The organism is Aureibaculum luteum (assembly GCF_003449015.1).
Lineage (GTDB): Bacteria > Bacteroidota > Bacteroidia > Flavobacteriales > Flavobacteriaceae > Aureibaculum > Aureibaculum luteum.
Genome location: NZ_QRGD01000002.1, coordinates 1 through 57,671, shown reverse-complemented (window position 1 = coordinate 57,671; position 57,671 = coordinate 1). Strand labels below are relative to the sequence as shown.

Genomic DNA, 57,671 nt, shown 5'->3' with positions numbered 1-57,671 from the left:
GACCAGTTATTGCACAAATATCTCCACAACGTACTTTTTCAACTTGGGCTTTACCCATCCCTTCAAATACGTGTAATTCTTTAATTCTTACTTTTTTAGTAGTGCCATCAGCTTTACATAACATGTAATCTTTAGCAACTTCTAAATCTCCACGAAAAATTCGTCCAATAGCAATTCTTCCTGTAAATGCAGAAAAATCTAAAGAGGTAATTTGCATTTGAGGAGTTCCTTCATTATAAGGAGACTCTGGTATCGATTCCAAAACGGCATCTAACAAAGCTACAATATCAGTAGTAGGTTTTTGCCAATCTGTACTCATCCAACCATTTTTAGCTGAACCATATATAGTTGTAAAATCTAATTGTTCTTCTGTTGCATCTAAAGCAAACATAAGATCAAAAACTTTTTCATGTACAATATCAGGTGTACAATTTTCTTTATCAACTTTGTTTACTACCACAATTGGTGTTAAACCCAATTCTAAAGCTTTACCTAATACAAAACGAGTCTGAGGCATAGGACCTTCAAATGCATCTACTAGTAATAAAACACCATCAGCCATTTTTAATACACGCTCTACCTCTCCACCAAAATCGGCGTGACCAGGGGTATCAATTACATTTATCTTTACTCCTTTATAAACAACAGATACATTTTTGGACAAGATAGTAATACCACGTTCACGTTCTAAATCATTGTTGTCTAACAATAAGTCAGTACGCTCTTTACGTTCATCCAAGATATGGGCTTGGTCAATAATTTTATCAACTAGGGTAGTTTTACCGTGATCGACGTGAGCTATAATAGCTATGTTTCTAATAGATTGCATATATTTTTTTTTCGAGGTGCAAAAGTAGTGTTTAATTTGATTAATAATGATTTAAGAATGTATTTTTTCGATTTAGGTTTAATAAAAAAGCTGAATTGTCACGAACATTAGAGATTACAAGAGCCATTAGTTTAGATAATTACAATAAATGCCACAAGACATTCCTTTTTATAATACAATAATTGTTATCAAAAAAATAAAACTTATCTTTATCATTCTACAAACCAACCCTTTGATAAAATGGCAGTACCTGTAAAAATTTTTATAGTAGAAGATGAAATGATTATTGCTGCTAATATTTCTCTTCAATTACAAAAATTAGGTTATGAGGTCATAGGTATGGTGTCTAGAGGTGAAGATGCTTTAGAGCAAATAGAAGCAAATATACCCGACATTATACTAATGGATATTCAACTTAAAGGCAAACTAAGCGGAATTGATACTGCAAAACTTATACAGTTTAAATATAAAATACCAATAATTTACCTAACAGCTAACACAGATGATTCCTATTTTAACGAAGCAAAAACTACAAAACCAGCTGCATTTATCTCTAAACCTTTTAAAAATTTAGACTTACAACGTGCCATAGAATTGTCTATTGACACGATTACGCTAGAATCAAAAAAAATAGAGCAGAAAAACCCATATGTATTAGAAGATTGCATTTTTGTGAGAGATCATGATAAAATGGTTAAAATATCGATTAAAAACATATATTATATTGAAGCTGATCGCAATTACTGTCGCATTTTTTGCAAAGACAAAGCGTTTTTAATAGTAAATACCTTAAAAGATATTAATGAAAAACTGCCCAACGCACATTTTTTAAGAGTACATCGATCTTATATTGTAAATCTCTCTAAAATTGATGAAGTAGCCGGAACCCATTTAATGGTATCTAAAAAAGTTGTCCCTATGAGTAAATCATTTAAAATTGATTTAATGAAAAGACTGCATACCATCTAAGCTATTTTCTCAAAACGGAACTGAATAGAAATGGAAGCACCATTTTCATTATTTTTTTCTATGAAACCTCCCAATTGACTTACCAATAGATTAATTAACTGAGTACCAAACCCTGTTCCTTTAGATTCTTCATTTTTCACAAATCCAATACCATTATCTCTAAAATTAAGGCTATAATCATTTTCATTTAGTTGTATTAAATCTATGTAAATAGTACCTTTCGTATTATTCGGAAATGCATACTTCATGGCATTTGTCAACAATTCATTTACTATTAAACCAAGTGGAATCGCCATATCAATATCAACTTCTAGAGGTTCCATATCGATTATCAATGAAATACGATTGTCATTTCCAAAAGAGTCCAATACATGCTGACTTAGATTTACAAAATAATCTTTCATTTCAACATTTGACAAATTATTTCGTTGATATAATTTTTGATGGATCATACTCATAGAATGCACTCTGTTTTGACTATGCAACATTAAACTCACCATTTTTTCATCGGTTATTTGAGCTGATTGTAATGCCAATAAACTTGAAACTATCTCCAAATTATTCTTAACGCGATGATGAATTTCTTTTAATAAGAATTCTTTTTCTTCATTTTGTTGCTGCAGTAAAATCCTTTTCTTCCTGATGTTTTGATAGGCAAAATAGATGAGCGTTAGCACTATAAAAAGCATCACTGAAATAACAATAATTAATGTTTCTCTTAACTTTTGTTTTTTTATTTCCGTTTCTTGTAACTTAATTGTATTCTCTTTTTGAGCTACTTCAAATTCCGTTTGTAAAAGTGAAATTCTTTCATCAGCTTCAGCTGTAAAAACTTTACTCTGCAATAGATCATATTGAGCAAAGGCAGCGTAGGCTTCTTGATAATCATGATTACCCGCGTGAGCCCTACCAAGGCTATTATAAGCTTGACTTAAATAATAATTATCTCCAAAATCAGCCGTTGCAATACGTATTGAATTTTGCAGACTTTCTATAGCACTGAGGTATTTACCTTCCAAATTCTGAGCTTTACCCAAAGAAAGCCAAGATCGCATAAGCATAAAATTATTATCTAATAAGTTGGCATATTTAATGGCATTCTCGCCTGCCAATGCTGCTTGGTCAAATTTATTTAAATAAGCATTTAAATCAGTTAAAGAAATATAAATATCACTTAAATTGTTATAAAAGCCATAGCGTTCGCCAATTGCAATAGCATGATTGTAGTAACTGAGAGCTTCTTCCTCTTGTTTTAATTCTAAATAATTATTTCCAACTACATATAATGTAAAGTCATAATCTAAATCATTGATGCCAACTTCTTCAAATAATGCAACCGATTTTAATCCATATTCTACCCCTTTATCAAATTTAGATTGTTTCCAGAATAAATTACTTAAATCACTATAAGCCAGTGCTATAACTCTTTTATCTTTTAACTCTTCACCTAATCTCAGCGATTCTAACGCATAATCAGCAGCTTTAGCTATTAACCCTCTTCTTTCAAAAACATAACCTAATTCTGTATTTAACTTGGGTAAATCTTGCTTCCTAACTTTACTTTTAGCCTCTTGCAACACAAAAAAAGCACTGTCTAATTTTTCCATTCGAAGTAGAATTGCTCCTTGTGTTATCTGAAACTTACCATGCCAAAGCGTATCTTTTTTCTCTTTGGTTATTTGTAAACCCTGAATTGCAAAACTCAACGCTTTATTTAAATTTCGTGTATGCCAATAATAGGCCAAATCATTTAACACAGAAAATTTAATGGTATCCGTTTTTATTTTGGGTAAGGCAACTTCTAAAATATCTAAGTAGGAAGCTCCAAAATTATCAGTATCGACAAACACCTTTTTATAAGGGTTTTCTTTACTTAAATCAATAATCTGAGCGTAACAAAAAATGGTACTTAAAATAGTAATTGTTGTGCATATTAATTGCTTCTTTAAATTCTTTACCATCTATATTAAAGTACATCTATTTGAGTTAGGCTAATTTACCAAATTTATTATAAGTAGTAAAAAGCTTTGAAAAATTAAAAAGCTCTTTCGGACACTAATCACAGCACTTCGTCCTAATCTCCTTGTTTTATAGGTGATAAATCAATTATTTAGGGTCTATAATAAGAAATCTCAATGCGGATTATTACAACCACTTATGCTCTTATGCTTTTATTAATGGTCTCTTGTACCCAGCCTAATAAAACGACTAAAAACAAAGCTACTCCTATTATCGAAGCTCAGGTTTCTAGTTATTTAGTGGCTCAAAATAGCATAGGCAAAAATAGGGTTGATACGTTACTATCAGAATCTTTTATAAGAAACATGAATGGTATTCAAATGGTATCTAATATTAGTGAACATAAAGCCAATATGCATATTTTTCTTAATGGCTTTCCAGATATGAATTTCACTTTTCCATCCCAGCTCATTAAAGATAATGAAGCCTATATAGTATGGATATTTACAGGTACACATACTGGAATTTTTGGTGAAATTAACGCCACTGGTAAGAAAGTAAAAATAAACGGAATTTCACATCTTTATTTTGATAAAGAAGATAAAATTTATAGAGAAGATGTGTTTTATAATGAATTGGATTTATTGCAACAATTGGGGTTTACTCTAAATCCACCTATTACTGAATAAATAAAATTAATATTCATAACAAACCTTAAAACTAACTATAATGAAAAATTTTAAAACAATGATGGTCTTAGCAATTGTGCTTATGCTAAATCCAATTGTCACAAATGCACAAGACACTAATAACCGCCAATCCTATTGGGTTCATGAAGACCAGGTGAAACCTTCTAAACAAGCCGAATATGAAAAAATTACAAAAGAATTTATCGAAGCATGTAAAAAACATGACCTTAAAGGGGCTGATTGGGCAACCGCACGTATTGATGATGGTACTTATTTAAGTATTGCCCCTATTGAAAACATGGGTGATTTTGATAAAAACCCATTGGCTCCATTATCTGAAAAAATGGGAGAAGAAAAATTCAGAGACCTATTTAAACGCTTCGACGAGTGTTATGATAAACATGGAGACCGTGTTGTAGTGTTAAACCCTGAACTTTCTTATATGCCAAACGGGCTAACTACTAATACGGAAGGACAAAATTATAGAAAATGGCATTCTTTACATGTTACGCCTAGTAATATCCAGAAATTAAAAGCAAAAATTATAGAAATAAAAGCACTTTATGCAAAGAAAGGTGCGAAAGAGTATTTTAGAATTTACTATACTGGATTTGGAACTATGGGCGACTATTATCTAGTTACCATTTCGGCAAAAGATGAAAAATCTTATATCGAATTATCTGATGAAACAGAAACCCTGCTTGGTGAGGAAGGTAAAAAACTAATGGGAGAAATGTTTCTATTATTAGATAAGTATGAAACTAAATCGGGATGGATGCGTCCAGATTTAGGTTACACTGCAAAAAAATAATAATTTAAAATAGTGAAACCATGAAAAAAATTATTCTATTAGGACTTGTAATAGTTCTCTTTACAGCTTGTGAAAAGCAAGTGAAACGCTTCACGGAACAATCACCTGAAATTGAAACTGTAAAAAAGCTTATTGATAATTATAACAAAAAGACAATTGATGTAAGCATCTATGCAGATAGTGCAAAAATATACTACAATACAATAGATAATTCAATATCGCCAACGGAAGTAAAGGCGTATCATCAAGAAAGAGAAGCTCTTTATGCATCTCGAATGTTTTCTGATAAAGATCCTGAATATGAAATGGTGCTCACTGATGACGGTGATACCTGGGTAAACTGTTGGCTGCAATGGAATGCAACATTGGCAGGAAATGGTAAAAAAATTGTGATGCCCATACATCTAACCTATCAATTTGTGGATGGAAAAATTGTTAAGGCATATGGTTATTGGGATCCGACTGAAGTATTATTAAATATTCAAGCTATGGAAGCTGAAAAAGAAAAATTGGCTAATGAGGAGCGATCTGAAGAATGATAATTAGCATTTTAAAGTAATGGTAACAATGAGTACACTGTTTTTAAAATTTAGAAAGGAATAATCAAGTAATTAAATTTTATCAATTAATAACTCCCTAAATATATAAAAATGAAAACGATAAAAACAACAATGGTATTGGCATTAGTTTTATTTCTAACGCCTGTTATTTCAAATGCCCAAGAATCCACCTTAAAATTTGAAAATGCAGATTCGGCTCTAAATCTCGTACGGACTTATGTTAATGCTTTACAAGCGGCAGATATAGCCAAAATGAGTGCTACATTAGATTCAAATGCCATGATTTATGGTTTAGGCAGTGGTTTAGATTCTCTCACTGTTGCAGAACATACCATTTATTATAAAAAAAGTACTGACGACTATAAACATGTTATAAGTGGTGACCTTTATTTACCTGTTAAAGTTACAGATAATTGGAATGAAGGTGAATGGGTACTAACATGGGGTACAAATACAATTACAAATAAAGAGACAGAAAATACAATAGTTATTCCATATCATATTGCCAGTTTAGTTGCAAATGGTAAAATAATAATGATGCGATATTTTTATGATAGTTCTAATATTATGAAAAACACAGGATGGACATTAATCCCTCCAAAAAAGTAATCTTTAATTAATACTTATTAATCGCTAAGTAATACAAACGCTTAGCGATTAATATTTCAATAAAAAATTAATAAACATGAAAAAAGTGGGAATTATTGGTGGCTCTGGCTTTATTGGAAGCTATATCACCAAAACGTTTTTAGATCAAAATTTTCAAGTAAAAGTATCCAGTACTGATATCTCAAAAAAGGAAAAGTATGCCCATTTAAGTAATTTAATGCATTCTGACAAACTTCAAATTAGCGAGCTAAACGTTACTGATAAAGCATTGCTTAAAGATTTTGTATCAGACTGTGATATTGTTATTCATGGTGGTACCCCATTTCAATTGGATTTTAAGGATGCAAAAAATGAATTATTCGATCCAACTATTAAAGGAACTGAAAACTTTTTGGAAGTTATTGCGGAAACACCAAAAGTTAAAAAGGTTGTTTTGATTGCATCTGTAGCAGCTTGGAACACTAATTTTCCATTACCTGCAGGAGGTAAAACACCAAAGGATACCTATAATGAAAATGATACCCCTTTTAAAAGTAAAGAAAGTCATCCTTACGCACAAGCAAAATTTATGGCTAATCAAACTGTCAATACATTTATAAAGAACCATCCTGATCTAGATTTTGAAATTACAAGTGTTTCTCCTGTGGCTGTTTTTGGAAAATCAATGTCGCAACGCGAAGATTCTACCTCTACGGGTTTACAATATCTAATTAAAAACAAGCTTGCACCTAATCCATTTGTGCAAATGCTGTTTGACACCAATGCTGAATTCGCTATTGTTGATGTTAAAGATGTGGCCAAGAGTATTTATAAATCAGCTACAACTTCTGGTTTACATGGTAAGAATTATTTACTCACAAGCCAAACGTATTCTGTATCAGATATTTCTTTGATGTTAAATAACCAAGAGTCAAAAAATGCACCGAAAGTTATTTATCAAAACCAACTGGCAGTAAATGACTTAGGTATAACTTTTCAAATGGTAAAAAAAACGTTAAACCGATATTCTAATTAATAAAAACAGCTTATTAAACCGTAAACTATGGAATATAATCAACCCAATTGGACCAAAAATGAATTAAAAATATACATCCTGTTACTATGTGCAAATGCAGATTCAAAAATAAAGAAAAAAGAATTGAAACTAATAAAATCTAGTGCAGATAAATCAACCTTTAAACCAATATATAAGGAGTTTAAAAAAGATGATGAAGATACTAGATTTGATAAGATAGAATTTGTTATTGGAAAACATGAATATACACACGAAGAACTCAATGATCTGAAAAGAGACGTCTTTAAAATTTTCAATTCAGATGATAAATTCGTAACCAATGAACGCTATCTAGAAAAAGTGCTTGATAATATTTTGTATTAAAAATAAAACGCTATCAACCCTAAGAATGAAATCGAAAATAGTCATCCTACTCGTTTTATTGAGTTTCATTTTATCAATTTCAATCATAAATTGTAAAGGATCAATTGAGTCAAAAATCACTAGCGACACAATAGCCAATAACTGCGGAAAAAAATATGCAAAAGCATGGTCAGGGCAAGATACAGAAGCTTACTCAAAAATCTTTACTTCTAATGGCTCGCTTAAAGTCGATAATGAAAAACCCGTTGTTGGACGCGACGCTATCTCTAAGGTGGCTCAAAGCTATATAACCGCATTTCCTGACATGATTGTCGCTTTAGATAGCTTAGTCAAAACCACGAAAGGAATCGAGTTTTATTGGACATTGACCGGAACTAACATTGGCCCAAAGGGCACAGGAAAAAAAGTAAATATCAGTGGATTCGAAGTTTGGAAATTAGATAACAACGGACTTATCAAAGAACCCATAGGTAGTTTTGATACTAATTAATATAACAGACAACTTAAATATGATAGTGACAATTAAAATTGAGTAAAATTAAACTAAAATCTATATAAAAGATGGAAACCTCAACCACACAACCAACACCAGCAGCAATCCTTCAAATGGGATCAGGATTTTGGGCATCAAAAATACTTTTGACAGCAGTAAATTTCGAACTCTTTACACATCTTGCAAAGCAATCGAATCAGTCTGCCAAGAACCTCAAATCTTTAATGGATTTGAAATGTACAGACAGAAACACTTACGACTTTTTGGACTGTCTGACGGGATTTGGATTTTTGAAACGAGAAGGTCTCTTGGAAACCGCCCGCTACTCAAACACTTTAGACACTGATGTGTTTTTGGATAAAACGAAACCTTCTTATATCGGTGGAATTCTTGAAATGATGAACAATAGACTCTGGGAATTTTGGGGAAATCTAGATGATGGTTTAAAAACAGGCTTGATTCAGAATGAAGCCAAGGATGGCGGCGAAGGCATTTTCGACTTAATTTATGGCAATCCCGACTTATTAAAAAACTTCGTAAATGGAATGACAGGTGTACAAATGGGAAATTTTATGGTTTTAGCACAAAAGTTTGATTTTTCAAACTACAAAACTTTGGTAGATGCAGGAGGTTCGGCAGGCGTACTTTCTGCGATGGTCGCCAAAAATAATCCACATATAAGCTGTACCACGTTCGACTTACTTCCGCTGGAAACTATGGCGAACGAAACCATTCAAAAATTCCAGTTAGAAGATCGTGTAAAAGTTTTGAGCGGTGATTTTTTCAAGATTGGACTGCCAAAAGCAGATATCGTAACTATGGGAAATATATTGCACGATTGGGATGAAGTCACTAAAATAAATCTGATGCAAATTGCTTATGATGCACTACCAAAAGGAGGTGCTTTTATCGCCATTGAAAATGTTATTGACAATGATAGAAAACAAAACGTTTTTGGGATGATGATGAGCCTGAACATGCTTATTGAAACCGGTGATGGGTTTGATTATACCTTTGACGATTTCAACCGATGGACAAAAAAAGTAGGCTTTACATCTACTGAATTGATGCCATTAGCAGGACCATCCAGTGCTGCAATCGCTTATAAATAATAAGCCTTTAATATACATAAAAATGAAAACAACTAAACACTTCCTCACAATGCTATTTTTTGTGTCCATCTCTCTGAATGGTTTTAGCCAAGAGAAAACAGAGAGTCCATCCATTGACTATAAAGCAATGGAACCAAAGGATTGGTCCATAGAGCTTGATGCTGTTGTGTCCGCTGGAAAAACCCATAAAATTTTATTGGAGAATGACGAGGTTAGGGTCTTGGAAGTTACATTGAAACCGGGAGAAACCGGAAGCCTACACCATCATCGATGGCCAAGTGTTATCGATGTACTGGAACGTGGTCATTTTATTGATTATGATGCCAATGGAAATGTCAATATCGACACCAGCAAAATGCCTTCTGACCAAAAATTACCTACCACCATTTGGCTGGATGCTCAACCACCTTATTATGTCAAAAACTTAAGCGGTACATTATCCATACATCTTATTCGCGTTGAAATGAAACGATAATCATAAAATTATATGAACTATTAAATCAATACCATTATGAAAACAACAAAATATTTAACCTTAGGAATTGCTTTAGTTGCTATGATGTCATTCTCAAGTTACAACGAAAAAACCAAAACGAATACAACTGAACACACTGAAACTGCAGAACACAAAGACAATAATGACGAACATGCCGCTCCAGAATATTTTCTTTTACGTCCAGAGGTTGAAAAAGCCTATGGATATTCCCATGCGGTAAAAATTGGCAACAGTATAAAAATTTCTGGAGCTGTTAGCATGGATGATGAAGGCAATCCAACCGCGATAGGAGATTTAGGGCAGCAAATGAAAAATTGTTATGCGGATTTGGAAAAAATTCTAAAACACTATGGTTGCACATTTGATGACGTAGTTGTAGAAAATGTTTTTACGACCAGTATGCCGAAATTTTTGGAAGCTGCAGGCTACAGAACAACAATTTATAAAAATCATTTCCCCACAGGTTCTTGGCTCGGTGTCAAAGAACTGGCGGTTCCTGAATTTATGATTGAAATAGAATTGGAAGTGCATAAACCAAATAATAAATAATAAACCCTGAAAATAAAAACCATGAAGGTAATATCAAAAATTCTTGTTCTATCACTTCTAATATCATACACTGCAATTAGCCAAACACTACCACAAGCACTTTCTAAAATCAACACAGAAGGCTTTCAGAAATCCGAAGTTATGAGCCTCATTACTGATTTGTCTGATGTTTATGGTCCTCGGTTAGCAGGTACAAATCAATATTTTACGGCTGCAGAATGGGCAAAGAAAACCATGGAAAATTGGGAAGTAGACAAGGTGTATTTTGAAAATTATTGTGATGACTGCATGGGTTGGGAAGTAAAATCATTTAATGTAGAAATGACTGAACCTACTTATATGAAAATACAAGCCTATCCATATGCATGGACAGAAAGTTCAAATGGCGTACAGATGGGCGATTTAGTTTCAATTGAAGATTACGCAAATTTAGAACAAGTAAAAAAACAATGGAGCGGAAAATTAAAAGGAAAAACGATATTAATAGGTTCGGCTCCAGAACAAAATATGCTATTTGATGCACTTTCAAAACGATTTACAGGCGATCAAATTGAGGAAGCTAAAAAATCGATTGTACCTACACCAAATAACCCTTTAAGCCATAATGCTGGAGATATGGATTTAATTGGAAATTTAGATCTTATATTCGATAGTATGGTGCGAAAAGATGATTCCTTTTTTGCCTTTCTAAAAGCAGAAGGTGCTTTAAGTATTTTAGGGACTACACCATTTTTTCCTGGTATTATTCATCCAAGTGGTACTTATAATTTTAGAGAAAGTGATAAAAAAACAGTTCCCTATTTTGCAATTTCACCAGAAAGTTTTGGAAAATTAATACGCTTAACAGGCAGAAATATTACTCCAAAAATTAAATTCCATTTGGATTCTGAATTGTATTTAAAGCCTGAAAACAATGTGAATATTATTGGTGAAATTACCGGTTCAGATTTAAAATTAAAAGATGAAGTGGTGATGATTGGAGCCCATTTTGATTCTTGGCATTCGGCATCTGGAGCAACTGATAATGGTGCAGGTTCTGCAGTGATGATGGAAGTTATGCGAATTATTAAAGCTTCTGGATTAAAACCAAAACGAACCATTAGAATAGCACTTTGGGGAGGCGAAGAGCAAGCTTTTGTAGGTTCTTTGGCTTATGCAGAAAAGCATTATGGGAAAGTAAAAGAAACTACCAGAAAAAAAGAGGTTGAAAAAATTTCGGCCTATATCAATATGGATAATGGTGCAGGGCAAATGCGAGGAGTTTATTTGCAAGGAAACGAAGCGGTAAGACCCATTTTTGAAGATATGTTAGAACCTTACGCCCATTTAGATGTAAATAATTTAACCATTCAAAATACAGATTTTACAGATCATGATGTTTTTGACTATTACAAAATACCAGGATTTCAAATCATTCAAGATCCATTGAATTATAGTACAGTAACGCATCACACTAATTTAGATGCTTTGGAATATGTTCCAAAACGTGATATGATGGTCAATGCGACTGTAATTGCTGCACTTGTGTATCAAATTGCTGAAAGAGATTTTCGCTTACCACGGGAAGAGTAATCTAAAATTAAATGCGATTAACTATTAACAAAAAAAATAAAACTAAATCAAATATTATGAAAGAAAATCAAAGCATGCAAATCATTGACAATGTATACAAAGCATTCGAAAAAGGCGATATCCCAACAATTATGGGGTCTATGAGTCCTAAAATTGAATGGAATGAAGCCGAAAGTAATTCCATGGCAAGCGGCAATCCGTACATTGGTCCAGATGCTATTATAAATGGTGTGTTTGCACGGCTTGGAGCTGAACACGAGTATTTCAAATTAGCAGATATTGAGCTTCATGAAATGAGCAACAATAAAGTATTGGCAACTTTACGATATGATGCTAAAAACAAAAAAACTGGCAAAGGTTACAATGCTCAAGCGGCTCATTTGTGGGTACTTAAAAATGGAAAAATCATAAGTTTTCAGCAATATGTGGATACCAAGAAGTTAGCAGAAGCTGAGCAGTGATAAAAAAAGATCAATTACAGCTACAAAAGAATTATTACCTCCAGAATTTATGATAGATATTGAACCGGAAGTACATAAATCAATTTAATGATAAAAACTATAAAACTAGTATTAACCACAATTTTGGTTTTGCCATTAACTTAAATGGTCTTGCACAAGACACATTAACAAATGATAATTAATAAAACAAAAATTATGAAGAACATCCTATTAATTCTAAGCCTAGCTTTATGTTTTATAACTACTAAGAATGGATATGCCCAAGAAGCAAATCTACCTGATGGTACTATTACCGAAAAACTTGCCTTCATTGAGGATGCTAAGAATTTTAATAGTGAAAGTGAACGTTTAAAGGTGCTTTTCGAAGTCTTTACCAAAAGCCAATTAGAAGCGTCTCCAGTAATGGCTACATTTTTTGGAAAGCCTGGATACAACCAATTATGGGATAACGTTTCACCAGAAGGAATAAAGAAGAACCTAGATATTTTAAAGATTTTCAACGAATCAAAAGACTGGTTTAACCCTAAAGATTTATTGGAAGAAGATAAAATTAACTTCAGTATTTTTAATCGCTCTGTTGGCGACCAATACGCTTTGAATAGTCAGTTTCCACAACAGTATTTAATTATAGACCAAATTCAGGGAATTCATACGATTATACCCGCAATAATTCAAATGATGCCAACCAATTCTCCAAAGGCATTAGAAGACATTACGGCAAGACTTGAAGGCGTTCCGGAACTTTTACAAAACGTTGAAACAACCTTATTAGAAGGTATTGAAAAGGGAATCGTGATGCCACGAAATACAGTAGTACAAGTTCCCGAACAATTAAAAAGCATAATCTCTAAAACTCCAATAGAAAGCATTTTTTATACACCATTTGCAAAGCTAGAAGGAAATGATGTTTTAAAAAAGAAGGTGAAAACGATTATTTCCAAAAGCGTAAACCCAGCTTTAGAAAGGTTCAGGAGTTTTATGACCGATACCTATTTGCCCAACACAAGAAAAACCTATGGCTTAAGTGAATTACCCAATGGAACGGCGTGGTACAATGAGCAAATAAAGTTTCATACCACCACAAATAAGACTGCTCAAGAAATCCATGACCTAGGTCTATCAGAAGTAGCGAGAATAAAACTTAAAATGGAAAAGGTGAAATCTGATCTTAATTTCGATGGAGACATAAATGCATTTAATACTTTTCTAAAGGAAGACCCTCAGTTTTATTTTAACACGCCCGAAGAATTGCTTTCCGCTTATCGTGACATTTGCAAAAAAATAGATCCTGTTTTACCCCAACTTTTTGGGAAACTACCAAGGCTTCCTTATGGTGTAAAAAAAGTTCCTGCTTATTCGGAGCAAGCTACCACAACTGCCTATTATAATCCAGGTTCTCTGCAGACAGGTATGGCAGGCTATTTCTTTGCTAATACCTACAACTTAAAATCGAGACCAAAATGGGAGATGGAAGCGTTGACTATTCATGAAGCTGTGCCTGGCCATCACTTACAAATTTCACTTGCCCAAGAGCTAGAGAACGTTCCAGAGTTTAGAACCATGCTTGGGTTTACAGCATTTATTGAAGGTTGGGGACTATATTCTGAAAGTCTGGGTCCAGAACTTGGAATGTACGAAGATGCCTATTCTCAATACGGACAATTGACGTATGAAATGTGGCGTGCAATTCGTTTGGTAGTTGATACTGGTATTCATGCTTTTGGATGGACAAGACAAGAAGCCATTGACTATTTCATAAAGAATTCCGGAAAAAATGAAAATGATATTACGGTTGAAATCGATAGGTATATCGCTTGGCCTGGACAAGCCTTAGCTTACAAAATTGGAGAACTAAAAATAAAAGAGCTTAGAAAGAAATCTGAAGAAACCCTTAAAGATCAATTTGATATTAGGTCATTTCATGATGTAGTTCTCGGTAGTGGTTCAATTCCGTTGGACGTGTTAGAAGACAATGTAAACCAATGGATAACCAATCAAAAAGGCAATTGATTGAAGGCACGCACGACATGATGGATCCAAAATTTATGGAATAGATGAGTACGGAAGTTCAAAACGGAATTAGATTAACCACAAATGCAGGGCATATTGCTCAATATGATGAACTGGAAGTCATTCATGAAAAGTAATACTCCCAAAAGAGTTGTTTATTTTAAATTAAAAAACCAACCTAAAACCCCATGAAACCAAAATCAACCCGAATTAAATCTATTGACATACTTAGAGGTGTTATTATGGTGCTTATGGCCTTAGATCATGTACGTGCTTATTTCAATTATGGGTCCTTTTTCTCAGACCCAACCAATTTAGAAACAACCACGCCTGTGCTATTTTTCACCCGTTTTATAACGCATTTTTGTGCACCTGTATTTGTGTTTTTGGCTGGAACCTCTGCTTTTTTGTATGGTTATAGAAAAACAAAAAAAGAAGTTTTTAACTTTTTGTTTACACGTGGAATTTGGCTTATTTTCCTAGAAATTGTCGTTAATAATTTGATTTGGACCTTTGACCTCAATTATAGTTTTCTGATTCTTCAGGTAATTTGGACTATTGGAATCTGTATGGTGTGCCTATCTTTTTTAATTTATTTACCAAAAAAAGTAATTCTTGCCATTGGTATTATTTTAGTTGCTGGCCATAATGCTTTGGATGGTATAGTGTTAGAAGGTCAAAGTTTTCAATCTATTATTTGGTATATTTTACATCAAGGAAAGTTTTTTGTTTTTAGTCCCGACTCCATACTTTATATCCATTATCCTATACTACCTTGGATTGGGCTAATGGCTCTAGGGTATTTGTTTGGAACTTTTTATCAAAACGGGTTTAATGTTGCTGTACGTAAAAAATGGCTTTTGTACCTTGGGTTTAGTGCCATTATTCTGTTTTTTGTTTTAAGATTGTCAAATGTTTATGGCGATTTAGTACCATGGACCTATCAAGAAACTACTGCGAAAACGATTATCTCGTTTTTTAATGTCACCAAATATCCACCTTCTTTATTATATTTATGTATTACAATGGGTCCAGCACTCTTGTTTTTATACACTATTGAAACTACTAAAAACAAAGTAACCAATTTCTTTTTGGTCTTTGGTCGCGTACCCTTATTCTATTATTTCTTACACATGTTCGTCATTCATTCATTAGCCATTGTAAGTATTCTAATTTTTGGAGGACATTGGCAAGATATGATAATTGATGCGGAGTCTTTTTTGAATAAAAATTTACTGAGTTACGGTTATTCACTTTTTGCAGTATATCTAATATGGATTGGAGTCATTCTTCTAATCTACCCTATTTGTAAAAAATATATGATTTATAAAGCCAATAATAAAGACAAATGGTGGCTTAGTTACCTTTAATTTAAAATATGATAAAACAGGACAAAGGATTAAAACGATCAATTGGCGTATTTGGATTATCTGCAAATATTATCAATATTATGATCGGTGCTGGTATTTTTGCATTACCTGCTATTATAGCTGGTAAGATGGGTAATTCTAGTATTTTTGCCTATATTTTTTGTGGTATTCTAATTACACTAGTAGTACTTTGCTTTGCAGAAGCTGGTACTAAAGTAAACAATTCAGGAGGCCCTTATACCTATATAGAAACTGCTTTTGGTGATTATGCAGGATTTTTAGCTGGTATTTTTGCAATAGGTAGTAATATGATTGCTAGTGCTGCTGTAGCCATTGCCCTTGTTACTATTTTAGAAACCATTTTTCCAGTTTTAGGATTGTTAACTGCACGGATTGGTTTTTTATTATCTTTATATGCATTGTTCACGTTCGTAAACATTTTAGGTATAAAACAAGGTATGGGTTTAGTAAAACTGAATACCGTTTTGAAATTAAGTCCTCTCCTACTTTTGGTAATTATTGGATGGAAAGATGTATCCTATACCAATTTACAGATAGATTCGTTACCTACTTTTTATGAACTTGGAGATGCTTCTTTAGTTCTCTTTTTTGCATTTTTAGGATGTGAAACAGGATTGATTGTTGGCGGAGAGATAAAAAACCCCAAACGTACTATTCCGCGTTCTATTTTTATCAGTATTAGTGTAGTTGTCGGTTTATATATACTTATTCAGCTAGTCTCTCAAGGGATACTGGGGAACGAATTGGTTAATTATAAAGCTTCACCGTTGGCAGAAACAGCTAAAATTGTATTGGGCCCATTTGGATATGTACTTTTAATCATTGGTGCCGCTATTTCTATGCTAGGCTTAGTAAGTGGTGATTTATTGAATACACCACGTGTTTTATTTGCACTTTCAAGAGATAATGTAATTCCGATAATAAAACTATCCAGCATACATAAAAAATTTGCAACCCCCCATGTGGCTATTTTAATTTATAGTAGTATGACATTTATATTTGCAATTACTGGTAGTTTTGAGCAATTGGTTGTTATCGCAACGAGTACCGTTCTTCTCCTCTATTTAGGTGTTGCCCTTTCCGTAATAAAGTTGCGTAAAATACAAAAATCGGAACCGGGAGATTTTAAAATTCCAGGAGGCATAACCGTACCCATACTTTCCATTCTTATAATTTTTTACTTTTTGTCACACTTGTCTACTAATGAAATGATTGGTACCATATTATTTATAGGGATACTAACGATACTTTTTTTTATAATCAAAGCCTTTAAAATGAAAATGGAATGATAAATATGGTTAAAATGAGGAAAAACTTCACAACTGTATTAAGGGCAGTTAGTGGAACATAAAAGTATCCCAACCAAATAAAGGATTGAAAAATGATCAAAACCCTTAAAATAAATGTAGAAACTATTAAATAAAACATATAACCTACTAAGAGCCGTCCTAAAAGCATGAAATTAAAAAAAACAGAAGAAAATGAAATAAGAAAAGTGTACGACACTTGGCTAAACAGCTATCTGAATGGTGATGTTACCACTTATGATTCTTACTTTGACGATGAATATCATTTCATTGGGTCTACTCATAATGAAGAATTTTTAAACAGAAAAGACACGACTCATTTTTTTGCAGATACGGCCGAACAATTCGCTGGTAAATGTGATTTAAGGAATGAAAGACTAACCATAGAAAAATTTGGCGAACTTATTTTTATTACACACCTCTTTGACGCTTGGTTTATAAATGAAACTGATTGGGCCTATTATGGACGATTCCGCTTTACATCAGCTTTAGAAAATAAGATAGAAGGTTGGCGTTTTATTTATCAACATTTTTCTACCACAGATTCTAAAACAAAAGAAGGTGAAAGCATTGGTTTTGATCAGATTAGTGCTGAAAACTTACAACTCCGTGAAGCCATAAAAAGAGGTACCATCGAACTTGAAACGAAAAACCGAGAATTAGAAATCGAAGGAGCTTTAGAACGGATTAGAGCCCAAGCTGTTTCCATGCAACAATCGTCAGACTTACTCGACATTGTAGTGTCCATGCGAAATGAATTTACCAAATTGGGTCACCAAGCTCATTACTTCTGGCACATGATGTGGTTACCCAAATCTTATGAAAAAGCCATGACCTCTGGTGATGGTACCAAAATTGGATTTGTAATGGAGTTACCTAGACATATTCATGGTGATATTCCTTTGTTAGCGAAATGGGAAAAGAGTACAAAACCAACTGTTGTGTACGCCATGAATGTTGCAGAAGCTATTGATTATGTAGATAAAATGGTTGCACTTGGTGATTTTAAGAATATTGATCCCCAAGCACCGAGTCATGACGATATTAGGAATATCGGTGGATTAACCTTTATCATGGCAAGGACCACACATGGAGAAATTGGTTACTCTTTGCCTGGAATTATTAAAAATCCTCCTTCCGAAGATTTAGATATTTTAATACAATTTTCTGGTGCTTTTGACTTAGCACATAGACGTTTCTTAGACCTACAAAAAGCAGAAAAGCAAGCTAGAGAAACCCAAATTGAACTGGCTTTAGAAAAAGTAAGAAGTCGCACAATGGGTATGCAGCGAAGTGATGAATTAAGAGATACTGCTATGCTTCTATTCCAACAAGTGGAAGAATTAGGAATAAATTCCTTCGCCTGTGGTTTTAATATCTGGGATGACGACAAGAAATTTGCTACTGCTTGGATGGCAGGTAAAAATCGACTTCAGCCTCCTTTTAAAACAAATTCTAATGAAGACGTGTATCTTCTTTTTCACGAAGCAGAAAAAAGAGGTGACGCTTTATTTGTTTTAGAACAAAAAGGTAAGGAACTAGAAGACCATTATAAGTATATGCTATCAATTCCTGAAGTAAAAGCATTGGCTAAAGCTGGACTTTCGTTTCCAAGTTTTCAAATTATACATTGTGCCTATTTTTCAAAAGGTTACCTCATGTTTATTACACATGAACCTGTTCCAGAGACACAAGATATTTTTATACGTTTCGCCAAAGTTTTTAACCAAACTTATACACGTTTTCTGGATCTTCAAAAAGCAGAGGCACAAGCAAGAGAATCTGAAGTTGAATTGGCATTAGAAAAAGTGCGAAGTAGAACCATGGCCATGCAACATAGTGACGAATTACAAGAAGCCTCTTTCCTATTAGATGAACAAGTAAGAGGGTTAGGTATTCAAACCTGGGGCTGTGCTTTTCATATTTATGGAGAAAACGAATCTACAGAATGGTTTGGTAATGAAGCGGGTGTTTTACACACCTATACAGTGCCACGAGAAGGCATATTTAAAGAGTATTACCAAAAAGGTGAACAGGGAGAATCACTTGTAATACAAGAATTTTCTGGGGAGGAATGTACGGCTCATTATGAGTATATGAGTACGCTTCCTGTTATAGGAGATGTGTTACAAATTTTGAAGAAAACAAATAATGGCTTTCCAACCTATCAAATTGACCATGTGGTCTATTTCAAGTATGGTTATTTGTTATTTATTACACGAGAACATGTTCCAAATGCTCACGACATTTTCAAACGTTTTGCCAACGTTTTTGAACAAACCTACACACGTTTCCTTGATTTACAAAAAGCAGAAGCACAAGCCAAGGAAGCACAAATAGAACATGCTTTAGAAAAAGTACGGTCTCGTACCATGGCCATGCAAAACAGTAAAGAACTTGGAGAGGTTATACTTGAAGTTCTTAATAAATTGCAGGAATTAGGTATTTCTATGAAGCATAGGGCGACAGCAATATTTACTTATGAAGCTGAAAGTAAAGATTACGAGCAATGGGTAGCTTCACCCGTATATAATTCCATATTAAGTTTTAATACCCCATATTTTGACCACCCTGTTCAAAACGATATTTGGAACGCAAGACAAAATGGAACAGATTTCTATGCTAAGCCCTATACAGTTGAAGAAAAGAATTCACTCTTTAACTATTTATTCAAGCTTCCCGCATTAAAAAGCATGCCTCAGGCAGAAAAAACAAAGGCACTACAATTTAAGTTTTACAGTATTTCAATAGCATTTCAAAAACATGCTGCATTAGTTGTTGTGGATCATTCTGGAATTCCCTTAACCGAAGCTGAAAATAGCATCCTAAAACGACTTAATAAAGTATTTCATCAAACCTACACACGATTTTTAGACTTACAAAAAGCGGAAGCACAGGCACGAGAATCAGAAATTGAACTCGCACTAGAAAGAGTAAGAGCTAGAACCATGGCCATGCAAAAAAGTGTAGAATTAGGTGATGTTGCTTTTATACTTTTTCAACAACTAAAGAGTTTGGGTGGTAATCTTTGGGGTACAGGATTTGGTTTCTGTAAAATGGCTTCCGATACGGATGAATATTGGCTTGCTAACGAAAAAGGCGTCATGCCTTATCTTAAAGTTCCAAACACGGTTGATCCAACTCATAAACAAATGTATCTCGGTTGGAACAAAAAATTAGAATCACTTTCTATTGAAAAAGGTGGTAAGGAACTCAAAGCACATTACAACTATATGCTCTCTGTTCCTGATTTAAAACCCATTTTTCAAGGCATTTTAGATGATGGCATTGTATTTCCTAAATGGCAAAAATGGCATGCGGCGTATTTCAAGTATGGCTACTTGCTAGTCATTACTACAGAAATCTATGAAAATGAAGAAATTCTTCCACGCTTCGCCAAAGTCTTCGAACAAACCTATACGCGTTTTCTTGACCTCCAAAAAGCAGAAAAACAAGCAAGAGAATCAGAAATTGAATTGGCATTAGAAAGAATTCGTGCACGTACCATGGCCATGCAAAAAAGTAGTGAACTTTTAAAAGCGGGAGAATTACTATGGAATGAAATCACAAAATTGGGTATCAACTGTTTTACAAGCGGTTATGTTTTAATGGATGATAAGGAAGACATTGGCTGGAATTACACGCCGAATCCTTCCACCGGGAAAATTTTAGAGCAAGCCATTGGTATTCCGCATAAACAAACAACTCCAATGCGGAAAATTGTTGCCGATTGGAAAAAACAAGCACCGTTGTGCGTTATCGAACTGACCAGAAAACAAACTATTGCACACCAAACTTTTGTGGCAGAAAAGGGGATCAATTTTCCTTTTTCCGCAAAGGAACTTGTTGAAATATCACCTAAAGAAATCGTAATCCATTCGTTTAACTTTAAGCAAGGCTATTTACTAATTATTGGTAGCGAAAAACTAACCAAAACACAGGTTGAAGTGATGTTACGCTTTACTAAAGTATTTCAACAAACTTATACACGTTTCCTAGATCTTAAAAAAGCAGAGCAACAAGCTAGAGAGTCTCAAATTGAAGCAGCTTTAGAGCGTACACGTACCCAAAGTATGCTTATGCAGCATTCGGATGAGTTGCATGTAACCGTTCAAGTATTTCATCAACAATTACAGTTGTTAGGTATTGATTCTGAATTTTCTTATTTATGGTTACCTGAAGAATCAGAAAAAAACCATTCGTTTTGGGCAACTTGGAGTGAAACTAAAAAAGGTAAAACAATTTTCAAAAACAAAACTGTTTCTTATCCATTAGACAAACAAGAACCATCAATTGCAGCTTGTTATTTAGCTTGGGATGGTGAAGAAAAAGTGCATGTTAATACTGTAGAACCCGATAAAGTAGAAGCTTATTTTAACACATGGTCAGAGCTCCTCAATGGTGTAGATAAATTTAAACCCGAATTATTTCCAGATGGACTGTATTATATAGATGCTTACATGTCATACGGTTGCTTTGGAATTATGATAAAGCGGGAGCTTACTAGAGATGAAAAAAATATACTTAGTCGATTTTCAAAAGAATTCCAACGTACGTATACACGTTTCCTAGACTTACAAAATGCTGAAAGTCAAGCAAGGGAAGCAAGAATAGAAACCTCCCTTGAAAAAGTAAGAAGCAGAACCATGGCAATGCAAAAAGGTGAAGAAGTTAAAGATGTTGTAGTCCTTTTGTATAAAGAGCTCATATCGCTTGGTGTTACCAACTTTGCTACCTGTGGTTATGTAGAAATAAATGAGAAAACCAACAAGCAAGAAACCTGGGTCACAAACCCTGGAGGTGACTCTTTAGGATTATTTTATCTTCCTTTAACTGGAGATGTACATTTTGACGCACGCTACGAGGCATGGAAAAACAAACAAACGGTATTTCACCAAACAGTTGCTGGTAAAGAGCGAAAAAAGCATCTTGAATATGCCATTACCACATTCAATTCAAAAGAGGCAGAAGAGATGGTACTTAATCAATTCCCTGACCCAACTGTATTTTATTGCTTTAATTTTTCACATGGCTATTTACACCTCGTTTGTGGTTCCTACCTTAGCAAAGAAGAAGAGTCACTATTAGCAAGATTTACGCGAGTATTTGAACAGACTTATGCACGCTTTCTCGATTTAAAAAAAGCAGAAGCACAAGCTATAGAAGCACAAATAGAAAATGCCTTAGAAAAAGTACGTTCCCGCTCATTGGCGATGCACAAACCTGAAGAACTTCAAGAAGTAGTTGCTGTAGTTGCAGAAAAATTAAAAGATTTAGGTGTGATATATGATGCAGGTGGTGTAATTCTTTGCACCTACTTCCCAGACAATAAGGATGTGGTGCATTGGATTGCTGTAGATGACTTTTCGTCTTCGGGACGCTATTTTGTGCCTTATTTTGATAATCCGATTTTTAGTGAAGCTTGGAATTCTAAAATACGAGGCGATGCCTATTTCTCAAAAGAATTCCCTGTTGAAGCGAAAAATGATTTTTTTAAACAAGCATTTGAAAATAGTGATTATAAGCAAATGCCAGACGACTATAAGCTGTTTGTACTTAATGCTAATCAGCATCATCTCTCTGCCGCTTGGTCTAAAAATTCTGCAATTTTAATTCCTTCACTTACTGGTGCAGTACCATCTGAAAGTGATGCCGAAATAATGAAACGGTTTGCCAAGGTTTTTGAACAAGCTTACATCCGTTTTATGGATCTCGAAAAAGCAGAAGCTCAAGCAAGGGAATCTCTCATTGAAATTGGTCTAGAACGTGTAAGAAGTAGAACCCTTGCCATGCAAACATCAAAGGAGTTAGCACAAACAGCTGTGGTGCTTTTTAAACAACTTATCGATTTAGGTATTGCTCCAAATAGATTATTTATTGGTATTATTAAAGAAGAAGGTGCTTCAATAGAAGCTTGGGCAACCAATGAAGATGGTAGTAAAATAGCGAACCGATTTATTTTGAAAGCATCAAAAAACAAATCCATCAAAAAAATGGTTACAGGATGGAAACAACAAAAACAATCGATAGTTATCGATATGAAAGGTAAAGAGTTAAAGGACTATTTTCATTATTTAAGTGAAGAAATGAAAATTCCTTTCATGTTTGGATTAGAACAAAAAAGAAGAGTTCAGACTATTGCCTATTTTTCTGGTGGCTTTATTGGAATGGCTGGTCCTGATGAACAATCTGAAGACAACATACATTTAATAGAACGTTTTGCTTCCGTTTTTAATTTAACATACACACGTTTTAATGATTTAAAAGTTGCAGAAGCACAGTCTAAAAAAGCTGAAGAAGATTTAATAAATCTACAACTTGCGAAAAAAAGTGCAGAAAAAGCATTATTAGAATTACAGCAAACTCAAAAACAACTCATCCAATCTGAAAAAATGGCAAGTTTAGGTGAGCTTACGGCTGGGATTGCCCATGAAATTCAAAACCCTTTAAATTTTGTAAATAATTTCTCTGAAGTTAGTGGTGAATTAATCGATGAAATGAACGAAGAAATTGAAAAAGGAGATTTAGAAGAAGCTAAATTCATAGCCAAAGATATTAAAGAAAACCTTGAAAAAATAAACCATCATGGTAAACGTGCAGATGGTATCGTAAAAGGAATGTTACAGCACAGTCGCAGCAGCAGTGGGCAAAAAGTACCCACGGACATCAATGTCTTGGCAGATGAATATTTACGTCTGGCCTATCATGGATTGCGTGCCAAAGACAAATCGTTTAATGCCAATTTAGTAACTGATTTTGATGATGAAATTACAACTGTAACTATTATTCCACAAGATATAGGTCGCGTAATCTTAAACTTAATTACCAATGCATTTTATACCGTTGATGAAAAAAAGAAATCAGGTGCAGCAAACTTTGAACCAACGGTTTCAGTTTCCACTAAACAACTAAAAGACCAAGTTCTTATCACTGTAAAAGACAATGGTAATGGCATTCCAAAACACATACTCGACAAGATTTATCAGCCTTTTTTCACCACCAAACCTACGGGGCAAGGTACCGGATTAGGCCTCAGTATGAGTTACGACATCGTTAAAGCACATAATGGTGAATTAAAAGTAGCAACCAATGAAGGAGAAGGTTCTCAATTTTCAATTTTACTCACATTATAACAACCATAAAGTAATGAAAACAAATCAACCCATACAAAAGCAAAGCCTTGTTCTTCTAGTCTTAGGTCTATTTCTTGTAATTTTATTTCCTTGGTCCAAATTACAAGCCCAACAAATTGACCCCGACTATATTTCCATTGGTGATGGCTTAACTTCTCCCACTGTAAAAGATATTTTCCAGGATAGCTTCGGACTGATTTGGTTTGCCACCAGTAATGGCTTGCAAAAATATGACGGTTATACTTTTGAAACATTTAAAAATATCCCCGGAAAACCCCATAGTTTGGCAAACAATAATCTTTGGAGTGTTGTTGAAGATGACCAACATAATCTTTGGATAGGGACTGATAATGGTATTTCTAAATTAGATAGGGTTAAAAAAACCTTTACAAACTACGATTTTACTACACTATTTAACCTCCCTCCAGGAATTAGTGCCGTTTTTAATATCTATATTGATTCTCAAAAAACGATATGGGCAGCAACAAGATCAGCAGAACTTGTCTATTATGATATAAATAATGATACATGGAAACCCGCCGAATATAATACACCTAATGCATCTGAAGGTCTTGTAACCTATAATATTGTCTTTGCAATAACTGAAGATGACAATGGAGGACATTGGACTGGTTCCTTTACCTACGGTTTAATGCATCGTGCTAAGAATGAAACCAAATTTAAACCTATCATTTTTGAAGATACTGAAACGGTTGATTTTACTAGTAATGAAAATGGTATTACTGCCTTATTTGTTGATAGCGATAACATCGTTTGGATAACAGCTAGAAATGGAGTTTACAAGTATGATCCGAAAAAAAATAAGTTAAAAACCCTAAAAACGTATAGTGAAAATCAAGTTGATCTTTGGAATCATTTGAATGATATTATGCAAGATAATGAGGGTAATATTTGGATAGCCAATAACTATCGTGGTATCTTAAAGTTTAATGGTATTTCAGATGAATTTCATGTTACTCCGATAAACGGGGTATATGAAGCCAAAGGAATAGGAATGAGTGTCACTTTTTCACATTTCATAATTGATAAAAGTGGAATTTTTTGGATGGGCAGTATTAACAAAGGAATTTTAACATACAACCCTGAAAGCAAACCTTTTATACACTACACCCATCAGCAAGGTAATGATCAAAGCATCAGTATGAATGGTGTTTTTGGGTTACTTTCTTCTAAAATAAATCCGAACATCCTCTATGTTGGTACCAGAGGTGAAGGTCTAAATATTTTTAATGCAAAGAATCAAACCTTCAAACAAGTAAAATACAAAGCAATAAACGATACGTATGGTGGTGCCGTCCGCAGTATTGGTGAACTTTCTGATGGTTCTGTCTATTTGGGTTCTTGGGGAGATGGTCTTATTGAATTAGATAAAAATTGGAACGAGAAAAGACGATTTGTTTATGACGATAAAGATGACAATAGTATTTCAAACGATCAGGTTCGAGTTTTAAAAACAGATGCAAAAAACAACTTATGGGTAGGTACCAATAATGGACTGAATTATTTTGATACTAAAAAAGGTCTTTTTACGCGGATTATCAGTAAAAGCACACAAAGCTATCCTAACGAACTTCTTGAAAATATTAATAACTGGAGCAAAACTGATAAAGCCGTTGCCAAATTTTTAGCGGTAACCGATGATCAAAATCTTAGTCAATCTTTTAATGTAACCGAAGCTGGTAGTTACCTTATCGCCTCTATAGGCGAAGGAGATATAATGAGTATGGCTGATTACGGTTTTTTACTAAATGCCGCTAAAGATACAGTGTGGATTTCAAATAATTTTCATAGTACTAAATATGCAGGTGGTTCTATGAAAAACAGAATTGAAATGCAACAAATTGAACTAGAACCTGGTACTTATGAACTTAACTACCATTCTGATGATAGCCATAGCTTCGGTATTTGGAATGAAGATGCACCAACTAAAACTGAATTATACGGTGCAATTCTTATCCATTTAAATACTGCTGACAAAACGTTGGTCGAAACGCTTTTAAAGAAGGATTCGGGCCAAATGGTTATCAACGGAAATAATATCATGTCCATGAAACTTACTGATAAATTTCTTTGGGTGGGTTCAGCTTCGGGAGGACTTAATAAAATTAACCTTAAAGACAATTCCGTCACATCATATCACGTAGATTCCAATTCAGAAAACACCATAATTAGTAATGCTATCTTTGGTATTGATATCGATAAAAACGGATTTGTTTGGATTGCTACCGACGCGGGTTTAAACAAATTAGACCCTACAACTGAAATTTTTACACATTATGATGAGACCGATGGCTTACCCACAAATTTATTAGAATCCGTAGTTATTGGAAAGAATGGCGAAATGTGGATTTCGACCCAAAACGGATTGTCACAAATGGTCACTAGTAAAACAATGGGTAAAGTCACTTTTATAAACTATAGTTCAGAAGATGGACTCGGTGGCGATGCCTTTATATCGCAAGCAGGTATTGTAACACCAGAAGGTAGGTTTTACTTTGGTGGCGAACATGGCCTAAATTCCGTTAGTAAAATAAAAACGAATGATGTTCCTCCAAATTTGATTTTATCTAATCTTTTTATTTCTAATCAATCGGTCTATGATATGGGCGAAGCTTCCCCGCTTAAAACTAATTTGCTCACCACCGATACCATAACAATGAGACATGATCAAAATAATTTGAGTTTTGAATTTGCAGCCTTACATTATGCCAATCCTAAAAAAAATCAATATGCACATATGCTCAAAGGCTATGATAACGATTGGATTTATGACAATCGAAACTACGCGTCATATACCAATCTTGACCCAGGCGATTATGAATTTATTATCCGTGCTTCTAATGCTTATGGTGTTTGGAATGAAGAAGGAAAATCAATATTTATAAGCATTGAGTCTCCTTGGTATAAAACCTGGTGGGCCTATGGCTTATATGCTATTTTAACAGGTTCAATATTTTATGCTGTTCATCGATTGCAACGTAGAAAATTAATCTTAAAAGAAAGACAACGTTCCCACCTTCGAGAAATGGAACTCCGAACCGAGGCTGCAGAATCGGATGCCAAAGCCTTGCAGGCCGAGAACGAACAGAAAAAAAATGTGGAAATGTTGAGCGAAATCGGTAAAAACATAACGTCCTCACTAGACTTAGATGATATTTTTCACAAGTTATACGAGCATGTCAATGAATTAGCGGATGCCTCCATTTTTGGAGTAGGAATTTATCATCCTGAAAATAATAAAATAGAGTATCGTATGGCTATGGAGAAAGGAAAGGCTTATCCAGTCTACTTTAGGGATACCACTGATAAAAATCAATTTCCAGTTTGGTGTATTGAAAATCAAAAACCTATCTTTATTAATGATGTACAAACCGAGTATGAAAATTATATTGAATACTATAAAGAACCTGAAAAAGTCTTTAAAGATGGTACTAAGACCGAAGAGCCTGAGTCTATTATCTATTTACCTTTAATCTCTAAAAAACGAGTACTTGGGGTAATTACGATCCAAAGCTTTGAGAAAAACGCCTATACAAACTACCATTTAAATCTGTTACAAAATTTAGCATCTTATACCGCCATTGCCCTTGATAATGCAGATGCTTACACTGCGTTAAAAGCTACGCAATCGCAATTGATACAATCCGAAAAAATGGCAAGTTTAGGAGAGCTAACTGCTGGTATAGCACATGAAATTCAAAACCCGTTAAACTTTGTAAATAATTTCTCTGAAGTGAGTAACGAGCTCATTGATGAAATGAACGCAGAAATTGAAAAAGGAGAATTTGAAGAAGCTAAAGATATAGCCAAAGATATTAAGCAAAATCTTGAAAAAATAAACCATCATGGTAAACGTGCAGATGCTATCGTTAAAAGTATGTTGCAGCACAGTCGCAGTAGTAATGGAACAAAAGAGCCTACAGATATTAATGCCTTGACGGATGAATATTTACGACTGGCTTATCATGGTTTACGGGCTAAAGATAAATCCTTTAATGCGAAAATGGTGACTAATTTTGATGAGACATTAGAAAAAGTGCAGGTAATCGCTCAGGATATTGGGAGGGTAATTTTAAATTTAATAACCAATGGATTTTATGCAGTAGATGAAAAAAAGAAATCAGGTATTAAAAATTATGACCCCACGGTTTCCGTTTCTACGAAACAACTCAAAGACCAAGTTATTATAACTGTTAAAGACAATGGTAATGGTATTCCAAAACACCTACTAGACAAAATTTATCAGCCTTTTTTCACCACTAAACCCACAGGACAAGGAACTGGATTGGGTCTGAGTATGAGTTATGATATTGTTGTTGCACATGGAGGTGAATTGAAAGTTGAAACCAAAGAAGGTGAAGGCTCAAAATTTTCTATTATATTTAACAATACAATCACCAATACCATATGAAAATACGTCAAATGATATTGAATTTAATACTGATTTGCTTTACAATTGCAACAAGCAGTGCTCAGGATATTCAGCCGATCCATTTGGCTAAGATTGACAGTTTACAAAATCTTGTGGAATCTCATCCCCAAAATGACCAAGAAAAAGTACGACTCTTAAATGAATATGCTAGATCTTGCTTTCACAGTTTAGAACACAAACAAGGCTTTATTGCAACACGCGAAGCACGGTTACTTTCCGAACAACTAAATTTCAAAGGGGGCGAAATTATGTATTACCTAACCTTATCGGAATACTTTGGCTCTGGCGATTTGGCAAATTATTATCGGAAACAGGCCGAATGGCTATCAAAAACCCCTGACCAACAATTAGGAAAATATTATGTATCGCTTCAAAACAAAGATTATAACTTGGGGAATGATTGGGAAAATCTAAAACGTAAATCTACTGATTTACTGCACTACTTCGAAAATCTTGATGACAAAGAAATACAAGCCTCTATTTTGTCGAACATTGGCTATTTCAATTATAGGATTGGCAATTTTGAGGAAGCGTTACATAATCAGGAGAAAGCTATTACGCTCTATAAGGATTTGGGGCAAACCTATCCTGCCTTTCAAACTTCTTCAGATAAAATGTATAGTTTGAAAAGCTTGGAACAGGAAGATGATATTAAAAAATTGGAAACAGAATTAGTTGAATTTATTACCCAAAATAAAAATGAAAGCACATATGGATTAATCACAGCAGCTATGGCCAATGGATATAGTGGTTCTGGCAGATATGGACTTGCAATAGAATACTACCTAAAAAGTATTTCAATATTTGAGCAAAATGGTGATGTTAGCATGCTCGCTGATACCTATGAAAATATAGGAACTGCATATAGAAATATTGTAATGTACGATAAGGCAGCTGTCATCTATGAAAAATTAATCCCGCTCTTAAAACAACAAAATGATACTGATAACATTTTCGATATCTATAGCCAAGCTTCTTTCTCAAATTACTACATAAAAAATTATGACAAAGCACGTGAATATATGGCACTGTCCCTTCAGGTAGCCAACGAACAGATAAAAGAATATTATCTGGCTCGCCAATATAGTCTTGAGGGTCAAATACTAAAAGATGGAAAACAATATTCAGCGGCTATCCCCTATTTACAAAAAGCATTGGCAAGTTATATGGAATTGGGTAAAAAAAATGGAAATCCTTTTATGGCCATGTATACTGCTGAATGCTATCAGCAAATGGGAGATTACAAAAAGGCATTAGAACATACATTACTTGGCTTACAAATGGAAAAGGAAACAAACTTACCCAGAACAAAAGTAGAAAGCGAAATAAGTTTGATGTTATCTGAAATATATGAAAAACTTGGGCAAAATGATAAAGCGTTTCAATACCTCAAAAGATATGAAGAAATTAGAGCTGAAAATGACAAATTAGATGCAGCCAATCGACTGGCAGATGCTGAAATAAATGATATTCTAGAAAAAAGTCAACGAAAAATTGATGCAGCAGAACAAGAAAACCTGTTGGCAGATCAAGCTAATAAAGTTCAAAAAATTTGGATCTTTAGCATTACTGGAGCACTTTTATCAGCCTTATTACTAAGTTTTATCCTTTTTAGAAATAACAAAAACAAACAAAAAGCAAATAAAATTCTCAGTAAACAAAAAGAAGAAATCCAAACGACATTGAAAAAATTAGAAGCCACACAATCGCAATTGATACAATCCGAAAAAATGGCAAGTTTAGGTGAACTGACTGCTGGTATTGCACATGAAATCCAAAACCCATTAAATTTTGTAAATAATTTTAGTGAAGTGAGTTCAGAGTTAGTTGATGAAATGAACGAGGAACTAGAAAAGGGCGATTTAGACGAGGCCAAATTTATCGCCAAAGACATTAAAGAAAATCTTGAAAAAATAAACCATCATGGCAAACGTGCTGATGGAATCGTAAAAGGAATGTTACAGCATAGCCGAAAAAGCACGGCTATAAAAGAACCCACAGATGTCAATAAACTCGCCGACGAATATTTACGCTTGGCCTATCACGGTCTCCGTGCAAAAGACAAAACTTTTAATGCTACCTTAGTAACCAATTTTGATGACAGCATTAGTCGCATAGACCTAATACCTCAAGATATAGGTCGCGTAATCTTAAATTTAATCACCAATGCATTTTATACTGTGGATGAAAAAAAGAAATCAGGCATAGCAAACTATGAGCCCAAGGTTTCTGTTTCCACAAAACAGCTTAATAACCAAATTGTTATCACTGTAAAAGACAATGGTAATGGCATTCCAAAACACGTACTAGATAAAATTTATCAGCCTTTTTTCACCACTAAACCCACGGGTCAAGGCACTGGATTGGGTCTGAGTATGAGTTATGATATTGTAGTTGCTCACGGAGGCGAATTGAAAGTGGAGACCAAAGCAGGTGAAGGCTCAAAATTTTCTGTTATATTTACAAATACAATACCCTTATCCAAATGAAAACCAACCTATTAATGAAACATTATATTTTTCTTTTGTGCCTGGTCTTTGGCCTGTTCCTCATTTCATGTCAAAAAAACAGCAAATCAAAAACAGAAACCACTATTGGCGATTATAAGACTCCCGAAACTATACCGCTAGTATTTACAGAACCAGAGCCTTTCGAATGGGAAACCATAACGAATGACACCTTAACAATCCCTGTAACCTATTCTTTGGATGTTGATGCACTGCCTAGTAAACCATTTGAATTAAATACATTCAAACCACTGAAATCTCCAATGAAGGAATATGATTTGGATTGGGACAATGTATCTTCGGAAAAATTAAAACTTGATTCCGTTCCTTTTACCGTAACAAAATCGGCAATAAAAAAGCCTACCATTACTAAAATGAAGACTCCTGCTATTATGGAAGGCACCCATACCAACCTAATGCAGCTCTCCGTAAATGAAGGTTTACCAGCTAATGAAATTTCCTCTATGGTAGAAACTGAAGATGGTAATATTTGGATAGCCTCATCTTCTACAACGGGCTCTTTAACACTTTATGATGGTGAAAATGCATTTGCCTATGATTACACTTCAGTTTATGGGATGACCTTTGATAAACAGGGAAGACTTTGGTTGACTACCGTTCAAAACGGTATTTATGTGTTGGATTTTAAGAATGATATAGAATACGTAATCACACCTTCAGTAGCCAATTTTATAGGGGTAGATATTCTTTGTGACTATACTGGAACCCTTTATTTTGTTTCTTACGGAGACGGAATTTTTAAAGTGGATGCTGAAATGAAAAATTTACAGAAATTAGAAATTGCTAGTACACAATTTGCGTTCACTCTTTTTGAGGACAGCCAAAATAATATATGGCTTAGTACTGATGATGGTCTTGCCATGTTGGATAAAGAAAGAGAGTCTCTTAAAAAAATGCCAAGCAATCCAAATAATAATTTAAATGCTTTTGTTTTTGATATGACAGAGGATAAAACAGGGAATATATGGATATGTCAAATAGTACCACCTTCTCCTGATTCTAAAACCACTACATATGAGGTGTTACAAGTATCCTTAAAAAATAAAAAAATAACTGTGCTTTCTGCGGAAAATGGCTATAACATACAAGGACGGGAGATAGAAGAAGATAATCAGGGTAATTTTTGGATAGCTGGAACAAAGGAAATTTTTATTTTAAGTAACGATAAAAAAAGTTCCAAAACTGTAGGTGTAAATAGTAATATGACTGGCGACCAAAAGAGGACTCGCTCCCTAAAGAGAAAAGATGGTTCGCTATGGTTCGGAACTGTCGATAAAGGTGTAATTATAGCAAACGACTTCACCTTAAAAACAGAATATTTTGATGACTCCAGTGGCCTAATAGATGACGAAGTTTGGGAAATAGAAGAAAACTCCAGAGGAGAAATATGGCTGGGAACTACAAATGGAATTAATATTATTGATCCCAAGAAAAATACTATAAAAGCCCTAAGTCCTGAAAAACTACATGGTACGCCTAATAACCAAATTAGTATTATTAGGGAGTTATCAAAGGATATCTACTATATAAACACTAGGCCTGGCTTTTCTATTTTTGATCGACAAAAGAATAAAATTTCGGTATTTGCTAGAAATGCAAAAGCACCCATTTTTGTAGTATCGATGGCAGTGGTAAATGAGCATACTTTTTTGTTATATACTTCACAAGGTATATTTTTTTATGATATTGAAAACAATAGCTTAAATAAAGTGGTATCAAAGAATGATTCAGATATTTTAAACGCTGAGCGTGGGGCGGTAATGGTTTATAATAAGGAAATACTTTGGATTCCTACGCAAAATGGTTTGGCTAGAGTAAATATAAAAACAAACAACGTTAGTTATCTTAGAGAGGAACAAGGTCTCTGTGATAACAATGCAATGGTAGTTTCCTTTTCAAAAGAAGGTGAGTTATGGGTGGCTACTCTAAACGGAATTTCCATTTTAAATTTAGAAGAAAATACACTTACTAATTTAAAAGAAGAAAATGGTCTGCTACCCTCAGAGATGTATGATCTTATTGAAAGAGATGATATAATGTATGCCGCCAGCGTTAATGGCCTTATCCCTATAGAAAAAGCTACTGTAAAAACTACAAATAATGGGTTCTATAATTTTAATAGTGGTTTAGGTTTTAAGTTGAACGACTATTTACAGAATTCTCCTAAATTTCTAAAAAATGGACAGTTTTGGGCAGGTATTTCCAATTCATCCGATGAATACAAGCTCTTAATTATAGACAATGAACCCAAACCCGATAGCATTGTAAACACTGTTCATATTACTAAAATGTACGTTAGAGATGAAGCTCCAAGGTTTAATGATAAAAACGATTTAGATTCTCTAAATAGTAAAATTTCATCGTTCTCCAACGAAACAAATTTAAAGTGGGATTCCATAAAACAACCCTATAATATTCCATCAGGTCTTGTATTACCCTTTGACCAAAACAGTTTAAGTTTCAGCTATGCAAGTAATAATGTGTTTAATAGAGCCCAATTAACCTATCGTTTTATCCTTGATGGTGAAGATGCCGATTGGACCTATGCAGACACTAAAACAAAAACAAAAAACTATTATAATTTAAAACCTGGTCAATATACATTTAAAGTGGCTGCAAGAAGTTTTAATAAGCAATGGTCAAAGCCAGATGTTTTAACATTTCGTATTAGCCCCCCATGGTGGCAAACCTGGTGGGCTTATTTACTTTTTGGGCTTTTGGCCGTTGGTATTTTAAGAATTTATATTCTTTTTAGAGCAAGGAAATTAACCAATGAAAATAAGCTTTTGGAAGAGAAAGTTAAAGAAAGAACCAATGAGCTAGAAGCTTCCATTGAAGATCTAAAAGCGACACAATCGCAACTGATTCAATCTGAAAAAATGGCAAGTTTAGGTGAACTAACCGCAGGTATAGCTCATGAAATTCAAAACCCATTAAACTTCGTCAATAATTTTTCTGAGATTAATGTAGAACTGATTGATGAAATGCAAGAAGAGTTAAAAGCGGGTAATCCAGAAGAAGCTATTGAGATTTCTAATGATATTAAAGAAAATCAGAAAAAAATAAACCATCATGGTAAGCGTGCAGATTCGATTGTAAAAGGAATGTTAAAGCACAGTCGCAATACCAGTGGAGAAAAAGAACCAACGAATATCAATGCTATTGCCGACGAATATTTACGACTGGCGTATCACGGACTGCGAGCTAAAGACAAATCTTTTAATGCTACTTTAAATACAGATTTTGACGAGTCTATTGGTTTAATTAATGTAGCAGGCCAAGATATGGGTAGAGTAATTTTAAATTTAATTACCAATGCATTACATGCCATCTCCCCCAATTCCAAAACACCTGAGAAAACAGTGAAAGATCCAACGATTTGGATAAGCACAAAAAAAGTAGGAGATCAAGTTATCATAAAAATAAAAGATAATGGTTCAGGAATTCCTAAGGAAATCGTAGACAAAATTTTTCAACCTTTTTTTACTACCAAACCCTCAGGACAAGGAACGGGATTAGGACTGTCTATGAGTTACGATATTGTAAGATCGCATGGTGGCGATCTAAAGGTTGAAAGCCAAGAAGGCGAAGGAACCACCTTTACCATTAGTATTCCAAAATAAAGAACACAGATTAAAGGTATTAATGGATTACACAGTTTACATATAGAAATTATGAATTATGAATTAAAAGCAGTTATCGAATTACAAGATGCACATTTGGCACAGGTTTTAAACTATCTAAAGGCCTACAAACTCGAAGTTGGTTTATTAATCAATTTTGGATCGAAAAGTTTAACATTTAAAAGATATGTATTGTAGTTAGTGAAATCTAACAATCCATTTAATCAGTAATAATAAATCTGAGAAATCAATTTAATCAAATAATAATCAGTGATAAAACCCCTTTAAATTATGAAAATATTAGTAGTTGACGATGAGCACGATGTTAAGACCTTATTTCAACAACGTTTTAGAAAAGAAATTCGCAAAGGTGAACTCGAGTTCGTATTTGCCTTTTCTGGAGAAGAAGCCTTAACTGTATTAGAGAGTATGAAACAGGAAGCCGTTTTAATTCTTTCAGATATTAATATGCCTGGTATGAGTGGACTTGAACTGTTAAAAAAAATTAAAAAGGAATATCTAGCACCACCACCGGTAGTAATGATGATTACCGCTTATGGTGATGAAGAAAATTTTAACACCGCCAAGAGTTTAGGAGCAGACGACTTTTTAACCAAACCAGTTGATTTTAAATTATTAAAAGATAAACTAATAAATAATATCTAATGGCAAAAATACTAGTAGTAGACGATGAGCCGGATTTAGAAACACTAATTAAGCAAAAATTCCGTAAACAGATTCGGCAAAAAGAGTATGAATTTCTATTTGCAATCAATGGTAAAGATGCCCTTGAAAAATTGATTGCGGAACCTGATACGGATATCGTTTTGAGCGACATCAACATGCCCGAAATGGATGGCTTAACCTTATTGACCAAATTGAGTGAATCAAGTCCATTAATTAAATCGGTTATTGTCTCGGCTTATGGTGATATGGATAATATCAGGACTGCCATGAACCGTGGTGCCTTTGACTTTATTACTAAGCCTATTAATTTTGAGGATCTGACGTTAACCATGGAAAAGACCATAAAACATGCGAAACACATTAAGGACACTCTTCAAGCCATTAAAGAAAACAACATTTTAAAAATGTATGTTGACGAAAATGTGCTCAATTTTATGGGAAGCCGTGAGTACGAAAATACGATTATGGCTAATGAAACTATCGAAGCTACCGTCGTTTTTATAGATATCTGTGGGTTTACAAAAATTAGTGAACATGCTCCTGCAGATACCGTAGTTACCATGATTAATTCTTATTTCGACGAAATGGTTAAAGAAATAATGAATCAAGAAGGGTATATCGATAAATTTATTGGCGATGCTATTATGGCGGTCTTTCGAGGAGAATTTCATTTAGACAGAGCTATAGATGCAGCATTGGCAGTACGAAATAAGATAAATAATCTACCAGAAATGGGAGATACCATTAAGTTTAAACCTAAAGTATCTATCGGTATTAAAAGTGGGGAGATGATTTCTGGTAATATAGGCTCCGTAAGTTTAAAAAGATTAGATTATACGGTTATTGGAGATACTGTTAATACCGCCGCACGATTGCAAGATGCCGCCAAGGAAAATCAAATAATTATTTGTGAAACCTGTCACGAGCACATTAAAGAGTCATTTGTTTGCAAATCATTAGGCAGTATAACTGTGAAAAACAAATCAGAAGCAATAACTATTTATGAAGTATTGGAATAAAATAAATGTTAGGTTTAAGTTATAAGGCATAAAAAAAAGTAGCCCAAACGCGAGGTATCGCAATTGAAATAAAAACAATTTAGGAATATGGAAATACCGGAAGCACAGCAAAACCCACCCCAAATTAAAAACAAACACACAGATGATTTAGTAGATCATTATTGGGGAAGCATCAATTATATTTTTAATCTAATTAAGGCCTCCGAAATTAAGGCAGGTTTAATTCTTTCATTCTATGGAATTTTATTCAATTTCATCTACAAAAGCTTTGCAAGTGTTTCAGGTACCGACACGTACCATACCTTTTTATATATTCTCTTAGCACTTTGGCTTATATGTACTATTATTTCTGTGTACTTCTGTATTCGATGCTTTATGCCTAGAATTGAAACGAAGTTTGATAAAAATATTTTCTTTTTTGGTGATGTAATTACCAAATTTGGTGACATTAAACAATTCTCAAAATTGTTTCATGAAATTAGCAAGGATGAAGACCGGTTGTTTGATCAATTAGGACAACAAGTCTATATCAATTCAAAAATTGCTGCCTTAAAATTTAAAAATGTAAATAGAGCATTACGATTTTTAGCCTTAGGGTTGGTATTTCTATTCATTATTATTGCATACTACTATATCGTATTTTCATAATTCTTCATAAAATCATAAATTCTAATCGTGATTTTGTGTTCTGAATTTAACTACTTTTGCAGTGATGGTAAAAGAAATACAGCTCCGGGTAAAGTTAAAAGAAGAAAAAATTGCAGACATTCTTAAAATTAAGGCTGCTCAACAATTAGCAACTGCAGTTAAGCATATTCAAAGTGTCAAGATTTTAAGAAAATCTATCGATGCTCGTAAGCCCACAATTATCACCAATTATAAGGTTGCTGTTTATATAAATGAACCTGCACCTGAGCCTACAATTAAAGCGTTTCATTATAAAGATGTTGCTAATGCAAAACCAATTCACATAATCGGATTCGGTCCCGCAGGTATGTTTGCCGCCTTACGCTGTATTGAATTAGGTTATAAACCTATTGTTTTAGAACGGGGTAAAAAAGTACAAGAACGAAGACGCGATTTAAAAGCCATTAACCAAGACCATTTTGTAGATGAAGATTCAAATTACTGTTTTGGTGAAGGTGGTGCTGGTACCTATTCTGATGGTAAATTATACACCCGAAGTTTAAAACGTGGAAATGTAAGACGCATATTTGAACAGTTTGTATTTCATGGAGCTACAGAGCAAATTCTTATTGATGCTCATCCGCATATAGGTACTAACAAACTACCTAAAATAGTTGAAAATATTAGAGAGGTTATTTTAAAACATGGTGGAGAAATCCATTTTGAAAGTCGCGTTGTTGATTTTGTTATCAAAAACAACAGTCTAAAAGCCATTCGCTTACAGAATGATATTGAAATGGATACCCAAGCTGTTATTTTAGCCACAGGGCATTCTGCTAGAGATATTTACTATTTATTACATAAAAAAGATATTGCCATAGAGGCTAAATCTTTTGCTATGGGTGTTCGCGTGGAACATCCACAACATATTATTGATTCTATTCAATACCATTGCGAAGGTAAAAGAGATGAACTATTACCTGCCGCTCCTTATAGTTTAGTACATCAGGTAAAAGACCGTGGTGTCTATTCTTTTTGTATGTGTCCAGGTGGCTTTATTGTCCCTGCAGCAACCGCCATGGGCGAAGTTGTGGTCAACGGCATGTCTCCTTCCAAACGAAATAATGAATTTGCAAATTCAGGTATCGTTGTAGAAATTGATGTAGAGAAAGACATTCCTTCTTTTAATCAGTTTGGCCAATTAAAAGGCTTAGAATTCCAAAAGAGTTTAGAAAAGTTAGCATTTAATGCAGGAGGTAAAACACAAACTGCACCAGCACAACGATTGACCGATTTTGTAACGGGCAAATTATCTACAGATTTGAATACAACATCCTATCAGCCTGGATTAAAATCAGCTACTTTACACTCACTATTACCAAAAATTATAGGGAGTAGATTACGTACGGGATTTAAAGTTTTTGGCGAAAAAATGAAGGGCTTTTATACCGAAGAAGCTAATGTGGTAGGTGTAGAATCTAGAACGTCTTCTCCTGTAAAAATTCCTAGAAACGAAAATTTAGAGCATCCGCAAGTAGAGGGATTATTTCCCTGTGGCGAAGGTGGTGGTTATGCTGGTGGAATTGTTTCTGCAGCTATGGATGGTGAACGATGTGTGGAAGCGGCAATACAGTCTTTTCAAGAACGAAAATAAGGTGTTCCGTCATTTTTCACAATTCTTTTTAAACTAACAACCATTTTTTCGTTTGGTTTCTTTAGTCAATTTTCCATTTACAATCGAGTTATACTGCTGCAGTATTTATTAGATCGTTTTGATAAATTGAATCAAATAAACGATAAAAATACTAATGGCGAGACCAATACTTACTTTTGCAAAATCTTTAGCGATAAGTTTATAAGAAGTTTTTAATTTCCCTTTATTAAGAAGGTAATTTATTGCTATTTCACGCCCAGCAAGAATACCAATAAAAGTCCAAGTTGTACTCATTGGAACCGAATTATAGTTTCCATATACAAAGAGAATTATTCCATAACAAAGGTCAATTATGGTAGCAGAACGGATGTTTCTAGTATTTACTTTCTGATTCACCATCTCCTGAATTTTACCTCCTCGATTTTTGAAAATATAGGCCATAATGGTCAAGATTACAACTAAGGAACCAAGCAGCTCAAATAGTGATAGTTTCCTTGGTAGAAAAACATAAATATTAGCAAAATCCTGAATGAGCCATTGCGACCATAAAAATGCCGTAGAACCCCATTGAGCAATTATCCAAAACCGCTTTTGATTGGTTTTTTTCAGCTTGTCAATAGAGCTTTTCGATTCAAATCTTTGGGCAATTAATAAATACAGTACAAAGGCTGTAATGACTGAAATACCATAACCATAAACGGATTTTAGCATCATTTTTTCGATAATCTGTTGGCTCGAAAAAACACTAAGAATCATAAATGTAGTACTCACTGGTATTCCAAAACGTGTGATTACCAATAAAGTAATTGGAGCTAATAAATGCCACCACATTAACGTTTCTGGAAGGGAGACTTTATCTAAGCGTTGGTAGGATACATCTCCTCCGTAACTATACCATCCATAAATTAATGTTGCAGATAAAATAGCGGATGCAAATGCCCATAGATATAACCAATGCGTTTTGCTATTAGAAGAGAGAAAAGTACCTAATGTTTGTATAACATCATTTCCAATTACGGCATACGCTGCGAGTAAAAAACCAGTATAAAGTATAAATAATTCCATTATAAATTCAAAGTTGAGTTTGGCATGCTTATTTGTACTCAAATATGATTTCAGATTCAATCATTTTCCACTGAAATCAACTATTCCTTATTTATTATTTCAAAGAATAAAGATACATGGAAACTCAATTGCTTATTTATTTTTAAGTGTTTATTTACAACATGTAAAGCGTGTTTTTATCGTATTAAGGTTTGACTGCCTTTTAATTGATTTTGCTATTTTCTGAAGCTGTGTATGCAAATGAAACGTAGCTTATCCCCTATTCCCTATTTTGAATACGCCCCTGAAGAATAGGTCAATTCATAACTATGGGTATAGATTTCAAAAACAATTCCAAATGGGTCTTCAACATAGCACATTTTAAAGGGCTTATCTTTTGGATAGTATGCTCTAATTGGCATTCTTTGTTTTCCTCCATATGAAACAATTTTATCAATGAGTTCTTCAATGTTTGGATCTTGAACACAGAAATGAAAAAGACCAGTGTTAAAAGGATTAAATTCAGGTGTTTCCTTTATTCCGTTTGGAAAGGAAAATAATTCAATACCAATACCATCTGACGTTGCTAAATGAGCAATTTCAAATTCAGTCCAATACTCTCCGAAAACATCAATACACATCTGACCAATTGCCGTTTCTTTTTCTTTTGTAACCGTTGATGGTTCCATAATTATATACCATCCCATTACTTCTGAATAGAATTTTACCGCTTTATGTATATCAGGAACAGTAATTCCAATATGTGAAAAAGATTTTGGATAATTTTTAATCGTCGTCATAGAATTTAATTTAGATTGCGAAATTAATTTATATTTGCCATATGAGCAATAACTTACCAAAAAGTGATATAGTTACTAAATAGAGTAAAATACGGAATATCAGAATATTAAATCGTTAATTTTGAATAAAAAAATAAATTGTCCTTTAAATTACACCATGCATTTAATTGGAACCAAATGGAAACCTTTAATTCTATTTCATTTGTTAGAAGGTGCACTGCGATCTGGCATATTGCAAAAGAAAATTCCAGGTATTTCAAATAAAATGTTTACTCAAACTGTAAGAGAGTTAGAAAAAGATGGGCTTATTTCTAGGAAAATTTTTCCTGTAGTTCCTCCTAGAGTGGAATACAAATTAAGTACAAGAGGAAAATCACTTGAGAAAATCCTTAGAAGTTTAGATAGCTGGGGAGCAAATGATTGTCAAAATTAAATACTTGCTTTAATTCTAGATGTATATAAAGCCTATCCTTGATATCCACTTTTTTATCGAATTGAAATGCCTGCTATAATTCCATAATCAGTTATTTCAAGTGTTGAAAAAGCTGTGGAATCTGGAAGTCCTTCTAGCCTACTCCAACTATTCCCGTTATTCCTTGATCGGTATATTCCTATCCATTGTGCAGAAAAAATAGTATTACCTATCTATAATGGTTTTTGTTTTCGCTTCAATTTTTGGTCTTTTAACTGAATCAATTTTTTCGGGGGGTTCTATATTTTTACTTTGGATTTTTTGGATACATCCATAGGAAGTTAATAATAGTACGAAAATGAAAATTTTATAAATTGTTTGTTGGTTCATATTGTTTTCATTTACTTAATGGATAAAAATAATGATCCTAGAAAATAGTTACCGTGTTAAACAACTAATGTAGTTCATTTAAATAATAGCGTCAATGCTAAAAAAATACTAAAATTATTTTTTAATTGACCAGCCTAATTATTGTTAAAAAAGTCTATCAAATTTGAATGTCGTTATAAAATAAAGCATTCCTGTTGTAGCCAACAAATGAATTGCAAAGCCAATATAATTGATGACTTTTACATATGTTTTTTTATAAAAACCTTTAATAGAATAAAGAGCAAATAGTAAAATACAAGCTTCCATACCTATTACAAACAATTCTCTAAATTCGAAATTATGTTGCTTTATATGCATGCTATTTAGTACCCAAAAAATAAATATACCTATCACTATTACCGCATTTAAATACGATATTATTAAAGTCGTTTTTTGCATTTTATACCCGATAGTAATGGCTGCTAAATGGCCAATCAAAATCATAATCAATGCTGTAATTACGTATATATCATTCATAGGTATTCATCGGTATGTTCGTTTTTCTGTAATAATAGGTAACGTATGTGTATTTGTTTGGTTGCTTGGTTCAGCAACTAATTTAGTTAATATAAACCAAACGCTAAGCAAATTAGGCCTTTCATACCTACTTGTGGAGGATTTTACAAGTAGGATCGTGCCAAGCAATAAATTTCATATGATGTTACCAAACGTTTTCATCTACGCTTTAATTTTTTAGAGGCGTATTCATCCAGTAATCTGAAAGATTCTTCAAGGGAGCAATAGGTTGGTTTTTAAAAATGGGTTCAGTCTTAAGCATATACAAAGTGTCCAATGGTTTTTCAGCATTTATATTAAGTTCTTGAACAAAAAACTCTCTATATTGATTATAACTTGCATATTCTTGTTGGTGCATTACATTGCCATAAATGTCCTTTATGTTTTTGGTTTTTACCATTACATCTTCAAAGACAGATTTGCTTGATGATTGCATTTTTATAGAGTCAAAAACCATTTCTTTATTCAGATATAATAACACTATATTATTTTTAACTTCAATTCGATCAATTTTTAATTTTTTATCATTATAAGATATTCTATAATTTCTTTTCTTCATGGCATCTTTTAATAATGGAGTATTATTAAAAGTTAGCTCAATACTATTATAAGTAAGTTCATTACGTTTTGTGTAATTGATTTTCGCATCAAGTGGGAAAAATTTTGGAGGTTGTAAGCTTTCAAATGAGTTCTTAAAAGAAATATAATTAGGATACATTATTCCTTTATGTGATTGATATTCTAATATGATTTCATAAAGCAGTTTTTCAAGATTTTTTTCCTTTGTTTTTGATAGGTTAGGATCCGTTTGTAATTTATTTCGAGATCCTACTGATTTTTTCTTATCATAAACCGCATATTGCATTTTATAAATTTTAAAATCACCTTTGCTAATGAAAATTTTACCCGAAACACTAATGTTTTCTAACGTTTTATAAATATCTATAGAATAAAGAGGAATGTTATCAATAAAGGTATCAGGTAGTAGTTTAAGTTCATGATTTATAACAAAGTTTTCATCTAAACGATTTACAAAATCATAACTATCTATATTGTAGTTGCGTATAGCATCACTTAATCTAAGAATAGTGTACTCATTACCTCCTGGTGCACTTATAGTGGCATTAGAAATGACTTTCCTTCTGTTCGAATAATCATAAGGCTTGGCAGCAATGGTATCAGTTGGGAAGAATGGGTTCTTTTTGTACTGATATATTCTTGTTTGAGTTTCATTTAAATCGTTAACACCAAAGCCAGAATCAAAAACTTGCATTAAAGCTTCATTTAGATTTAAATACTTTCCTTCTTTTATTTGATAATCTCTATAATAGCCCACGTAGGAAAATGGCATGAAAGAATAATTTTCAGGAATTTTATCTAATGCCAATTGAACAATTTCTTTCGCACTCCTTCTTTTCTTATAAGTTATAAGCACTACTTCATCCAGTGTTTCTATTATTTCAATTAAAGTTATTGGATTAATTAAGTTCTTATTAAGGCCTAGTAATGGTATTTCCTTTGAGGAATATCCGATTGAAGATATTACCAAAGTGTCTCCTGATATTTGAAATTTAGAAGGTATTTTAAATCCTCCATCAATGTTAGATATTAATCCTTTAGCCTTATTTTTAATTAGTATGGTTGCAAAGGGTATTGGAGTATTATCTACAGAATTCATTAATTTACCGTAAATAAATTCAGCTTCTTGCCCTTCTATTTTATTGGATTGAAGTATAAGGATTAATAATAAAAATAAGCCTAATTTATTAGAAATTGAGTACATCAAATGTTATGTCTTATCTTGATTATCCAAATGTTGAGTAATGGTCTTGTATTTTGTATGCTTCACTCATGTGTTGGATAGTTTAAGCACCTAATTTAATAAATAAAAACCTGATTTTTATGCGAAAAGTAAACTGAAATAGATTGTTTTGTAATTTGACTTATAATGACCTTTTTTTACAACCGTTGTTTTTAAAAGGTATTAATTATTATGTAATGTTTCAAAATGATTTTTCACAAAGGCATCTTTTTCATTATCCGTCATTTTATCAGCTGGCTCAATGTCAATTTTTATATCTTTAAAATGCAAATCTTTATTTAAATAATTATGTAATTCTACTTTAGCATTTGTAGGCCCAAATAAAACGACATGATTATATTTTAAAATTTTACTTCCAATTTTTTTATAAAATTTTTCATGCATTTGTTGTCTTTTGTTATGCATTAGTATTTCGCTTTTAATCAAAGCTTCTTCTTTTGTTTCTGAAGTAAAGTTTGAGACAATAGAGCGACTTTTATTCTTTGAATTTAAATTAATTAAATCTGCTGTTGAATGATCCATCCAGATCCCCAAATTATTTTTTGATTCCATTTAATACGTATTAATATTTTTTATTTTTTCCAATAATGGTTTCCACCGTAGTTTTTATTTTATCAATTGCACCTGTTACGGCAAGTTCTATACTATCTGCCTGATTCGTTATAGCAACAGGTGGTCTGCCTTCTAGTCTGGCTTCTAGTAGACACGAGATGTCATTAGATCCACCTTTATTTCCATTCTCATCTTTCAAGTGAACTTCTATTCTCGTGATATGTGATTCGAATCTGTGTAATGCTTGTGCAATTTGAAAGGTAAAAAAATCACTACTTCTTTTTTCTCCAGTAAGAGTGTTGTCGGTATTTATTAAAATTGTCATATTTTATAGTTTTTTAATGTTTTTTCGCATACGTTTCTAATAAGTTATTTAGGGAATCTAAATAACTTTTTAATTCTATGTTATTTATTCCTTTATCCACATTGGATAGGAAGCTTCTTGGTATTTCATTTATGTATTTAATCAGTTCTGGATGTTCCTCTTGAATTTTTGTGGTTGTCAATCTGATTTTATCATTTAGTTCGTTTTGTGATTCCATTTTCAATAATTTTTAAAAACAATAAGTTTCTTTTTTAAAGATACTTTTTATAAATACTAAAGAGAATTAACCATCAATAGCATGTTTCCGTATATCTTTTCTTTTAGTTTTATCCACAAGATTTAAATGTGTACAGGCCATTATTATGCATTATGCTGCTTTTGTTATGATTTTCCTCTTGACGATTCATATCAACTTCTAGATACCTTTTTGCAGAAACGTAAAAACATCCTACTGTTTTTCTGTGGTTTTTACTCCCCTTTTATTTTTGTCAAAAGGATTACTAGTTGTCTGTTTTTTAATTTTTATTTTGTTGTTTTTTTATTGTTGTTTTTTCGAAATCAAAATGGTCCGTTAATTGGTTGGTATTACCATTTGGATTTGTTGGATGAGTCTGTACTTTTGTTATTTTAAATTTCTTTCTATCTTTAATCATTCCCATTATTTGTTGTTTTAATTGTTCATTCTTAGTATAAAGCTTTAATACTCATACATTGCCAATACTATGTTAATACCTAAAACTTTAACTAAGCAATTAACATCTTTTATTAAAGTTAAGCTTGGCTAATTGTTTTTTTTGAGAGGATAGTTGTAATAAATAATTACTTGGTAGTTCTGAAAATAGCTAGTTAAAATTAAGTAGCCTTATTATAGGATAGGTCAACATTACAACTAACCGTTTGTATATGTTTTACCTTCGGTGATTATTCTCCCAAGCTTGTTTTAGTTCTTTCCATCGCGGCATGCTGGCTCTTTCGCTAAAAAGGTTTGCTAAACCTTTTTTAAACACTTCTCCCTGTTTCAAAATGCTGAACAAAAATCACCTTGTTTCTACAGTTGTTTCGTGCTTAAACAAATAATTTAGCTAATAAAAACCATCTCCACACTTCGGGAGAATTCAGAAGTCTCGAAACACGAGATATTTCACTTCGGGTTCATAAGTAAGGTAAAACCCAGTAATGGGTTACAGTCATTGTTAGCTTTTCGCTATTTTTATTTATTTATTGACTCTTTCATCATTTCTTAATAAATGAGGAGATGCAATTTTAGCAAATTTTATCTTCCTCCTGGAGGACAGTGTAATTTTAAATAGTTAGTATATAAAGTGGATAAATGTTCAAATGTACCTTCTCCTTCCCTAAATCCATGAGACCTGTTTGGATAAGGCATAAATTGAAATTGTTTATTGTGTTTTATCAATTCGTTTACTAACATTTCAGCATTTTGATAATGCACATTATCATCTCCCGTTCCATGGATATAAAGTAAATTTCCCTGTAGGTTTTTGGCATAGTTAACGGGAGAACCATTACTAAAGTCTTCCATGTTTTCTTGAGGCAAGCCCATATAACGTTCTTGATAAATATTATCATAGGTTAATTGATTTGCAACAGCCGCAAGTGAAATTCCAGTTTTGTAAATCTCAGGATATTTAAACATCAAATTTAAGGTGGCAGAACCTCCTCCACTATGGCCCCAAACTGCTATCCGATCAGCATCTACAAAATCCCATTTCAAAATTTCTGTAGCTGCCTTGGCTTGATCGTTTACATTTATTACACCTATTTTTTTATAAATAGACTTTCTCCATGCCCTACCCTTTGGAGCAGGAGTCCCTCTATTATCTAATGAAATGTAGATATAACCATCATCTGCCATACTCCCTTTATAAAACCAATTCATACCCGCATAATAGTTGTCGTTTACAGTGGTCATCGCGGGTTCTGTATACACATAAAACACCACAGGGTATTTTTTACTTGGATCAAAATTTGTTGGCTTTACCATCCATCCGTCCATTTCAACATTGTCTGCAGTTGTTATGGTAAAGAACTCCGTGCCTGGTTTTTCTTCCCATTTTTTAATGTTAGTAAGGATGCTTTCTTCTTCGCTTAAAGCCTTTTGATTGGCAACAGTTATAAACTCTTTTACCTCTGGCGTATAATGGTTGGTAAAACTATGTTCAGCATAACTACCATTGGATGAGAAAGAATAATCATGCGTTCCTTTTAAGCTTTCAGGACTTAGTAATTTGTTTTTTCCTTTACCATTTAATTTGGACTTATATAAATACTTTTGAGTAGCATTATCAGGTGAAGCTAAATAGTATACATATCCTTCTTTGCTGTTGATGTATTTTAAATCAATAACATCATAATCGCCTTTTGTAATAAGAATTTCTGGTTTTCCTTCTAAAGAAACTTGGTATAAATGTCTCCATCCATCTTTTTCTGATGCCCAAAGGATACTATTTGTTTTTTTAAGAAAACTAAAATTATTGATATAATCAATTTCATAAGGATTGCCTAATTGAAATAAATCTACCCAAGCTTCATCTGATTCTTCATGAATCACTTTAGCACTTCCTTTTAAGGCATCGGCAATATATAATTTACTATGGTTTTGCTTTCTATTTAATTGTTGAATTAAAAGATTGTTTGTTGTAGGTATAAATTCCATTCTCACTAAATAGTTTTGTGAAGCATCCCCAGGAATATCCATCCAAGTTGTTTTATTATCAGAAAGTGATACCACACCAACCCTACAAGCAGAGGGACTTTCACCAACTTTAGGATATTCTAAAGGCACTAACTTCGAATAGATTGAATCTGTATTGTTAATCATATAAAACTTCTTGATGGCACTTGCATCTATTTGCCAATAGGCAATAGATTTGCTATCTGGACTCCAACGAAATCCGTCTCTACAAGCAAATTCTTCCTCGTAAGCCCAATCAAATGTTCCATTTATTAAAGAAACTGTGCCATTAGTTGTTAACGCTTGAACCTTGCCACTTGTATAATCTTCACTATATAAATTGTTATCAGAAACATAAGCTATGGTGTTACCATCGGGAGAGAATTTTGCAAACATTAGGGAGGAAGGAGGAAGGCTCTTTCCAATTTGAGTAAGCGTTTTTGTTTTAAAGTTAAAAACCCAATAATCTCCTTTGGTATGTAGTCTCCAAACTTTTTTAGTATTGGTGAATAATAATACTTTTTGTTGGTCAAAAGAGAATGTAAAATGAGCCACCGTTATTGGCTCTGATTTCCCTGATGGAGTAAGTTGTGCATTTGAAATGACCGTTTTCGGCTCATGGTTAGGGAGGGTATAGCTTACAAGTTGATTTTTTTCTAATTTAAAATAAGCATCTCCATTGTTTGTCCAATTAATTTGAGCTTCTAAGTTAAAATTAAAAGAGAAAATGCAAACGAACACGATAATTTTAAAGATATTTAAATTGATGATCAAGAAATTTTTTACGTGTTTCATTGGTTAATTTTTAGGGTTAATTATTTTCTTTTTATATCTATGTCAATTACAAATTATCCATATTGTGCATAATGTAGGCAAACATGTTTGTATATGGTTTACTTCGCTAATTCGCTTCGCTCGTGTGTTGCGTGGTTCAGCAACTAATTTAGCAAATAAAAATCGAATAGAAAATCAATAAAATGAGCAAAGTGAACTGACGTTAGCAATTTTCGTAAGTTAGGATAGAATTAAATATAAATTATATACCGTGTTATAAGTAGCTTTTTTTTTACATTACTTGCTCAATTTCAGTATCCGAAATGCTCCTTGAATTACCAACAAAAAAACGATTGTTCCGATGATTAAATCAGGTTTATTGGAACTCAAATAATTTACTAAAATTCCAGCAATTATTACTCCCAAATTTATAATCACGTCATTAGAGGTGAAAATCATACTGGCTTTCATATGTACCTCGTCTTTGCTCTTTGACTTTTGCAAAATATAAAGACAAATTCCGTTTGCGATAAGTGCAAAAATAGATACGATAATCATTGTCGAAAAATTGGGAAGGTTCTCGTCTCCTAAAAATCTTCTTAAAACTTCTACAAATCCAATAATCGCAAGTGTTATTTGAAAATATCCAGCAAGTTTTACAATCCGCTTTTTCTTTATTATGGTTCCTCCAACCGCAATCAAACTAATTCCGTACACGAAACTATCCGCAAGCATATCTAGACTGTCGGCAACAAGTCCCATTGATTTTGAAATAACTCCTGTCGTCATCTCGATTATGAAAAAGGCAAAATTGATTGCAAGTACAGACCAAAGTAGCTTTTTTTGGTTTGTATTTTCTTCAAATTCCGTTTGGTCGGTTTGTTCCGTTGCCATTTTTTTTCCGCCTAAATTCAATTCGATAATTGATTTTTCGATTTGATCAATTTCTCCACTGTGAAAAACGGTCAATTGTCGATTCGGAATATCAAAGTCCAAATTAGCAATACTTGAAATTCCGTCCAATTTCATTCGGATTAGATTTTCCTCTGATGGACAGTCCATTTTTGTAATTTCAAATAGTGTTCTATTCACTCGGTTTCTGGGTTTTCGCCAATACTTACAACGTTATGTCAAAGTTCAGCGGGATGTTTAAGCACCTAATTTAACAAATAAAAGCCATCCCGACGCTTCGATTTTCTTAAGTACAGTAAAATCAAGCACTATTTTTATCCTTTATTCAATTGTTTTAAAAAACGTTGTTCTTTGATGGTACCGTATATTATAATGGCGATAACACCTAGAAGAGAAATAACACCTGAAATTATAATATAGGTATAGAATCCTTTGGAAAAGTATTCCTTAAAATAAGGCAATAGCAGATAAAACCCAATGATGTAAACTGCAATACAAACAGGTGTAATCACATAATTTATTAGTAATCGAATTTTATAATACCTTTTCAGATAGGCGTAGTACGGTTTTTGAGCCATTGAAATAAGTTGTTTTTCTTTACGATATACCGTATAAAACTCTAAGACAATTCGAAAAGTAAGACTAGAAATCATAAGTAAAAGTCCTAAATTAAAGGTATTCCATTCACTGAATGCGAAATAAAAAGCATAGACCATTAAAACCACCACGGTTACAGACATCACAGTGATACTGATATATTGGCTATTGCGTTGTTTCTTTGCTTTTGTAATTATGTCCTTAGCATTAAAGTTTGAGATATCATTACGTTGACTTCCCCATAATTTATCTAAATTATCATTTTCCATTTTTAATACATTTTAAAAGTGATTTCCGAATACGACTTAAACGTGTTCGTAATGTTCCGTGTGCCAAACCAACGGTATCTGCAATAGTAGCTTGTGGTATGTTTTCTAGTTCTAATAATATCAATGCTCTATTTTGCTCGTTTAGTTGGTCAATACAGTGATACATTTTTTTGATATTCTTTTCTGTTTCATCAGAAGCATCATCAGTAACATCAGGACTACTAGTTGTTAATACGTCTTCATTAATAGTACTATTTCTTCTGGATTTACGTAAATCTCCCAAACATACATTTACGGCAATTCTATAAATCCAAGTGTCAATTGACGACTTCCCTTTAAATGAATTGCTATGTTTCCAAACCTTAATAAAAGTTTCTTGAAGCCATTCTTTTGCAAGCTCATCATTACCAGACGCATAGCCTAAGCACAATCTATGGACTTTAGAAGCATATGAATTATAAATACTTGTAAACTCTTGTTCTCTATTCATTCTTTGATGATAAAATCGTTTGTATTTGACTTAAAAACCATTTCGGTTTGTCTAACATAATAAAATGGGCACTGTCATCAGCTACAATAAAATCATAATTTTTTAAATTTTCGTATTGACTTTTATAAGTTTGTGTAACCATTTCTTTTCCAAAAGGTTTTGATGCTGCAATTATGGTTACAGGAATCGATATCTTTTTTAAATCTTCTCGAAGGTCTAATTTAAGATAATCGGTATATCCATAAACATATGTTTTTCGGTCAGCTTCTAGCATCCAATTTTTAATTCTTTCTTGTGCTGATTCTTTGGTACTCATTCCTTTTGACATCGCTACCGCAATTTGTTCAAATTCTTTATCACTCATGGCTAATTGCCGATCATTATAGGGGTTTTCATAGACCAAGTTTTCAGGATTGTAATCAGGGATCATTAATGCACCAGAAGCTGGTAGAGCATCAATTAATACGATTTTTGATAGTTTCAAATCATCATTACTCGCAAGCCAAGTAGCAATTGTACCTCCCAAACTGTGACCAATTATAGTCGCATTTTGTAAATTATTGTTTACTATATAGCTTTTAATGGCCTCGTTTACTTTTGGTAACCAAGGAAATTCAATAGGTTCCTTTCCTCCAAAACCCGCTAACGTAACGATGTGGCATTCGTAATTCTTTTCTAACTCTTTTACTAATGGATTCCAAATTTCTCCAGGAACTGTAAAACCGGGAATTAATATTACAGGGTTACCTTTTCCTGTAACTTCTATATGGATAGGTTCATTTTCGTTGGTTGCGTAAATTGATAAAGTAAATACACAGAAGACTAATAATACAATAACATTTTTCATTGTTTCTAAGTTTTGATTTCTCTTTAGATGCGGAACTCAAAAAATGTTACATTTTATTTTTAAAAGTGAACTAAAATAGATTCAATTTATTCTTGGAGAAGGGATGGTCATACTGTTACCGAAGGTCTTTAACTATGCTATTTTTAATAATATACTTTTATTTCATCAGGTTCTTTAATAAACTGCATGAATTTTCTAATCTTTACAGGGATTTTAGTTCTTTTAATATATGTTATATCCCATTTATCTAATTTTTTTATAATAACAATAATATCTTTTTCAAATTCTGTTTTTGGTTTCCTTATCTCAATATTAGGTGGTTTATTTAAGTTAAATATTGTGTCAATAGTTTTTATATATTCAGATTGCAAATGTTCATGAGAGGTTAAGTTTACAGCCAAAAGTTTTCCATTTTCATCAATATCAACTACAATATTAACTCTATTTTCAATATAACTTTTACCGTATTCTTTTTTGTAAAAAATTTTTAATAGTGAATCTATATCAACTTTTGGTTTTGAATTCGTGAATCGACCATCAAAATTTGTAAAAATATATTGGTTAATTTTAAATTCATTAGCATTGTCTAGAACTCTCTGTTCCCTTTCAGAGACACCATTTGTATTCAATGGTCTTGAATTTGAGCAATTATAACCAAAAGTCAGTTTATCATTCCAATAAAAAGCATAAACCAACCATTTTTCATTGTATTCAACATTCCAATCGCAAGAAGTGTAGGTTCCGGTATATTTCCCTTCTGATTTGAATGTGAATTGGAGAAATTTTGGGTTATTCCCTTTTATATAATGCTTTAAGATCTCGAATTCCACAGTATAATTTAATGAATCAGGAGAATATATTTTGGAAATAATTTTTCCTTCAAATACATATTCTGATTCTTGAAATTCAAGAATAGGTTTTGGAATATCACAAGTACAAGCATTCATTTTTATAAATGAAAATAGAAAAAATATTAAAATTAGAATTTTCCTCATCATGTCTTGTCCAGTACTATGGTTTATAAAAATCTAAAGATACCTGTAATCTTATTTCAATAAATAAGTTAATGAAACTTGACTTGCATTGCACTACAGTTCTTTGTTAGCTTTAATTTTTTAGCTTTCTGCAAATTTTATTAATGGTTTTATATTTCCATTGTCAGCTTCTCTTAATGCTATGATATACTCTTTTCTTGTTTCATCTGCTCTAATCATATTTGATTTGTGCCAACTGAAAATTTCTTTTCCGAAAATGAATTCAATAATTATATCAGCCATCATTCTTGAGTGTCTACCATTTCCATTAGGAAAACAGTGAATTGCTACGATTCTATGTTTAAATCTTATAGCAATTTCTTTAGGCGGATAAATCTTTTGTTCTAACCAATATTTAGTATCATCAATTAGATGTTTTAGTTCCATTCCGATTTGAGACCATTTTATTCCAATGTTTTTGTCAGTCTTTCTAAATTCACCTGCCCATTTCCAAACATCTTCGTACATTTTTTTGTGTAAATCTTTTATAAACTTTTCAGTCAATATTTTTTCAGGTTTTAAATTAGCTCGAATAGTCCATTCTACAGCTTTTTCAATATTTAGCTGTTCAAATTCATTGAGTTCTGTTTGCGTTGTTATTGATTTTATTTTTAGACCTTCTTTTTCGTCTTCATCTATTGGTGTTTGGCCATCTGCGTATTTTAAATCTAATCCCATAATGACTTTCTCATTTCCCTTTTTATTTCATTAGCCAAGTCATTTATTGAATCATCAATTTTATCTTCACTGATTCCTTGATTCTCTAATTTCATATTTTGATTGGTCCTTAAAACAATTTTTCGGGCCAGTTTTTTAGCCTTCACGTTGATTAGACTTTCAATGGTACCATCTTTAGGAATAAAACCATAGATAAATTTCATATCCAAGGCATTACCAACATCCTTTAGTTTATTGATGGTTATCTGACCCGTAGCTTCACGTTCCTCAATTTTTTGAATAGCTCCTTTAGTCAAGTCAAGTTTGGTCCCTAATTGGTCCATTGTCATATTAAGAGTGGTTCTAATAGTATTTACCCATCCTTTTTGTGGAATCAGGATCGTTCCTGCATCTTTAAAATTAGCCAGTTTTTGGTCTAATTGTTCTATGAGTAGTTTTTTTTTGTTTCTCATTTGTTAATATTTTATACATATAAGTATGTAAATTAAAACAAAAGTATACAAATATGTATAAATAAACAAATAAAAGAATACATATAAGTATTATTTTATGTAAATAATCATACAAATACGTATGATTAAGTTTACCTAAAAGGTTCTGATATAGATGTTTAGGCCTAAAATAGGACTACAGGTTAGTTCCGAAGCTTCGGGAAATTTTACGCTGATAAATTATAGTTCCTCTTTGGTGTTCTAAAGTCTAAAAACACCTGTAATTTTTCGTGTATTGCACAGCAGTTCACTTACGTTTAATACCGCTACTTTTTGAGTTATAATAAGAAAGAATAAAAGAGAGGATTAAAGTTACTATTAATTAACTTTAATCCATTTAAGAAACATCGTTAATAAATTATCCCTTTATTTTACTTTTAAATTCTTCAAATTCAGATTTTTGCTTTTTGGGCCAGCTATTATTAGAAGTATCTACATCGGCAGTCTCTAAATCTGGATCTATGGCGATATTTATGATTTCTTTATTAGAATAAACTGCTTTGGTAACTTCTTTATCATTGTATCTCCAAATTTGAGCTGGATACGTTTTTCTATCTTTTGAACCATCCGCATAGGTATACTCAACAATAATTGGCATTACTAAACCACCTGGCTTATCAAATGTAATTTCGTAGAAAAATTTAGAATTGGCTTTTTTGGCAGACTCAAATTTTAATGCTTTTGTAGTATCTTCAACAAAATTAATTTTATCTCCTTCTCCAGCTTCGGCATAGAACTTTTTTACATTTTTAATACCTATATCTGTGACATCAGTTGTATAGAACCAACCTCTCCAGAACCAATCTAAGTCAATAGCAGAAGCATCTTCCATTGATCTAAAGAAATCTGCAGGTGTTGGGTGTTTAAACATCCAACGTTGAGAGTAGGTTCTAAAAGCATGATCAAATAATTCTTTACCCATTATGGTTTCACGTAAAATCCACAATGCAGTTGCTGGTTTTGCATAGGCATTGCTACCAAAACTATATAGATTATCTCCTTTTGACATGATCGGAGCTATTCTAGATTGATCTCCATCCATATAATCAACAATGTTTTTTGGCAACCCTCTCCCTAAAGGATATCCTTCTTCATAATCCATCATGGCCAACATTTGAACAAATGAATTTAAACCTTCATCCATCCAAGTCCATTGACGCTCATCAGAATTTACAATCATCGGAAAAAAGTTATGTCCAACTTCATGAATTGTCACACCTATCATTCTATATTTTGTTCTGTCTGAGTAGGTTCCATCTGCTTTAGGCCTTCCAGGATTGAAACATATTTGCGGATATTCCATTCCCATTTGTCCATCTACAGAAATAGCCTTGTGATACGGGTAATCGAAGGTATATCTAGAATATGTTTTTAAGGTTTGAGCGGTAGCTCGTGTAGAGTGATCGCCATATAATGGATTTGCTTCTTTAGAATAATAGGAATAAGCCATAACCGTTTTTCCATTAATATCAACAGCCATACCATCCCAAATAAATTTTCTAGAGGTAGCAAAAGCATAGTCTCTCACATTTTCTGCAAAAAACTTCCATGTTTTTGTTTTCTTAGAAAAGCCTTTTTCAGTTTTTATAGCTTCGTCTTGTGTTTGAATTACAACCGGATTATCAAAAGATTTTTTTGCTTCTGCTAACCTTATTAGTTGTGTTTTTGTTAAAACATCTTTTTCATTCAGTAATACCCCTGTTGCTCCAAGCATATGGTCAGAAGGTGTGGTAATGTTTACCGTATAATCACCAAACTCTAAGGCAAACTCACTTCTTCCCCAAAATTGATCATTTTGCCAACCTTCTACATTATCATACACACATAATCTCGGAAAGAATTGGGCAATAACATAATTGTTATTACCATCAGCAGGAAAATGCTCAAAACCAGACCTACCACCTTCAACTCTATGATTGTTTATATTGTACCACCACGCCACCTTGAATTGAAATGTTTCACCAGCGGCTAACGGTTTTGGTAAGTTTATCCGCATCATGGTTTGGTTAATTGTATGTGACAAACTACTATCATCTATATTGGTAACACTTGTAATATTGAATCCACCATCAAAAGGCTTATTTATATAGGTTTTGTCAAATCTAACCTTTGTAGTGCCTTCTGGAATTTTACTGGGTTGAATATCTGGAGTTTTAGAATCTGCTGCACGCTTATTTTGATCTAATTGTAACCATAAATAGGTGAGCTCATCTGTTGAGTTATTATGGTATGTAATTGTTTCACTTCCTGTAATTTTTTGTTTGGCATCATCTAAAACAATATCAATAACATAATCTACTTTTTGCTGTGTATAGTCTTTACCAGGAGCACCAGAGGCAGTACGTTGCGTATTTGGGGTTGCTAGTACATCTTTAAGCTGTCTAAATTTATTTTGATTTGTATGTCCATCCTGCGTTGCTCTAGTTGGGGTTTGTGCAAAAACAGCAGTTGAAATAAACAAAATAGATAGTACAACAGTAGTTAATTTCTTCATGTTTTAATTTTTGGAGTTTTAAATGAGGACTAATTTATAAAAAAAACAGTACTTGACAAGAATGTTTAAAAATTCAATATTTTTTTGGGACTGATATTTATGATAACAATAGAATTAATAGTTTTTTATTACATTTTGAATAGTACAACTTTCAGATCTATGTAATGGCCTTCAACGTTTTTTGAAGCCTACTTTTAACTAAAATAAAACTGTTGGTTTTAGTAGTGTATTACTTTCTAGATATGTTGGAGGCTTTTCGCAAGAAAGCTTACACTATCCGTTAATTTTATAAGGTGTTGTACACTGTTTTTCTCCGTTCTGTTGTACATTTTTCAAATTTTAATCCCACTGTTTAATACTCTTTTTTTTCTGGTATACAATACGAAGATATTTTTTCAATTTCACTTTTTTCATTAAATTCATATACATCACAGGCAGAAACAAAATTTATTCTTTTTCCGTCTTGTTTAAATTCCGCTGTTCCAATTATTATCACTTTATTTTCAGAAACGAGAATATCATTTGTTTTAAAATCGGTTTGTACAGATTTAAAATATTCAGATGTCTGTACGCAATTTTCTTTAACAGCATTCTTACCCTCAAAAATATTTTCTCCGATAACATTCCAAACTATTTCGTCACTTAAATATTCCATTATGTTTTCAAATTTTCCGTTCGAGAAAAGTGCTGCTATTTCTTTTTTTGAATGTTCCATTTTTCTTTGAAGTTAAATTCTTTTTAAAGGGTTATGTAACTCATTTGCTTATCCAGTTAGCTTTGCTCGTGTGTTACGTGGTTTATGCCTCTAATTTAGCAAAAAAAACCATCCCGACGCTTTGTGAGAAATTCCGAAGTCTCGAAACATGAGACATGACTCTTCATGATTCGTAAGTAGGTAAAAAGCCATCAATTAATTATACAATCTATTAGCAACTGATTATTTATGTAGCTTGAATTTTGTATTATCACTATAAATATTAACTTTTGAAACGGTTTCAACGATTTGCTTTTTTTCATTCAAATATTCATCACCTTCTTCAATAGTTTTAAAAGGTTCATATTTAATTTTTATTTTAACACTATCGCTATCGCATGCAAGCCAGTTATAATTCCGGCCATTCATTAACAATTCACTACTTGTTTTTGATTTAATGGTTAAATAATCTTTGTCAGTAACTTCAAGGTGTTTAAATTCTGAATTATCTTCCCAAATCGGGATATCTTCGCATTCCATTGTATTCGTAAAGAAGTCAAACCTTGAGTTGAAAGTATTATTGGGTTTCAACATAATAATATCTTCGTTGGAGTCATTAACAACATCAAAACTTAGCATTATTCCACCAATATTATCTACATAAGTTTTTTCAGAATTGATTTTAAAATAGATTTTGGATTTAGATGTATTTTGTTTAATCGTTTTACAACATGAAAATAATAGGAAAATTATTAAAATGAAAATTAGTTTAAATCTCATGATTTTTGTATTTGTTGCTAACGTCAGTCTGTCTAATAACCTGCCGTATTTTTTGTTTAATCTTACCAAATTACAGGTTTTGTTTTAAACAACGAGT

47 protein-coding genes (1 of these 47 running past the window's edge) are annotated in these 57,671 nt (G+C 32.9%); 26 read left to right on the top strand and 21 right to left on the bottom strand.

Features of this window, described 5'->3' with window-relative positions; all coding sequences use genetic code 11:
* Positions 1 to 829: the start of a translational GTPase TypA gene (typA, locus tag D3P13_RS05475; protein WP_117880319.1), read on the bottom strand. Its footprint begins 944 nt before the window's first position; the window shows 829 of its 1,773 coding nt (coding positions 1-829); the start codon lies at positions 827 to 829; the stop codon falls past the left edge of the window.
* 240 nt (positions 830 to 1,069) lie between these two features.
* Here typA and D3P13_RS05470 point away from each other — a divergent pair, with 240 nt between their 5' ends.
* Positions 1,070 to 1,798 carry a LytR/AlgR family response regulator transcription factor gene (locus D3P13_RS05470; protein ID WP_117880318.1) on the top strand — a complete coding sequence of 243 codons (729 nt, stop codon included), beginning with the start codon at positions 1,070 to 1,072 and terminating at the stop codon, positions 1,796 to 1,798.
* Here the strand turns inward: D3P13_RS05470 and D3P13_RS05465 are convergent.
* A complete protein-coding gene (locus D3P13_RS05465) occupies positions 1,795 to 3,759 on the bottom strand; it encodes a sensor histidine kinase (RefSeq protein WP_117880317.1) in 1,965 nt (654 codons plus the stop codon). The genes D3P13_RS05470 and D3P13_RS05465 overlap by 4 nt on opposite strands.
* Before the next feature lie 174 nt (positions 3,760 to 3,933).
* Here D3P13_RS05465 and D3P13_RS05460 point away from each other — a divergent pair, with 174 nt between their 5' ends.
* The 24 genes from D3P13_RS05460 to D3P13_RS05345 all read left to right on the top strand — a co-directional run bounded on the left by D3P13_RS05460 (position 3,934) and on the right by D3P13_RS05345 (position 38,919).
* On the top strand, positions 3,934 to 4,446 hold the full coding sequence (locus D3P13_RS05460; RefSeq protein WP_117880316.1) for an ester cyclase: 513 nt from the start codon (positions 3,934 to 3,936) through the stop codon (positions 4,444 to 4,446).
* Between the two features lie 40 nt (positions 4,447 to 4,486).
* The gene (locus D3P13_RS05455) at positions 4,487 to 5,257 is read left to right on the top strand and encodes a hypothetical protein (protein WP_117880315.1); all 771 of its coding nucleotides are present in this window, start codon (positions 4,487 to 4,489) and stop codon (positions 5,255 to 5,257) included.
* 20 nt (positions 5,258 to 5,277) lie between these two features.
* On the top strand, positions 5,278 to 5,796 hold the full coding sequence (locus tag D3P13_RS05450) for a nuclear transport factor 2 family protein (RefSeq protein WP_117880314.1): 519 nt from the start codon (positions 5,278 to 5,280) through the stop codon (positions 5,794 to 5,796).
* Positions 5,797 to 5,907: 111 nt separating this feature from the next.
* A complete protein-coding gene (locus D3P13_RS05445; protein ID WP_117880313.1) occupies positions 5,908 to 6,426 on the top strand; it encodes a nuclear transport factor 2-like protein in 519 nt (172 codons plus the stop codon).
* A gap of 76 nt (positions 6,427 to 6,502) precedes the next feature.
* Positions 6,503 to 7,441 (top strand): NAD-dependent epimerase/dehydratase family protein, encoded by a 939-nt coding sequence (locus D3P13_RS05440; RefSeq protein WP_117880312.1) that lies wholly within the window; start codon positions 6,503 to 6,505, stop codon positions 7,439 to 7,441.
* 27 nt (positions 7,442 to 7,468) lie between these two features.
* Positions 7,469 to 7,804, top strand: a complete 336-nt coding sequence (locus D3P13_RS05435) for a hypothetical protein (RefSeq protein ID WP_117880311.1) — start codon at positions 7,469 to 7,471, stop codon at positions 7,802 to 7,804.
* Between the two features lie 25 nt (positions 7,805 to 7,829).
* A complete protein-coding gene (locus D3P13_RS05430; RefSeq protein WP_117880310.1) occupies positions 7,830 to 8,294 on the top strand; it encodes an ester cyclase in 465 nt (154 codons plus the stop codon).
* Between the two features lie 71 nt (positions 8,295 to 8,365).
* Entirely contained in the window at positions 8,366 to 9,409 is a 1,044-nt protein-coding gene (locus D3P13_RS05425) for a methyltransferase (protein WP_117880309.1), read from the top strand.
* Positions 9,410 to 9,431: 22 nt separating this feature from the next.
* A complete protein-coding gene (locus D3P13_RS05420) occupies positions 9,432 to 9,884 on the top strand; it encodes a cupin domain-containing protein (protein ID WP_117880308.1) in 453 nt (150 codons plus the stop codon).
* 36 nt (positions 9,885 to 9,920) lie between these two features.
* Positions 9,921 to 10,454 carry a RidA family protein gene (locus D3P13_RS05415; protein ID WP_117880307.1) on the top strand — a complete coding sequence of 178 codons (534 nt, stop codon included), beginning with the start codon at positions 9,921 to 9,923 and terminating at the stop codon, positions 10,452 to 10,454.
* Between the two features lie 21 nt (positions 10,455 to 10,475).
* A complete protein-coding gene (locus D3P13_RS05410; protein ID WP_117880306.1) occupies positions 10,476 to 12,026 on the top strand; it encodes a M20/M25/M40 family metallo-hydrolase in 1,551 nt (516 codons plus the stop codon).
* Between the two features lie 56 nt (positions 12,027 to 12,082).
* Complete coding sequence (locus D3P13_RS05405; protein ID WP_117881164.1) at positions 12,083 to 12,487, top strand: nuclear transport factor 2 family protein; 405 nt, start codon at positions 12,083 to 12,085, stop codon at positions 12,485 to 12,487.
* Between the two features lie 195 nt (positions 12,488 to 12,682).
* Positions 12,683 to 14,497, top strand: a complete 1,815-nt coding sequence (locus D3P13_RS05400; RefSeq protein ID WP_157972834.1) for a DUF885 domain-containing protein — start codon at positions 12,683 to 12,685, stop codon at positions 14,495 to 14,497.
* Between the two features lie 188 nt (positions 14,498 to 14,685).
* Positions 14,686 to 15,867 (top strand): DUF1624 domain-containing protein, encoded by a 1,182-nt coding sequence (locus D3P13_RS05395; RefSeq protein ID WP_117880304.1) that lies wholly within the window; start codon positions 14,686 to 14,688, stop codon positions 15,865 to 15,867.
* An 8-nt stretch (positions 15,868 to 15,875) separates the two neighbouring features.
* Positions 15,876 to 17,177, top strand: coding sequence for an APC family permease (locus tag D3P13_RS05390; protein ID WP_117880303.1), 1,302 nt, complete (start codon positions 15,876 to 15,878; stop codon positions 17,175 to 17,177).
* 167 nt (positions 17,178 to 17,344) lie between these two features.
* Positions 17,345 to 24,328 (top strand): ATP-binding protein, encoded by a 6,984-nt coding sequence (locus D3P13_RS05385; RefSeq protein ID WP_117880302.1) that lies wholly within the window; start codon positions 17,345 to 17,347, stop codon positions 24,326 to 24,328.
* 13 nt (positions 24,329 to 24,341) lie between these two features.
* Positions 24,342 to 28,760, top strand: a complete 4,419-nt coding sequence (locus D3P13_RS05380) for a two-component regulator propeller domain-containing protein (RefSeq protein WP_198679975.1) — start codon at positions 24,342 to 24,344, stop codon at positions 28,758 to 28,760.
* A gap of 11 nt (positions 28,761 to 28,771) precedes the next feature.
* Complete coding sequence (locus D3P13_RS05375; protein WP_198679974.1) at positions 28,772 to 31,270, top strand: ATP-binding protein; 2,499 nt, start codon at positions 28,772 to 28,774, stop codon at positions 31,268 to 31,270.
* A gap of 14 nt (positions 31,271 to 31,284) precedes the next feature.
* Complete coding sequence (locus D3P13_RS05370; RefSeq protein WP_198679973.1) at positions 31,285 to 34,932, top strand: sensor histidine kinase; 3,648 nt, start codon at positions 31,285 to 31,287, stop codon at positions 34,930 to 34,932.
* Positions 34,933 to 34,983: 51 nt separating this feature from the next.
* A complete protein-coding gene (locus D3P13_RS05365; RefSeq protein WP_198679972.1) occupies positions 34,984 to 35,130 on the top strand; it encodes a GxxExxY protein in 147 nt (48 codons plus the stop codon).
* A gap of 93 nt (positions 35,131 to 35,223) precedes the next feature.
* On the top strand, positions 35,224 to 35,598 hold the full coding sequence (locus D3P13_RS05360) for a response regulator (RefSeq protein WP_117880298.1): 375 nt from the start codon (positions 35,224 to 35,226) through the stop codon (positions 35,596 to 35,598).
* A complete protein-coding gene (locus tag D3P13_RS05355) occupies positions 35,598 to 36,638 on the top strand; it encodes an adenylate/guanylate cyclase domain-containing response regulator (RefSeq protein WP_117880297.1) in 1,041 nt (346 codons plus the stop codon). Before D3P13_RS05360 ends, D3P13_RS05355 begins: the two co-directional genes overlap by 1 nt.
* A gap of 87 nt (positions 36,639 to 36,725) precedes the next feature.
* The gene (locus D3P13_RS05350) at positions 36,726 to 37,286 is read left to right on the top strand and encodes a Pycsar system effector family protein (protein ID WP_117880296.1); all 561 of its coding nucleotides are present in this window, start codon (positions 36,726 to 36,728) and stop codon (positions 37,284 to 37,286) included.
* 64 nt (positions 37,287 to 37,350) lie between these two features.
* Positions 37,351 to 38,919, top strand: coding sequence for an NAD(P)/FAD-dependent oxidoreductase (locus D3P13_RS05345; protein ID WP_117880295.1), 1,569 nt, complete (start codon positions 37,351 to 37,353; stop codon positions 38,917 to 38,919).
* Positions 38,920 to 39,027: 108 nt separating this feature from the next.
* Here the strand turns inward: D3P13_RS05345 and D3P13_RS05340 are convergent, their stop codons facing one another.
* Both D3P13_RS05340 and D3P13_RS05335 read right to left on the bottom strand, forming a co-directional pair.
* Complete coding sequence (locus tag D3P13_RS05340) at positions 39,028 to 39,984, bottom strand: hypothetical protein (protein ID WP_117880294.1); 957 nt, start codon at positions 39,982 to 39,984, stop codon at positions 39,028 to 39,030.
* A 266-nt stretch (positions 39,985 to 40,250) separates the two neighbouring features.
* The gene (locus tag D3P13_RS05335; RefSeq protein ID WP_117880293.1) at positions 40,251 to 40,763 is read right to left on the bottom strand and encodes a VOC family protein; all 513 of its coding nucleotides are present in this window, start codon (positions 40,761 to 40,763) and stop codon (positions 40,251 to 40,253) included.
* 157 nt (positions 40,764 to 40,920) lie between these two features.
* Between D3P13_RS05335 and D3P13_RS05330 the strand changes: the two genes are divergently transcribed.
* Positions 40,921 to 41,196: a winged helix-turn-helix transcriptional regulator gene (locus D3P13_RS05330; RefSeq protein WP_117880292.1), complete on the top strand. Its 276-nt coding sequence runs from the start codon at positions 40,921 to 40,923 to the stop codon at positions 41,194 to 41,196.
* A gap of 513 nt (positions 41,197 to 41,709) precedes the next feature.
* On the opposite strand, the gene D3P13_RS05325 is transcribed toward D3P13_RS05330, so the two are convergent.
* The 17 genes from D3P13_RS05325 to D3P13_RS05245 form a co-directional block, all read right to left on the bottom strand.
* Positions 41,710 to 42,081, bottom strand: a complete 372-nt coding sequence (locus tag D3P13_RS05325; RefSeq protein WP_157972833.1) for a hypothetical protein — start codon at positions 42,079 to 42,081, stop codon at positions 41,710 to 41,712.
* A 208-nt stretch (positions 42,082 to 42,289) separates the two neighbouring features.
* Positions 42,290 to 43,903: a carboxypeptidase-like regulatory domain-containing protein gene (locus D3P13_RS05315; protein ID WP_117880289.1), complete on the bottom strand. Its 1,614-nt coding sequence runs from the start codon at positions 43,901 to 43,903 to the stop codon at positions 42,290 to 42,292.
* A gap of 201 nt (positions 43,904 to 44,104) precedes the next feature.
* Positions 44,105 to 44,494, bottom strand: coding sequence for a hypothetical protein (locus tag D3P13_RS05310; protein WP_117880288.1), 390 nt, complete (start codon positions 44,492 to 44,494; stop codon positions 44,105 to 44,107).
* Between the two features lie 10 nt (positions 44,495 to 44,504).
* On the bottom strand, positions 44,505 to 44,819 hold the full coding sequence (locus D3P13_RS05305) for an HPF/RaiA family ribosome-associated protein (protein ID WP_117880287.1): 315 nt from the start codon (positions 44,817 to 44,819) through the stop codon (positions 44,505 to 44,507).
* 13 nt (positions 44,820 to 44,832) lie between these two features.
* Positions 44,833 to 45,036 carry a hypothetical protein gene (locus D3P13_RS05300; protein WP_117880286.1) on the bottom strand — a complete coding sequence of 68 codons (204 nt, stop codon included), beginning with the start codon at positions 45,034 to 45,036 and terminating at the stop codon, positions 44,833 to 44,835.
* A 298-nt stretch (positions 45,037 to 45,334) separates the two neighbouring features.
* Positions 45,335 to 45,478, bottom strand: coding sequence for a hypothetical protein (locus tag D3P13_RS22060; protein WP_198679971.1), 144 nt, complete (start codon positions 45,476 to 45,478; stop codon positions 45,335 to 45,337).
* Between the two features lie 614 nt (positions 45,479 to 46,092).
* A complete protein-coding gene (locus D3P13_RS05295) occupies positions 46,093 to 48,309 on the bottom strand; it encodes a S9 family peptidase (protein WP_117880285.1) in 2,217 nt (738 codons plus the stop codon).
* 276 nt (positions 48,310 to 48,585) lie between these two features.
* On the bottom strand, positions 48,586 to 49,380 hold the full coding sequence (locus D3P13_RS05290) for a cation transporter (RefSeq protein WP_198679970.1): 795 nt from the start codon (positions 49,378 to 49,380) through the stop codon (positions 48,586 to 48,588).
* Positions 49,381 to 49,514: 134 nt separating this feature from the next.
* Positions 49,515 to 50,066, bottom strand: a complete 552-nt coding sequence (locus D3P13_RS05285) for a hypothetical protein (protein WP_117880283.1) — start codon at positions 50,064 to 50,066, stop codon at positions 49,515 to 49,517.
* Complete coding sequence (locus D3P13_RS05280) at positions 50,056 to 50,556, bottom strand: RNA polymerase sigma factor (RefSeq protein WP_117880282.1); 501 nt, start codon at positions 50,554 to 50,556, stop codon at positions 50,056 to 50,058. Before D3P13_RS05280 ends, D3P13_RS05285 begins: the two co-directional genes overlap by 11 nt.
* The gene (locus D3P13_RS05275; RefSeq protein WP_117880281.1) at positions 50,549 to 51,403 is read right to left on the bottom strand and encodes an alpha/beta fold hydrolase; all 855 of its coding nucleotides are present in this window, start codon (positions 51,401 to 51,403) and stop codon (positions 50,549 to 50,551) included. The genes D3P13_RS05280 and D3P13_RS05275 overlap by 8 nt, the downstream gene beginning before the upstream one ends.
* 143 nt (positions 51,404 to 51,546) lie before the next feature.
* Positions 51,547 to 52,350, bottom strand: coding sequence for a hypothetical protein (locus tag D3P13_RS05270; protein ID WP_117880280.1), 804 nt, complete (start codon positions 52,348 to 52,350; stop codon positions 51,547 to 51,549).
* 168 nt (positions 52,351 to 52,518) lie between these two features.
* Complete coding sequence (locus D3P13_RS05265) at positions 52,519 to 53,115, bottom strand: mobile mystery protein B (RefSeq protein ID WP_117880279.1); 597 nt, start codon at positions 53,113 to 53,115, stop codon at positions 52,519 to 52,521.
* Positions 53,106 to 53,567, bottom strand: coding sequence for a mobile mystery protein A (locus D3P13_RS05260; protein ID WP_117880278.1), 462 nt, complete (start codon positions 53,565 to 53,567; stop codon positions 53,106 to 53,108). The genes D3P13_RS05265 and D3P13_RS05260 overlap by 10 nt, the downstream gene beginning before the upstream one ends.
* A gap of 397 nt (positions 53,568 to 53,964) precedes the next feature.
* Positions 53,965 to 56,100: a M1 family metallopeptidase gene (locus D3P13_RS05255; protein WP_117880277.1), complete on the bottom strand. Its 2,136-nt coding sequence runs from the start codon at positions 56,098 to 56,100 to the stop codon at positions 53,965 to 53,967.
* A 352-nt stretch (positions 56,101 to 56,452) separates the two neighbouring features.
* A complete protein-coding gene (locus tag D3P13_RS05250; protein ID WP_117880276.1) occupies positions 56,453 to 56,815 on the bottom strand; it encodes a nuclear transport factor 2 family protein in 363 nt (120 codons plus the stop codon).
* A 222-nt stretch (positions 56,816 to 57,037) separates the two neighbouring features.
* Positions 57,038 to 57,574 carry a hypothetical protein gene (locus D3P13_RS05245; RefSeq protein ID WP_117880275.1) on the bottom strand — a complete coding sequence of 179 codons (537 nt, stop codon included), beginning with the start codon at positions 57,572 to 57,574 and terminating at the stop codon, positions 57,038 to 57,040.
* Positions 57,575 to 57,671 lie beyond the last annotated feature (97 nt).

Excerpts from the sequence above, each read along its gene's own strand:
- D3P13_RS05470 (WP_117880318.1), top strand. The coding sequence starts at position 1,070 with ATGGCAGTACCTGTAAAAATTTTTATAGTAGAAGATGAAATGATTATT.
- D3P13_RS05465 (WP_117880317.1), bottom strand. The coding sequence starts at position 3,759 with ATGGTAAAGAATTTAAAGAAGCAATTAATATGCACAACAATTACTATT.
- D3P13_RS05460 (WP_117880316.1), top strand. The coding sequence starts at position 3,934 with ATGCGGATTATTACAACCACTTATGCTCTTATGCTTTTATTAATGGTC.
- D3P13_RS05455 (WP_117880315.1), top strand. The coding sequence starts at position 4,487 with ATGAAAAATTTTAAAACAATGATGGTCTTAGCAATTGTGCTTATGCTA.
- D3P13_RS05450 (WP_117880314.1), top strand. The coding sequence starts at position 5,278 with ATGAAAAAAATTATTCTATTAGGACTTGTAATAGTTCTCTTTACAGCT.
- D3P13_RS05445 (WP_117880313.1), top strand. The coding sequence starts at position 5,908 with ATGAAAACGATAAAAACAACAATGGTATTGGCATTAGTTTTATTTCTA.
- D3P13_RS05440 (WP_117880312.1), top strand. The coding sequence starts at position 6,503 with ATGAAAAAAGTGGGAATTATTGGTGGCTCTGGCTTTATTGGAAGCTAT.
- D3P13_RS05435 (WP_117880311.1), top strand. The coding sequence starts at position 7,469 with ATGGAATATAATCAACCCAATTGGACCAAAAATGAATTAAAAATATAC.
- D3P13_RS05430 (WP_117880310.1), top strand. The coding sequence starts at position 7,830 with ATGAAATCGAAAATAGTCATCCTACTCGTTTTATTGAGTTTCATTTTA.
- D3P13_RS05425 (WP_117880309.1), top strand. The coding sequence starts at position 8,366 with ATGGAAACCTCAACCACACAACCAACACCAGCAGCAATCCTTCAAATG.
- D3P13_RS05420 (WP_117880308.1), top strand. The coding sequence starts at position 9,432 with ATGAAAACAACTAAACACTTCCTCACAATGCTATTTTTTGTGTCCATC.
- D3P13_RS05415 (WP_117880307.1), top strand. The coding sequence starts at position 9,921 with ATGAAAACAACAAAATATTTAACCTTAGGAATTGCTTTAGTTGCTATG.
- D3P13_RS05410 (WP_117880306.1), top strand. The coding sequence starts at position 10,476 with ATGAAGGTAATATCAAAAATTCTTGTTCTATCACTTCTAATATCATAC.
- D3P13_RS05405 (WP_117881164.1), top strand. The coding sequence starts at position 12,083 with ATGAAAGAAAATCAAAGCATGCAAATCATTGACAATGTATACAAAGCA.
- D3P13_RS05400 (WP_157972834.1), top strand. The coding sequence starts at position 12,683 with ATGAAGAACATCCTATTAATTCTAAGCCTAGCTTTATGTTTTATAACT.
- D3P13_RS05395 (WP_117880304.1), top strand. The coding sequence starts at position 14,686 with ATGAAACCAAAATCAACCCGAATTAAATCTATTGACATACTTAGAGGT.
- D3P13_RS05390 (WP_117880303.1), top strand. The coding sequence starts at position 15,876 with ATGATAAAACAGGACAAAGGATTAAAACGATCAATTGGCGTATTTGGA.
- D3P13_RS05385 (WP_117880302.1), top strand. The coding sequence starts at position 17,345 with ATGAAATTAAAAAAAACAGAAGAAAATGAAATAAGAAAAGTGTACGAC.
- D3P13_RS05380 (WP_198679975.1), top strand. The coding sequence starts at position 24,342 with ATGAAAACAAATCAACCCATACAAAAGCAAAGCCTTGTTCTTCTAGTC.
- D3P13_RS05375 (WP_198679974.1), top strand. The coding sequence starts at position 28,772 with ATGATATTGAATTTAATACTGATTTGCTTTACAATTGCAACAAGCAGT.
- D3P13_RS05370 (WP_198679973.1), top strand. The coding sequence starts at position 31,285 with ATGAAACATTATATTTTTCTTTTGTGCCTGGTCTTTGGCCTGTTCCTC.
- D3P13_RS05365 (WP_198679972.1), top strand. The coding sequence starts at position 34,984 with ATGAATTATGAATTAAAAGCAGTTATCGAATTACAAGATGCACATTTG.
- D3P13_RS05360 (WP_117880298.1), top strand. The coding sequence starts at position 35,224 with ATGAAAATATTAGTAGTTGACGATGAGCACGATGTTAAGACCTTATTT.
- D3P13_RS05355 (WP_117880297.1), top strand. The coding sequence starts at position 35,598 with ATGGCAAAAATACTAGTAGTAGACGATGAGCCGGATTTAGAAACACTA.
- D3P13_RS05350 (WP_117880296.1), top strand. The coding sequence starts at position 36,726 with ATGGAAATACCGGAAGCACAGCAAAACCCACCCCAAATTAAAAACAAA.
- D3P13_RS05345 (WP_117880295.1), top strand. The coding sequence starts at position 37,351 with ATGGTAAAAGAAATACAGCTCCGGGTAAAGTTAAAAGAAGAAAAAATT.
- D3P13_RS05340 (WP_117880294.1), bottom strand. The coding sequence starts at position 39,984 with ATGGAATTATTTATACTTTATACTGGTTTTTTACTCGCAGCGTATGCC.
- D3P13_RS05335 (WP_117880293.1), bottom strand. The coding sequence starts at position 40,763 with ATGACGACGATTAAAAATTATCCAAAATCTTTTTCACATATTGGAATT.
- D3P13_RS05330 (WP_117880292.1), top strand. The coding sequence starts at position 40,921 with ATGCATTTAATTGGAACCAAATGGAAACCTTTAATTCTATTTCATTTG.
- D3P13_RS05325 (WP_157972833.1), bottom strand. The coding sequence starts at position 42,081 with ATGAATGATATATACGTAATTACAGCATTGATTATGATTTTGATTGGC.
- D3P13_RS05315 (WP_117880289.1), bottom strand. The coding sequence starts at position 43,903 with ATGTACTCAATTTCTAATAAATTAGGCTTATTTTTATTATTAATCCTT.
- D3P13_RS05310 (WP_117880288.1), bottom strand. The coding sequence starts at position 44,494 with ATGGAATCAAAAAATAATTTGGGGATCTGGATGGATCATTCAACAGCA.
- D3P13_RS05305 (WP_117880287.1), bottom strand. The coding sequence starts at position 44,819 with ATGACAATTTTAATAAATACCGACAACACTCTTACTGGAGAAAAAAGA.
- D3P13_RS05300 (WP_117880286.1), bottom strand. The coding sequence starts at position 45,036 with ATGGAATCACAAAACGAACTAAATGATAAAATCAGATTGACAACCACA.
- D3P13_RS22060 (WP_198679971.1), bottom strand. The coding sequence starts at position 45,478 with ATGGGAATGATTAAAGATAGAAAGAAATTTAAAATAACAAAAGTACAG.
- D3P13_RS05295 (WP_117880285.1), bottom strand. The coding sequence starts at position 48,309 with ATGAAACACGTAAAAAATTTCTTGATCATCAATTTAAATATCTTTAAA.
- D3P13_RS05285 (WP_117880283.1), bottom strand. The coding sequence starts at position 50,066 with ATGGAAAATGATAATTTAGATAAATTATGGGGAAGTCAACGTAATGAT.
- D3P13_RS05280 (WP_117880282.1), bottom strand. The coding sequence starts at position 50,556 with ATGAATAGAGAACAAGAGTTTACAAGTATTTATAATTCATATGCTTCT.
- D3P13_RS05275 (WP_117880281.1), bottom strand. The coding sequence starts at position 51,403 with ATGAAAAATGTTATTGTATTATTAGTCTTCTGTGTATTTACTTTATCA.
- D3P13_RS05270 (WP_117880280.1), bottom strand. The coding sequence starts at position 52,350 with ATGAATGCTTGTACTTGTGATATTCCAAAACCTATTCTTGAATTTCAA.
- D3P13_RS05265 (WP_117880279.1), bottom strand. The coding sequence starts at position 53,115 with ATGGGATTAGATTTAAAATACGCAGATGGCCAAACACCAATAGATGAA.
- D3P13_RS05260 (WP_117880278.1), bottom strand. The coding sequence starts at position 53,567 with ATGAGAAACAAAAAAAAACTACTCATAGAACAATTAGACCAAAAACTG.
- D3P13_RS05255 (WP_117880277.1), bottom strand. The coding sequence starts at position 56,100 with ATGAAGAAATTAACTACTGTTGTACTATCTATTTTGTTTATTTCAACT.
- D3P13_RS05250 (WP_117880276.1), bottom strand. The coding sequence starts at position 56,815 with ATGGAACATTCAAAAAAAGAAATAGCAGCACTTTTCTCGAACGGAAAA.
- D3P13_RS05245 (WP_117880275.1), bottom strand. The coding sequence starts at position 57,574 with ATGAGATTTAAACTAATTTTCATTTTAATAATTTTCCTATTATTTTCA.